The organism is Paraburkholderia heleia NBRC 101817, assembly GCF_000739775.1.
Taxonomy (GTDB): Bacteria; Pseudomonadota; Gammaproteobacteria; order Burkholderiales; family Burkholderiaceae; genus Paraburkholderia; species Paraburkholderia heleia.
The window spans coordinates 55,739-104,613 of sequence record NZ_BBJH01000038.1; the positions used below are offsets into that span (position 1 = coordinate 55,739).

The 48,875-nt window shown below is 65.9% G+C and carries 39 protein-coding genes, 3 tRNA genes and 2 pseudogenes; 16 read left to right on the forward strand and 28 right to left on the reverse strand.

Going from position 1 to position 48,875, the window contains the following annotated elements; genetic code table 11:
• The first annotated feature begins 97 nt into the window (after window positions 1-97).
• Window positions 98-445, forward strand: a complete 348-nt coding sequence (locus BHE01S_RS27600) for a hypothetical protein (RefSeq protein ID WP_028206982.1) — start codon at window positions 98-100, stop codon at window positions 443-445.
• Between the two features lie 94 nt (window positions 446-539).
• Here the strand turns inward: BHE01S_RS27600 and BHE01S_RS27605 are convergent, their stop codons facing one another.
• The 8 genes and pseudogenes from BHE01S_RS27605 to tig form a co-directional block, all read right to left on the reverse strand.
• Window positions 540-2,480: a SurA N-terminal domain-containing protein gene (locus tag BHE01S_RS27605; protein ID WP_042269500.1), complete on the reverse strand. Its 1,941-nt coding sequence runs from the start codon at window positions 2,478-2,480 to the stop codon at window positions 540-542.
• Between the two features lie 103 nt (window positions 2,481-2,583).
• Window positions 2,584-2,660, reverse strand: a tRNA-Asp gene (locus tag BHE01S_RS27610).
• A gap of 33 nt (window positions 2,661-2,693) precedes the next feature.
• Window positions 2,694-2,769 (reverse strand) — tRNA-Val (locus tag BHE01S_RS27615).
• Between the two features lie 72 nt (window positions 2,770-2,841).
• Window positions 2,842-3,120 (reverse strand): annotated as a pseudogene (locus tag BHE01S_RS27620) (HU family DNA-binding protein); the annotation flags it as partial.
• A 307-nt stretch (window positions 3,121-3,427) separates the two neighbouring features.
• Window positions 3,428-5,854, reverse strand: a complete 2,427-nt coding sequence (gene lon, locus BHE01S_RS27625) for an endopeptidase La (protein WP_042269505.1) — start codon at window positions 5,852-5,854, stop codon at window positions 3,428-3,430.
• Between the two features lie 191 nt (window positions 5,855-6,045).
• Complete coding sequence (gene clpX / locus BHE01S_RS27630) at window positions 6,046-7,317, reverse strand: ATP-dependent Clp protease ATP-binding subunit ClpX (protein WP_028216418.1); 1,272 nt, start codon at window positions 7,315-7,317, stop codon at window positions 6,046-6,048.
• Between the two features lie 252 nt (window positions 7,318-7,569).
• The gene (gene clpP, locus BHE01S_RS27635) at window positions 7,570-8,223 is read right to left on the reverse strand and encodes an ATP-dependent Clp endopeptidase proteolytic subunit ClpP (RefSeq protein WP_042269587.1); all 654 of its coding nucleotides are present in this window, start codon (window positions 8,221-8,223) and stop codon (window positions 7,570-7,572) included.
• 159 nt (window positions 8,224-8,382) lie between these two features.
• Window positions 8,383-9,729: a trigger factor gene (gene tig, locus BHE01S_RS27640; RefSeq protein WP_042269507.1), complete on the reverse strand. Its 1,347-nt coding sequence runs from the start codon at window positions 9,727-9,729 to the stop codon at window positions 8,383-8,385.
• Between the two features lie 427 nt (window positions 9,730-10,156).
• Here tig and BHE01S_RS27645 point away from each other — a divergent pair, with 427 nt between their 5' ends.
• Both BHE01S_RS27645 and BHE01S_RS27650 read left to right on the forward strand, forming a co-directional pair.
• Window positions 10,157-11,314, forward strand: coding sequence for a glycerate kinase (locus BHE01S_RS27645; protein WP_042269509.1), 1,158 nt, complete (start codon window positions 10,157-10,159; stop codon window positions 11,312-11,314).
• Window positions 11,315-11,561: 247 nt separating this feature from the next.
• Window positions 11,562-12,008 (forward strand): MarR family winged helix-turn-helix transcriptional regulator, encoded by a 447-nt coding sequence (locus BHE01S_RS27650; protein WP_028206975.1) that lies wholly within the window; start codon window positions 11,562-11,564, stop codon window positions 12,006-12,008.
• Window positions 12,009-12,139: 131 nt separating this feature from the next.
• Here BHE01S_RS27650 and BHE01S_RS27655 read toward each other — a convergent pair.
• Window positions 12,140-12,226: transfer RNA gene (locus BHE01S_RS27655), tRNA-Leu, on the reverse strand.
• Between the two features lie 243 nt (window positions 12,227-12,469).
• Here BHE01S_RS27655 and BHE01S_RS27660 point away from each other — a divergent pair.
• On the forward strand, window positions 12,470-13,390 hold the full coding sequence (locus BHE01S_RS27660) for a squalene/phytoene synthase family protein (RefSeq protein ID WP_174479534.1): 921 nt from the start codon (window positions 12,470-12,472) through the stop codon (window positions 13,388-13,390).
• A gap of 24 nt (window positions 13,391-13,414) precedes the next feature.
• On the opposite strand, the gene BHE01S_RS27665 is transcribed toward BHE01S_RS27660, so the two are convergent.
• The 3 genes and pseudogenes from BHE01S_RS27665 to BHE01S_RS27675 form a co-directional block, all read right to left on the reverse strand.
• Window positions 13,415-14,650: a DUF1501 domain-containing protein gene (locus BHE01S_RS27665; RefSeq protein ID WP_042269511.1), complete on the reverse strand. Its 1,236-nt coding sequence runs from the start codon at window positions 14,648-14,650 to the stop codon at window positions 13,415-13,417.
• A 94-nt stretch (window positions 14,651-14,744) separates the two neighbouring features.
• Window positions 14,745-14,924 (reverse strand): annotated as a pseudogene (locus tag BHE01S_RS39285) (DUF1800 family protein); the annotation flags it as partial.
• Window positions 14,925-15,265: 341 nt separating this feature from the next.
• Window positions 15,266-15,568 (reverse strand): hypothetical protein, encoded by a 303-nt coding sequence (locus tag BHE01S_RS27675; RefSeq protein WP_245639883.1) that lies wholly within the window; start codon window positions 15,566-15,568, stop codon window positions 15,266-15,268.
• 263 nt (window positions 15,569-15,831) lie between these two features.
• Between BHE01S_RS27675 and ompR the strand changes: the two genes are divergently transcribed.
• From ompR to BHE01S_RS27690, 3 genes are all read left to right on the forward strand, one after another.
• The gene (ompR, locus tag BHE01S_RS27680; protein WP_027814652.1) at window positions 15,832-16,566 is read left to right on the forward strand and encodes an osmolarity response regulator transcription factor OmpR; all 735 of its coding nucleotides are present in this window, start codon (window positions 15,832-15,834) and stop codon (window positions 16,564-16,566) included.
• Between the two features lie 53 nt (window positions 16,567-16,619).
• Window positions 16,620-17,969: an ATP-binding protein gene (locus BHE01S_RS27685; protein WP_042269519.1), complete on the forward strand. Its 1,350-nt coding sequence runs from the start codon at window positions 16,620-16,622 to the stop codon at window positions 17,967-17,969.
• Window positions 17,970-18,126: 157 nt separating this feature from the next.
• Window positions 18,127-18,675, forward strand: a complete 549-nt coding sequence (locus BHE01S_RS27690; protein WP_042269521.1) for a peroxiredoxin — start codon at window positions 18,127-18,129, stop codon at window positions 18,673-18,675.
• Window positions 18,676-18,689: 14 nt separating this feature from the next.
• Here BHE01S_RS27690 and BHE01S_RS27695 read toward each other — a convergent pair whose 3' ends face one another.
• From BHE01S_RS27695 to ispD, 3 genes are all read right to left on the reverse strand, one after another.
• A complete protein-coding gene (locus tag BHE01S_RS27695; RefSeq protein ID WP_042269524.1) occupies window positions 18,690-19,835 on the reverse strand; it encodes an acyltransferase family protein in 1,146 nt (381 codons plus the stop codon).
• Window positions 19,836-19,937: 102 nt separating this feature from the next.
• Complete coding sequence (ispF, locus tag BHE01S_RS27700; RefSeq protein WP_042269526.1) at window positions 19,938-20,417, reverse strand: 2-C-methyl-D-erythritol 2,4-cyclodiphosphate synthase; 480 nt, start codon at window positions 20,415-20,417, stop codon at window positions 19,938-19,940.
• 34 nt (window positions 20,418-20,451) lie between these two features.
• Complete coding sequence (gene ispD / locus BHE01S_RS27705; RefSeq protein WP_042269528.1) at window positions 20,452-21,171, reverse strand: 2-C-methyl-D-erythritol 4-phosphate cytidylyltransferase; 720 nt, start codon at window positions 21,169-21,171, stop codon at window positions 20,452-20,454.
• Window positions 21,172-21,411: 240 nt separating this feature from the next.
• Here ispD and mfd point away from each other — a divergent pair, with 240 nt between their 5' ends.
• The 4 genes from mfd to mscL all read left to right on the forward strand — a co-directional run bounded on the left by mfd (window position 21,412) and on the right by mscL (window position 27,942).
• Window positions 21,412-24,891: a transcription-repair coupling factor gene (mfd, locus tag BHE01S_RS27710; protein WP_042269531.1), complete on the forward strand. Its 3,480-nt coding sequence runs from the start codon at window positions 21,412-21,414 to the stop codon at window positions 24,889-24,891.
• A 186-nt stretch (window positions 24,892-25,077) separates the two neighbouring features.
• A complete protein-coding gene (gene argE, locus BHE01S_RS27715) occupies window positions 25,078-26,301 on the forward strand; it encodes an acetylornithine deacetylase (RefSeq protein ID WP_042269591.1) in 1,224 nt (407 codons plus the stop codon).
• 19 nt (window positions 26,302-26,320) lie between these two features.
• The gene (locus BHE01S_RS27720; RefSeq protein ID WP_042269533.1) at window positions 26,321-27,331 is read left to right on the forward strand and encodes a threonine/serine dehydratase; all 1,011 of its coding nucleotides are present in this window, start codon (window positions 26,321-26,323) and stop codon (window positions 27,329-27,331) included.
• 164 nt (window positions 27,332-27,495) lie between these two features.
• The gene (gene mscL / locus BHE01S_RS27725) at window positions 27,496-27,942 is read left to right on the forward strand and encodes a large conductance mechanosensitive channel protein MscL (protein WP_042269534.1); all 447 of its coding nucleotides are present in this window, start codon (window positions 27,496-27,498) and stop codon (window positions 27,940-27,942) included.
• 79 nt (window positions 27,943-28,021) lie between these two features.
• Here the strand turns inward: mscL and BHE01S_RS27730 are convergent, their stop codons facing one another.
• From BHE01S_RS27730 to BHE01S_RS27740, 3 genes are all read right to left on the reverse strand, one after another.
• Window positions 28,022-30,019, reverse strand: a complete 1,998-nt coding sequence (locus BHE01S_RS27730) for a hybrid sensor histidine kinase/response regulator (RefSeq protein WP_042269536.1) — start codon at window positions 30,017-30,019, stop codon at window positions 28,022-28,024.
• Between the two features lie 83 nt (window positions 30,020-30,102).
• A complete protein-coding gene (locus BHE01S_RS27735) occupies window positions 30,103-30,603 on the reverse strand; it encodes a response regulator (RefSeq protein ID WP_042269538.1) in 501 nt (166 codons plus the stop codon).
• Window positions 30,604-30,678: 75 nt separating this feature from the next.
• Window positions 30,679-32,331, reverse strand: coding sequence for a sensor histidine kinase (locus BHE01S_RS27740; protein ID WP_042269593.1), 1,653 nt, complete (start codon window positions 32,329-32,331; stop codon window positions 30,679-30,681).
• 524 nt (window positions 32,332-32,855) lie between these two features.
• Between BHE01S_RS27740 and BHE01S_RS27745 the strand changes: the two genes are divergently transcribed.
• Complete coding sequence (locus tag BHE01S_RS27745) at window positions 32,856-33,356, forward strand: hypothetical protein (RefSeq protein WP_042269540.1); 501 nt, start codon at window positions 32,856-32,858, stop codon at window positions 33,354-33,356.
• Between the two features lie 81 nt (window positions 33,357-33,437).
• Here the strand turns inward: BHE01S_RS27745 and BHE01S_RS27750 are convergent, their stop codons facing one another.
• Window positions 33,438-35,981, reverse strand: a complete 2,544-nt coding sequence (locus BHE01S_RS27750; protein WP_042269542.1) for an AsmA family protein — start codon at window positions 35,979-35,981, stop codon at window positions 33,438-33,440.
• Window positions 35,982-36,111: 130 nt separating this feature from the next.
• On the opposite strand from BHE01S_RS27750, the gene BHE01S_RS27755 reads away from it, so the two are divergent.
• A complete protein-coding gene (locus BHE01S_RS27755) occupies window positions 36,112-36,858 on the forward strand; it encodes an ABC transporter ATP-binding protein (RefSeq protein WP_042269544.1) in 747 nt (248 codons plus the stop codon).
• Window positions 36,855-37,667 (forward strand): ABC transporter permease, encoded by an 813-nt coding sequence (locus BHE01S_RS27760; protein WP_042269546.1) that lies wholly within the window; start codon window positions 36,855-36,857, stop codon window positions 37,665-37,667. The genes BHE01S_RS27755 and BHE01S_RS27760 overlap by 4 nt, the downstream gene beginning before the upstream one ends.
• A 66-nt stretch (window positions 37,668-37,733) precedes the next feature.
• Here BHE01S_RS27760 and BHE01S_RS27765 read toward each other — a convergent pair whose 3' ends face one another.
• A complete protein-coding gene (locus tag BHE01S_RS27765; protein WP_042269548.1) occupies window positions 37,734-38,303 on the reverse strand; it encodes a DUF6013 family protein in 570 nt (189 codons plus the stop codon).
• A 304-nt stretch (window positions 38,304-38,607) separates the two neighbouring features.
• Entirely contained in the window at window positions 38,608-39,555 is a 948-nt protein-coding gene (gene ligD, locus BHE01S_RS27770; protein WP_052406152.1) for a non-homologous end-joining DNA ligase, read from the reverse strand.
• Window positions 39,556-40,057: 502 nt separating this feature from the next.
• Here ligD and serB point away from each other — a divergent pair.
• Window positions 40,058-40,897, forward strand: a complete 840-nt coding sequence (gene serB, locus BHE01S_RS27775; protein ID WP_042269549.1) for a phosphoserine phosphatase SerB — start codon at window positions 40,058-40,060, stop codon at window positions 40,895-40,897.
• An 81-nt stretch (window positions 40,898-40,978) separates the two neighbouring features.
• Here the strand turns inward: serB and BHE01S_RS27780 are convergent, their stop codons facing one another.
• The 5 genes from BHE01S_RS27780 to rimO form a co-directional block, all read right to left on the reverse strand.
• Window positions 40,979-42,184 carry a cystathionine beta-lyase gene (locus BHE01S_RS27780; RefSeq protein ID WP_042269551.1) on the reverse strand — a complete coding sequence of 402 codons (1,206 nt, stop codon included), beginning with the start codon at window positions 42,182-42,184 and terminating at the stop codon, window positions 40,979-40,981.
• A 102-nt stretch (window positions 42,185-42,286) separates the two neighbouring features.
• Window positions 42,287-42,886, reverse strand: coding sequence for a hypothetical protein (locus BHE01S_RS27785; RefSeq protein ID WP_042269553.1), 600 nt, complete (start codon window positions 42,884-42,886; stop codon window positions 42,287-42,289).
• A gap of 59 nt (window positions 42,887-42,945) precedes the next feature.
• The gene (bktB, locus tag BHE01S_RS27790; RefSeq protein ID WP_042269556.1) at window positions 42,946-44,130 is read right to left on the reverse strand and encodes a beta-ketothiolase BktB; all 1,185 of its coding nucleotides are present in this window, start codon (window positions 44,128-44,130) and stop codon (window positions 42,946-42,948) included.
• A 40-nt stretch (window positions 44,131-44,170) separates the two neighbouring features.
• On the reverse strand, window positions 44,171-45,118 hold the full coding sequence (locus BHE01S_RS27795; protein WP_174479536.1) for a sugar kinase: 948 nt from the start codon (window positions 45,116-45,118) through the stop codon (window positions 44,171-44,173).
• 5 nt (window positions 45,119-45,123) lie between these two features.
• Window positions 45,124-46,461 (reverse strand): 30S ribosomal protein S12 methylthiotransferase RimO, encoded by a 1,338-nt coding sequence (gene rimO, locus BHE01S_RS27800; protein WP_042269560.1) that lies wholly within the window; start codon window positions 46,459-46,461, stop codon window positions 45,124-45,126.
• Between the two features lie 317 nt (window positions 46,462-46,778).
• Between rimO and BHE01S_RS27805 the strand changes: the two genes are divergently transcribed.
• Window positions 46,779-47,069, forward strand: coding sequence for a helix-turn-helix domain-containing protein (locus BHE01S_RS27805; protein WP_042269562.1), 291 nt, complete (start codon window positions 46,779-46,781; stop codon window positions 47,067-47,069).
• A gap of 150 nt (window positions 47,070-47,219) precedes the next feature.
• Here BHE01S_RS27805 and phaR read toward each other — a convergent pair whose 3' ends face one another.
• Both phaR and BHE01S_RS27815 read right to left on the reverse strand, forming a co-directional pair.
• Entirely contained in the window at window positions 47,220-47,825 is a 606-nt protein-coding gene (gene phaR, locus BHE01S_RS27810) for a polyhydroxyalkanoate synthesis repressor PhaR (RefSeq protein ID WP_042269564.1), read from the reverse strand.
• A gap of 150 nt (window positions 47,826-47,975) precedes the next feature.
• The gene (locus tag BHE01S_RS27815; RefSeq protein WP_042269566.1) at window positions 47,976-48,716 is read right to left on the reverse strand and encodes a 3-ketoacyl-ACP reductase; all 741 of its coding nucleotides are present in this window, start codon (window positions 48,714-48,716) and stop codon (window positions 47,976-47,978) included.
• Window positions 48,717-48,875: the final 159 nt, after the last annotated feature.

The window sequence follows — 48,875 nt, forward strand, 5'->3', positions numbered from 1 at the left end:
AACGCCGCCCTGCCGTTGGCCACCTTTTGTGTCAGACACGCGCGCCCGAGAAGCTTCGCTGTCTGAATCCGACCGACCCTGACTGGAGGGAAGAAGCGTGAAATATTTACCTCTCATTGTCGTTACGGCAGCACTTGCTGCCTGCGCCAATCAGCCAATGCCGAGCGGAGCGCAGTCCGTCGGCACGAGCCAGCAACCGCCCGCGACGGTTGCCCAATGCATTGCGCAAAAATGGGCCGACAAGTCGCAGCAGCAAGTCGTCTCGCAGTCCGTGCTCGCCAACGGCCAGGCTGTCGACGTCTACGTCCCTGGCCAGCAGCCGCCTAACGGCGCAGCCGCAACGGTGCGCCCGGCGTGGAGCGCCAGCGCGAAGACGTGGGTCGGCTTCCGCTCCGGCGGCGGCGCGGGTGGAGACGCCACCAGCGACATCAGCGCCTGCCTCTGATTTCGCGCTCGCCGGAACGAAAAAAGCCCCGCGATGTTTGCGGGGCTTTTTTGCGCCGGCTGTCGATGCCGGCGGGCAGGTACACGGGGCGGACTTACTGGGCACCGTCGCCCGACTGGCCCGCGGAACTGAGCGAACCGTAGAGCTTTACCTTCGCGCGCTCGCGCAGCGCGTCGAGGTACGCCTGCACCTGCGACTGGCCGCCCACCTGTGCGAGTTGCTGCTGCGCGGCGGCCAGACGCGGGCCTTCTGCGGCCGGACCGTTGGTCACGCTGTTTACGCGGTAAATCGCATAGCCGTCGTTGCCGAGGTCCACGCCCACATAAGCGGGCAACTTCTGCGCATCGACCTTGAAGACGGCGGACAGCGCGCTGGGCGGCAACCCTTGGGCGTCGTTGCGCGACACCTTGAGCGCCGACGAGAACCCGTCTGTCGACTTCGACTTCTGCAGTTCCGCGAGCCTGGCCTCGCCGTCCTTGCGCGCCATGTCGGCGGCCTGCTGCGCGACCACCTTCTGGCGAACCGCATCCTTGACCGCGGCGAACGCGGGCACGGCGGCCGGCTGGTAGTTCGTTACGTGAGCCGAGATCAACGTGCTGTTGCCGACGTCGATCGCCTGGGTGTTGTTGTGCTGGTTCACCGAGTCGCTCGCGAATACGGCGTCGAGGAACTTCGGGTTGTTCAGTGGGCTGTCCGGCGGCAGCGCTGCGTTCGGCTTCGGCGTGACCGTGGCCGTCTGGATCGTCAGCTTGTACTTGTCCGCGGCCGGCTGCAGGCTCCTGGCCTGCTCGTAGACCATCGACGTGAAACCATCGCTCGCGTCGGCAAGCAGCTTCGCGGCCTGCTGCGCCTTCACTTCGTTCGTGATCTGCGCCTTCACGTCGTCGAACGGTTTCGTGACCGCCGGCTTCAGGTCCGTGACCTTGACGATGTGATAACCGAAGTCCGACTGGATCACGTCGCTGATCTCATCCTTCTTCAGCTTGAAGACCGCGGCGTCGAACGCCTGGCCGCCCGCGATCATGCCGGGGCCGAAGTAGCCGAGGTCGCCGCCCTTCGAGGCCGAACCCGGGTCCTGCGACTCTTTCTGCGCGATCTGCGCGAACTGATCCGGATGCGCCTTCACTTCCGCGAGGATCGCTTCGGCCTTCTGCTTCGCCGCGTTGCGCACGTCGGCGCTCGCGTCCTTCGGCACCGTGATCAGGATGTGGCTCGCGCGCACTTCTTCCTGCGTGCGGTAGTGCGCGATGTTGTCGTCGTAGTACTTCTTGAGATCGGCGTCGCCCGGCTGCACGCTAGCTGCAACCGTGGCCGCCGAGAGCACGAGATACTGGATCTGTGCCGTGGCCGGCGTGGCGAAAGCGCTCTTGTTCGCGTCGTAATACGCCTGCAGTTGCGCGTCGGTCGGCTGGACCTTAAGCGCATAGTCGCTCGCGTGGAAGGCGAGGCCCTGCACTTCGCGCTGCTGCTCCGAGAGACCCGTGAGCTGCTGCGCGAGCGCCTTCGGCGTAAACGCGCTGCTGATGATCGACGCCGGCAGCTGCTGCATGGCGAGGCTATAACGCACGCGCTCGTCGTACTGCTCGGGCGTCATGCCCTGCATGGCGAGCAGCTGCTTGTACTGGTCCAGATTGATCGAGCCGTCAGGATTCTTGAGCGACGAGATCACCGGGTCGGCGAGCAATGCGCGTCGCACGGCGTCATCGGAGGCGGTCAGGTGCAGGCGCTGCGTCTCGTCCCCGAGCACGCGTTGCTGGATCAGGCCGTCGAGGATGTCCTTGCGGTGCTGGGGCGTGTCGAACAGGCTCGCGTCGAATTGCGCGCCGAGGACCTGTCGGGCCTGGTCGAGCTGCTGGCGCGCGGCGTTGTCGTACTCGACACGCGTGATCTTGTGCCCGTTGACGCTTGCGACATTCGCGCTTTCATCGAAGAAGCCGCGAAAACCTTGAATACCGACGAAGCCCAGTCCTGGCAGGACGACCAGGAGCAGCATGAACATCATCAGGCGTTTGTGATTGCGGAAAAAGTCGAGCATGCGTGACCAGACGTTGATGGCGCCAAAAAATGGAACGCCCGATATTACAACAGCGGCCAACAAAAAAGGCGAACCGGAGTTCGCCTTCTTGTCGAGATATCCCTGGCGGAGCGGACGGGGCTCGAACCCGCGACCCCCGGCGTGACAGGCCGGTATTCTAACCAACTGAACTACCGCTCCATGCAAGCGCAATAGGTACCGGAACTGAAGCTGTGGTGGGTGCTGAGAGGCTCGAACTCCCGACCTACGCCTTGTAAGGGCGCCGCTCTACCAACTGAGCTAAGCACCCAGCTTCATGCTTTCCTGCGCTGTTTCCGGCACTGCGACTTCTGCTGCGCCACCTTATCAGGTAGCGAGCCCGCTAGTTTAGCGCATCCTTCAGCGCTTTGCCAGGCCTAAATTTGGGCACCTTCGCGGCCTTGATCTTGATCGCATCGCCAGTGCGCGGATTGCGGCCCGTGCGCGCCGTGCGCTTGCCGACGGCAAACGTGCCGAAGCCGACGAGCGTGACCGAGCCGCCCTTCTTGAGCGTGCCTTTGACGCCGCCGATCACGGCGTCGAGTGCGCGTCCCGCAGCCGCTTTCGAAATGTCGGCTTGTTGCGCGATATGGTCGATCAATTCCGTTTTGTTCATTCCAGCCCCCGAGAATGTGTTTGGGCAAACGTAAGAAAGAAGGTCAACTTATTGGATAGAGATCCCCCGCGTAGAGCGGGGCCCGCTCATTTAACGGGGCCGAAAGTGCGGTGTCAAGCGGGGTTGAGCCTGATTCGGCGCGGGATTCGAGGGAACATTCGAGGGAGTCTTCGAACATGTGGGAAAAGACCGCTGGTTGTCATCACAACGTCAAGAATCGTGGCGCAAAGAAAAAGCCCGCGGTGTATGCCGCGGGCTTTGGGGATCCAACGCGCCGCGCCTGAGCGCGGCTTGTCGAAGGTGTACTGAAGGCTTAGTGCTTGACGACTTCCGTCGCGCCGGCATCCTTCGATTCGGCCACGGGCGCCTTGGCGTCCTCGGCCTTCGCTTCTTCTTCCGGCAGCGGCTGCGGCACACGTTCGAGCGCGAGTTCGAGCACCTTGTCGATCCAGCGGACCGGCACGATTTCGATCGCGTTCTTCACGTTGTCCGGAATCTCGGTGAGATCCTTGACGTTCTCTTCCGGAATCAACACCAGCTTGATGCCGCCGCGATGCGCTGCGAGCAGCTTCTCCTTCAGCCCGCCGATCGGCAGCACTTCGCCGCGCAGCGTGATCTCGCCCGTCATCGCCACGTCGGCGCGCACCGGAATTCCCGTGAGCACGGACACGAGCGCCGTCGTCATCGCACCGCCTGCGGACGGACCGTCCTTCGGCGTCGCGCCTTCCGGCACGTGGATGTGGATGTCCTGCTTCTCGAACGCTTCGTCCTTGATGCCAAGACGACGCGAACGCGAACGCACCACCGAGCGTGCCGCTTCGACCGATTCCTTCATGACGTCGCCGAGCGAACCCGTGCGGATCACGTTGCCCTTGCCGGGCATGACCGCCGCTTCGATCGTCAGCAGATCGCCGCCGACTTCCGTCCAGGCGAGGCCCGTGACCTGACCGATCTGGTTTTCCTTCGCGGCCAGACCGAAGTCGTACTTGCGCACGCCGAGGAACGTGTCGAGGTTGGCGCTGTCCACCGTGACGGCCTTGTCGGCCTTCTTCAGCAGCAGCATCTTCACGACCTTGCGGCAGATCTTCGACACTTCGCGCTCGAGCGAACGCACGCCCGCTTCACGCGTGTAGTAGCGAATGATGTCGCGGATCGCGCCTTCGGTCACCTCGATCTCGCCCGGCTTCAGCCCGTTGTTCTTCTTCTGCTTGGGCAGAAGGTAGCGCTGGGCGATGCTGACCTTCTCGTCTTCCGTGTAACCCGAGAGGCGAATGACTTCCATCCGGTCGAGCAGCGGCGGCGGAATGTTCAGCGAGTTCGACGTGGCGACGAACATCACATCGGAGAGGTCGAAATCGACTTCGATGTAGTGGTCGGCGAACGTGTGGTTCTGTTCCGGATCAAGCACCTCGAGCAGCGCCGACGACGGATCGCCGCGGAAATCCATGCCCATCTTGTCGACTTCGTCGAGCAGGAAGAGCGGATTGCGCACGCCGACCTTGGTCAGGCTCTGCAGGATCTTGCCCGGCATCGAGCCGATGTACGTACGACGGTGACCGCGGATCTCGGCTTCATCACGCACGCCGCCGAGCGCCATACGCACGAACTTGCGGTTCGTTGCACGTGCAATCGACTGCCCGAGCGAGGTCTTGCCGACGCCCGGAGGCCCGACGAGGCACAGGATCGGCGCCTTGACCTTGTCGACACGCTGTTGCACCGCGAGATACTCGAGAATGCGTTCCTTCACCTTCTCGAGACCGAAGTGGTCTTCGTCGAGCACGGTTTCGGCGTTCGAAAGGTCGTTGTTGACCTTGCTCTTCTTGCGCCACGGCAGGCCGATCAGCGTATCGATGTAGTTGCGCACGACCGTGGCTTCCGCCGACATCGGCGACATCAGCTTGAGCTTCTTGAGCTCGGCATCGGCCTTCTTCTTGGCTTCCTTCGGCATGCGCGCGGCCGTGATGCGCTTCTCGAGTTCCTCGAGATCCGCACCCTCTTCGCCTTCGCCCAGCTCCTTCTGGATGGCCTTGACCTGCTCGTTCAGGTAGTACTCGCGCTGGCTCTTTTCCATCTGGCGCTTGACGCGGCCACGGATGCGCTTTTCGACCTGAAGAATGTCGATTTCGGCTTCGAGTTGCGCAAGCAGGTGCTCCAGACGCTCCACGACCGGGAACATCTCGAGGATGTGCTGCTTCTGGTCGAGCTTGAGCGGCAGATGCGCGGCGATGGTGTCGGCAAGACGACCGGCCTCGTCGATGCCCGACAGCGACGTCAGGATCTCCGGCGGGATCTTCTTGTTGAGCTTCACGTACTGGTCGAACTGCGAGACGATCGCGCGGCGCAGCGCTTCGGTTTCGGCGCTGTCGGCGTGGTCCGGTTCGAGCGGCATCACTTCGCACGAGAACTGCGTTTCCTGCTCTTCGATGGAAAGCGTCTTCGCGCGCTGCAGGCCTTCCACGAGCACCTTCACGGTGCCGTCGGGCAGCTTGAGCATTTGCAGGATGTTGGCGACGCACCCGACTTCATACATGTCTTTTTCGGTCGGCTCATCCTTCGCGGCGGTCTTCTGCGCGACGAGCATGATGTGCTTGCCGCCTTCCATCGCCGCTTCGAGGGCCTTGATCGATTTCGGCCGGCCCACGAAAAGGGGAATCACCATATGCGGGAAGACTACGACGTCTCGCAGCGGCAGCAGCGGGAGCGTGGTGCGTTCCGACGGGAGGAGTTGGGTTCCTGACATTTCATTTCCCCATGAGTGGAATCAATTGTTCGGTAATTGAGGCCTGAGATACCGATTGCAAGCCTCGCGCGTGTGGGAAAAGTTCAGTGACTCCAAAATAGTGCGCCATCGACCACAAGACTAAACGAAAAAGCCGTTCATCCCATTGTATGAACGGCCTTTTTCCGGAACTCTTTAGCCGATCACCACCATCAGTTCGACCCTGCAACCTTCGGAGCGTCTTCGTAGATCAAGAGCGGTTTGCCGTCGCCGTCGATCACGTTGTCGTCGATGATCACCTTGCTCACGCCCTTCATGGCCGGCAGCTCGTACATCACGTCGAGCAACGCCTGCTCCAGGATCGAGCGCAGGCCGCGGGCCCCGGTCTTGCGGCGGATCGCCTTGCGGGCGACGGCCTGCAGGGCGGCCGGACGAATTTCCAGCTCCACGCGCTCCATGTTGAAGAGCTTGTGGTACTGCTTGACGAGCGCATTCTTCGGCTCGACCAGAATCTTCATGAGCGCGGCTTCGTCGAGCTTGCCGAGCGTGGCGACCACGGGCAGACGGCCGATCAGCTCGGGAATCAGGCCGAACTTGATCAGGTCTTCCGGTTCCGTTTCGCGCAGCACTTCGCCCGTGTCGCGCTCCTGCTTGCTCTTCACGCTCGCGCCGAAGCCAATGCCGGTCTTTTCCGTGCGGTCGGTGATGACCTTCTCCAGCCCGTCGAACGCGCCGCCGCAAATGAACAGGATATTGGTCGTGTCGACCTGGATGAAATCCTGGTTCGGATGCTTGCGGCCGCCCTGCGGCGGCACCGAGGCCATCGTGCCCTCGACGAGCTTGAGCAGCGCCTGCTGCACGCCCTCGCCGGAAACGTCGCGCGTGATCGACGGGTTGTCCGACTTGCGGCTGATCTTGTCGATTTCGTCGATATAGACGATGCCGCGCTGGGCCTTGTCGACCTCGTAATTGCAGTTCTGCAGCAGCTTCTGAATGATGTTCTCGACGTCTTCGCCCACGTAACCGGCTTCGGTCAGCGTGGTGGCGTCGGCGATCACGAACGGCACGTTCAGAAGGCGCGCGAGCGTCTGCGCGAGCAGCGTCTTGCCCGAGCCCGTGGGCCCGATCAAGAGGATGTTGCTCTTCGAGAGTTCGACGTCGTCCTTCTTGTCGAGGTGCTTCAAACGCTTGTAGTGGTTGTACACCGCCACTGCGAGAATCTTCTTCGCGCGTTCCTGGCCGATCACGTACTGGTCGAGGATGTCGCGGATCTCCTGCGGGCTCGGCAGGTCCGAGCGCGACAGCGCCGCGTCGACGCCCGCACCGGCGGCTTCGTCGCGAATGATCTCGTTGCACAAGTCGATGCATTCATCGCAGATGAATACCGACGGACCAGCGATGAGCTTTTTCACCTCATGCTGGCTCTTGCCGCAGAACGAGCAATACAACAGCTTCTCGCTGTTAGAACCTTTCTTGTCCGCCATGGATAAATGAGCCTCCGGACACTCTGTTACATGATACGCCGTTTCCCCCGGCGAGGCCGGAGGGTGCGTGAACCGCTTGCTGTGACGGCGTTGGGGGCCGCAGGCCGCGAAGCGCGTTTGCCGATTATTTCACAAGGTCTGCGCGGCGTCGGCTATCCCCTTTTGTACGGGGGCCGAGCTGTTCCTTTACCTGCCTTTGCCGCGGCTTGCGCGCCCTTCGCAGGGTCGGACGCGCAAAACCGCTCGCGCAGTTCAGGGACGCTTGTGCAGGACCTGGTCGACGAGACCGTACGCCTGGGCGTCGTCGCCCGACATGAAATTGTCGCGATCCGTGTCGCGCGCAATGCGCTCGACCGGCTGACCCGTATGATGCGCGAGCAACTGGTTCAGGCGCTCCTTCAGATACAGGATTTCGCGAGCCTGGATTTCGATGTCCGAAGCCTGGCCGCGCGCGCCGCCGAGCGGCTGGTGAATCATCACGCGCGAGTTCGGCAGCGCGAAACGCTTGCCCCTGGCCCCCGACGCCAGCAGGAACGCGCCCATGCTGGCCGCGAGGCCCATACAAAGGGTCGAAACATCCGGCTTGATGAACTGCATCGTGTCGTAAATCGCCATGCCGGCCGACACCGAGCCACCGGGGCTGTTGATGTACAGGCTGATGTCCTTGTCCGGATTTTCGCTTTCGAGGAACAACAGCTGGGCGACCACGAGGTTGGCCGTCTGGTCGTTCACTTCGCCGACCAGGAACACCACGCGCTCCTTGAGCAGGCGCGAGTAGATGTCGTAGGAGCGTTCGCCGCGGCCGCTCGTTTCGACGACGATCGGCACGAGGCCGAGCGCCTGCGGGTCGAAATCCCGCGACGAGTGGGAGGTCAACGTATCCAGCGATTGAGCGCGAATGGTCATGCGGTGCATCCTTGTCTGGAAAAGTTCTTCTATATACCCGTATGGCGACGGACCCCGGTCAAATCAACCACACGGACAGCATGGCTAAAACCTGCGGATGCAAAAACGGCGTGCTGGCCGTCGGTCGCTCCGACAGCCGGCACGCCGTAGCGGGCAGTTTTAAGCCTGCGCCGTCGCGCTTGCCAGTTCTTCGAAGCTCACTTGCTTGTCCGTCACCTTGGCCTTGCCGAGCACGAAGTCCACGACGTTCGATTCGACGACATAGGCTTCCATTTCGGCCAGACGTTGCTGGTTGGAATAATACCAGCGCACGACTTCCTTCGGGTCCTCATAGCTTTTCGCGAACTCGTCGACTTCGGCACGGATCTGCTCCGGCTTCGCTTCAAGGCTGTTGGCCTTCACGAGTTCGGCGAGCACGAGGCCGAGCTTCACGCGGCGCTCGGCTTGTTCCTTGAACATTTCGGCCGGAATCGGTGCGTCCTTGGCGTTGGGCACGCCGCGCTGCGTGAGGTCGGCGCGCGCCATTTCGACGAGGCGTTGCTGATCCTGCTCGACGAGCGCGTTCGGCACGTCGAGTTCGGCGATCTTCAGGAGCGCGTCCATCACCTGGTTCTTGACGATGGACTGGGTGCGGCGCTTCGCTTCGCGCTCGAGGTTGTCCTTGATTTCGGCACGCATCTTCACGAGGTCGCCGTCGGCGATGCCGAGCGACTTCGCGAATTCAGCATCGATTTCCGGCAGGTGCGGCCACTCGATCTGCTGCATCGTGATCGTGAACTGCGCCGTCTTGCCGGCGACGTCCTTGCCGTGATAGTCCTCGGGGAACGCGAGGTCGAATTCGCGCGACTCGCCCTTCTTCAGGCCGACTGCCGCCTTTTCGAATTCCGGCAGCATGCGGCCTTCGCCCAGCACGAACGCGAAGCCTTCCGCGGTGCCGCCCTGGAACGCGACGCCGTCGATCTTGCCGACGAAGTCGACGGTCACGCGGTCGCCTTCCTTCGCCGCGGTGTCGGCGCCGCCGTCACCGTGCTCGCCCGCTTCGCCGCGAGCGTGGAAATGCACGCGCTGCTTGCGCAGGATGTCGAGCGTGCGGTCGATTTCGGCTTCGGAGATGGTCGTGGTCGTGCGCTCGATTTCGGCGGTCGCGACGTCGCCGAGCTTCACTTCCGGGTAGACCTCGAAGGTCGCGTCGAACGCGTAGTCGCCTTCGGTGGCTTCCGATTTCGGCGCGAAGCTCGGCTGGCCGGCAACGCGCAGGTTCTCGGCGCGGCTGATGTCGAAGAATTCCTTGCCGACCTTGTCGCTCAGGACTTCGGCCTCGACCTGGCCCGAATACTGCTGCGTGACCATCTTGAGCGGCACCTTGCCCGGACGGAAGCCCGGCATGCGCACGTTCTTCGCGAGTTTACGGATGCGCGAATCGATTTCTTTCTGCACGGCGTCCTTCGGCAGGGAAATCGTCACGCGGCGTTCGAGCTTGCCGAGGTTTTCAACAACGTTAGCCATGGCTTCAATCGTCCTAAAATTGTTCGAGCGAATCAGTAATCTGTGGTCTTTGCGAGCCGCGGTCCGCGTGGGGCCCGCTGGGGTCAACCAGGGCCCGGCAACCCGCTTTGGAGCTGAACGCAGGCGCATCGTGCGCCGCTCAACAGCGCCGAAACGGGCGGCTTGCGGTGCGGTCCGTCAAAAGAGCCAAGTATTTTAGCAAACTATTTCCCGGTCCCACTGGAATTGCCGTTTGAGTGTGCCATGAGCCCGCTTTTGACCCGGTTTTGGCCCGCTTTTGCGCCGCCACGAGCCTGAAATGCGCTCCGATGCGCGTTATCGCAGCGCCGTTATCCAGCGCACGCGGCGAGGCTGTTAAGCTTAGGCTCGCGCCGGACGCCCCGCCGGCCGCAGCCGCTCCCAACACCATTCTTCCAGCAGAGACACCATGCCGAATTCGTCGACTGACGCTCCCGTTATCGTCATTGCTCCTGACTCTTTCAAAGGCTCGCTCAGCGCGGACGGGGTCGCCGCCGCGATCGCCGAGGGCATCCGCCGTGTGCGCGCCGACGCCGACATCCGCATCCGCCCCATGGCGGACGGCGGCGAAGGCACGCTCGACGCGATGCTGTCGATGGGCGGCGAGCGCCGCGTCCTCACCGTGCAAGGCGCAGCGGGCCCGAAGCGCGACGCCGCGGTGGGCCTGCTGCACGACGGCAGCGCAATCGTCGAAACCGCCGAGATCGTCGGCATCACGGACCCGGTGGGCATGAGCGTACCGGTCGACGCGCGCAGCACGCGCGGCATGGGCGAAGCGATCCGCGCGCTGCTCGACGAAGGCGTGCGGCGCTTTTACGTGGCGCTCGGCGGCAGCAGCACCAATGACGCCGGCGCGGGACTGCTCGCGGGCCTCGGCCTGCAACTCTTCGACGCCGCCGGCAAGCTGCTCGAGCCCACGCCGCAAGCGCTCGCACATGTAGCGCGCGTGGACGTTTCCGGGCTCGACGAGCGGCTTCGCGAGGCATCGTTCGTCGGCATGTCGGACGTGGACAATCCGCTCACGGGCGAGCATGGCGCAACCGCCGTGTTCGGCCCGCAAAAAGGCGTGACGCCCGGGCAGGTTGCGCCGATCGACGCGGCGCTCGGCCGTTTCGCCGATCTGCTCGAAGCGGCGCTCGGCCGTCGCGTGCGCGACGAAGCAGGTTCCGGCGCGGCCGGCGGCCTGGGCTTTGCGCTGCGCATGCTCGGCGCGAGCTTCGAGCCCGGCGCCGAGGTCGTTGCGCGCACCATCGGTCTGGACGAAGCGCTCGAGCGCGCGGACTGGCTTATCACCGGCGAGGGCCGCTCCGACGTTCAGACACTGCACGGCAAGGCGCCGTTCATTGCCTGCCGCCACGCCGCGGCTGCGGGCGTGCCGGCCACGCTGCTCTCAGGTGCCGTGGACGCAGCCGCCCTGCCGCGGCTCGCGGAGCATTTCAGCGGCTGCTTCTCGCCCGCGCCGGGCCCCATTACGCTCGAAACCGCGATTCGCGACGCCGCACGCCTGCTCGCCAACGAGGCCGAGCAGCTCTTCCGCCTCAAATACGCTGCGCGTACATCCAACTAACCGCCAGGCAGACCGGCCGGGGCCTGCCGACCCGGCCTCGTTGCCGGAATCCGCTCGGCAGGATCGCGGCCAGACGCGCGACCTCCGCGCGCCACGCATTCCACAGTAAGCGATTAATAGATTTGTGCACCGTACCGGATGCGCTGGGCAAGGGTTAGGGTGCGTTGACCCGCGCGCAAGATGGGGCAACAATCATGCAATCGCGACACGTTTCGCGCCCTTCCCAAGCGACCAGACCAGGACTCCCATGAAGGCAAGCAAAGCCGGACTCGAACAATTCCTCACCTATCGGCTGCATGTCCTGAACAAACTCTCCGAACGTGGCGCGAGCGAACGCTACCAGGCGAAGCTCGGCATCACACTTCCGGAGGCTCGGCTCATTGCAGCTGTGGGGGCGTTCGGCCCGTTTTCGGTGATGGAGCTTGCGCGTCACGCGAATCTCGACAAGAGCCAGGCAAGCCGTGCAGCCGAGGCGCTGATGCGCCGCGGCCTCATGCAGCGCGACACGAGCGAGGAGGACGGACGCCTCGTGCTCGTTTCGCTCACAACCGACGGACGCGCGCTGTATCGCAAGGTCATGCCCATCGCGCGCAAGTGGAATGTCGACCTCTTCGCGAGCCTCGACGACAAGGAACGCGACGCACTCGCACGTGCGCTCGACAAGGTGATCGAAGCCATGCAGACCGAACTGTAAGGCAGTCCGAACGAGCAGAAGCGATAAGCCAAACAGATGGCGGCCGGAATCAAGCCGCCAACGCAAGCGCTTGGGCGCAGGCGGCGCACAAACAAAAGGCCACGTACCGGCGGGTACATGGCCTTTTTATATGGTGCGTGAGGCCGGACTCGAACCGGCACACCCTTGCGGGCGTCAGGACCTAAACCTGGTGCGTCTACCAATTTCGCCACTCACGCGAATGCTTTGCGCTTCGCTTCTTGCGCCCGGCAGGACCCGCTGCGCCCGCCTGCAGCGCTGATTCATCATGTGCCGGCCGCGCTTCGAGCCAAGCGTCAGAAAGCGCAAGCGCGAGATTCTAACCGATTGACTGGCGCTTGTCTGCATCCTGAAATCAGTGCGCGACGGGCATGGCAGCGCATCAGGCCGTGCATCGACCGGGGCTCCGATCCGCCCTGCCGGGCCGGCTGAAAGCCGCGCCGATGCTAGAATCGCGGCTCGACCGTCGCGGCGCGCTCTGGCCGCCGCGCGAGCCGCTTCGCCCCATATCTCCGAACGCCGTGAACTTCGACGACTACTGCCTGCAAAAGGCGGCGCCCCCTGGTTCGAGCACTTACTATGCGCTGCGTCAGGCACGCGCTGCACGCCAGCCCCTCCTGACCGCCCTCTTCGCGCTGCGCCGCGAACTCGAGGAAACCGCGAAAGAAACGAGCGATCCCACCGTCGGCCGCACGAAGCTCGCCTGGTGGCAAAAGGAATTGGCCGCGCTCGCCGCGGGCCAACCCGCGCATCCGGTCACGCAGGCGCTCGCCGCGCATCTCGGCGATGCAAGCGCCGTCTATCCCGATCTGCAGGCGCTGCTCGCCGGCTTCGAGATGGACTTCGAGCAGGCGCGCTATCTCGATCTGCCGAATCTGCGCCGCTATATGCAGGGCGTGGGCGGCACGTTCGTCTCGCTCGTCGCGCAACTCAGCGCGCGCACCGACGCCGACCGCCAGGACGCCGCACGCTGGGCCCCCCCGCTCGGCAACGCGTTGATGCTCGCGCAGTTTGTGCCGGAAATCGGCAACGACGCGCGCCATGGCCGCATCTACGTGCCCATCGACGAACTGCAGCGCTACGACGTCACTGCCGCCGATCTCATCAACCGGCGCTACAGCGCGGCGTTCACCGAGCTGATGCAGTTCCAGACCTCGCGCGCGCGCGAATCGGTCCAGGCCGCCCTCGACGCGATTCCCGCTCCGGCGCGGCGCGACCAGCGCACCTTGCGTGCACTCGCGGCGCTCGAACTCGCGCTGCTCGACGAAGTCGAGCGCGAAGGGTACCAGGTGCTGCATCAGCAGATCGTGCTCACGCCAGTGCGCAAGCTGTGGATCGCCTGGCGCGCCGCACGGCGTAGTTGAAGTGCCGTGAAGTGCGCGCCCGCGCTACGCGCGCAGCAACGGCAGCGGCTCGAAGCGCTGCTGCAGCACGGATTGCGCATCGAGGCCCCACCAGGGGCCTAGCACGGTCGCATAGATCTGCCTGAAATCGACGCCCACCGGCAGATTGCCGTCGCCGTCGAGCCGCGTGAGTTGCGGCGCCTGGCCATAGAGCCCGCCCGCCACCCGCCCGCCCGCCACGAAGTGCGCCGAAGCCGTACCGTGATCGGTGCCGCGGCTTTGATTCTCGCGCACGCGGCGCCCGAATTCCGCATACGTAACGATGAGCGTGCGGTCCCAGCGCCCGAGTTCCACGAGCGCCGAGCGCATCGCCGCCATGCCCGTGGCGAACTGGCGCAGCAAGTCGGCGTGACGCTGCGGCTGGTTCTGGTGCGTGTCGAAGCCGTTCAGCGTCAGACGAATCACCGCGACGCCGCACCCCGCCACCGGCGCCCCTTGCGGAGTGTCGCTCGAGGCGAGCGCCTGCATGGCCGTTTTGATCGAGGTGCCGAACGCGCCTGCCGCAAACGCAGTCTTCAGCGCGTAGCCGCCCGGGCGCGGCTGCTGCAGCGCATCGGCGTGCACGATGTCGTTTTCGACGTCGAGGATATGCGCGAGCGCGGGATTACGTTCCCTGAGCGAAACCGGCGTGACGAGGCGCGACGCGCGCGAGAACTGCGCCGGGTTCGCGAGCGCGATGGCGCGCGCGCCGTTCGCGAGCGGCCCCATCTCGGCGCTACCGAGCACGAACGCATCGGCAGCGAATCCGCGCGGCACTGGCTCGCGTGCGAACGCGCGCGTGAGCCAGCCCTCGCGCAGATATTCGTTGGAACGCGAAGCCGTGTCCCAGATCTCGATCGATCGAAAGTGCGAAAGATTGGGCTGCGCGTAGCTCACGCCCTGCACGATCGCAAGCTCGTGCGCGCGCCACATCGGCATGAGCGGCGCGAGCGCCGGATGGAGCGCCGTGCGCTCGTCCAGTTGTATCGCCTGTGCGCGCGGCACGCCGATCGTTTGCCGGTAGCGGTAATAGAGCGGATCGGCAAACGGCACGACGGTGTTCAGGCCGTCGTTGCCGCCCTTCAGCTCGACGAGAATGAGCAGGTTCCCGTAGCCGCTCGCCGTGCCCGGGCGCATGGGCGCCGTGCCTTGCGCGCGCGCAGTGCGCGCAACCCATAGCGCGGAACCCGCCACCGCGGCGGCGGCCGTCGCACCGGCTGCAAGAAAGTCGCGTCGCTTCATGGCTTGCCTCGCTCGTCAGTGCGGCGGCGCACATTGCCGCCGGGGATTCGGCTATTCTTGTTGATGCTTCACTTCGACTGATACACCGGATCCATCAGCAGTGCCTGGAGATATGAACCCGCACGGCTTCATAAGCGCTTGCGCGAAAACGATCGGCGACGCTTGCGAGCCGCACATCGCCGGGCATCGCGCAGATGAACTCGCGCCAAAGCCTCGCGGACACATACCGGGCAGTTTGCGGCTGCGCGAGCAGGATGTCGAGCACCTGGTCGCCGTCGAACGGACCGCTGTGTCATGGCACGGTCTTTTCGCCGTCGTCGTGCAAGTCGGCGCGTCAGACGAAGGCGTGACGAGCATCTCGCGCCGCCACCATGCCCGCAATTCGCTATAGCGCCCACCGCGAAGCTAACGGCTGCGGCGAAACGGATGTTGACCGTGCAATTGCTACGTTTTTTCAGCGCGTTTGAGCGGGGCGAGTGCACGAATGCACGCTTGAATGCCGATAAAGCAATGAAAGGCGCGAGAAAGGCATGCGCGTGCTGCGAAGAGAAAATCGCGTAGACGATATCGCCGCGTTATCGCAGCGCGCAGCGGCATCGGCGCGTTGCAGCGGTATCAGCGCTTGTACAGTTCGCGCACGGCGTCTTCGATATGCTGGCGCAGGAGGCGCCGCTCGTCGGGCGTCATATGGCCGTCGCGGCGACGCTGATCGAGATCGGGGGGAACCGCGGCACGCTGGTTGATGTCGGATGCGGGGCGCGGGATCGTGTCGCTGCGTATGCGCCGCAAGGAGGGCTTGCTGCCCGGCGAGCGGGCGGAGGACTGCGAGTTCTCGTAGCGGTCAGCGGAGGGCTGGGCCCGGGCCGGCACCGACTCAATCGCAGCCGCCACGCCACCGGCTAGCGCCAGTGCAAGCATGGTGTGGCGCATTGTCGGCCTAACCCCTCCCATCGTTTTGTTCCCTTCTTGACGCGGCAAACGGCTACCTCGAATACATGTACGAACCCGGCTCGGCGCGGGCATGGATTTTAAAGTCGAATGAAGTATCTACCGAACTGCCGCTTTACGTAAAGAAGTCTATCTGCCGGTGCTTGCCGTCGTGGCACAGCACGGGTAAATTTTGTAACTGACTGTAACCTGATAATTGGTGCAAACTCGCATCAGTATCCAATCGCGCTAAGATGCCAGGCATGGAAACCAAAAACCCGTCCAAAATTCTCGTTGTCGATGACGATCCCCGACTGCGGGACCTGCTGCGCCGCTACCTCGGCGAGCAAGGCTTCAATGTCTATGTGGCCGAAAACGCCCCCGCCATGAACAAGCTATGGGTGCGTGAACGTTTCGACCTGCTGGTGCTCGACCTCATGCTGCCGGGCGAGGACGGTCTGTCGATCTGCCGGCGTCTGCGCGGCAGCAACGACCGCACGCCCATCATCATGCTCACCGCCAAGGGCGAGGACGTGGACCGCATCGTCGGCCTCGAAATGGGTGCCGACGACTATTTGCCCAAGCCCTTCAACCCGCGCGAACTCGTCGCACGCATTCACGCGGTGCTGCGCCGCCAGGCGCCGTCCGAACTGCCGGGCGCGCCCTCGGAAACAACCGAAGTGTTCGAGTTCGGCGAATTCGCGCTGAATCTCGCCACGCGCACACTCACCAAGGCCGGCCAGGAAATTCCGCTCACCACCGGCGAATTCTCGGTGCTCAAGGTGTTCGCGCGTCATCCGCGCCAGCCGCTCTCGCGCGAAAAGCTCATGGAGCTGGCGCGCGGCCGTGAATACGAAGTGTTCGACCGCAGCCTCGACGTACAGATCTCGCGCCTGCGCAAGCTCATCGAACCCGATCCGGGCAGCCCGCGTTTCATTCAAACGGTGTGGGGCCTCGGCTACGTGTTCATTCCCGACGGCGCGGCCTGATCCTGGATGGAGTCTCGTTGTCTGCACTGCCTCTGTTGAAACGGGAAGGGCCCATGCGGATTGACCGGCGTTTGCTCACGCTCGCGTTCGGCGATCTGTTCTGGCGCACCTTCCTGCTGATCGCCCTTCTCATCGCAGTGAGTCTCGCCGCGTGGTTCCAGAGCTTTCGCGTGATCGAGCGGGAACCGCGCGCGCAGCGCGTGGCGCTCCAGCTCGTCGCGATCGTGAAGCTCACGCGCACGGCGCTCCTCTACTCCGATCCCGATCTGCGCCGCGCGCTGCTGCAGGATCTCGAGAGCAACGAAGGCGTGCGCGTGTATCCGCGCGAAACCACCGACAAATACAAGCTCCAGCCCGACGAGTCGCTCAATCGCCTGATCGAGCATGACATTCGCGGGCGCCTTGGCGACGACACCGTGATCGCGCAGTCCGTGAACGACATTCCGGGCGTGTGGATCAGCTTCAAGATCGACGACGACGACTACTGGGTCGCGCTCGACCGCGACCAGCTCGACAACGTCACAGGCCTGCAGTGGGTCGGATGGGGCATCTCGGCGCTGGCGTTATCGCTCTTCGGGGCGGCCTTCATCACCAGTCTCGTGAACCGGCCATTCGCGCGCCTCGCCATGTCGGCGCGCATGCTGGGCTCGGGGCAGCCGCCCGCGCCCTTGCCTGAGAGCGGCATGGGCGTCGCGGCCGAAACGAATCGCTCGTTCAACCAGATGGTGCGCGATCTCGAGCAGCTGGAGGCCGACCGCGCGTTGATGCTCGCAGGCATCTCGCACGATTTGCGCACGCCGCTCGCGCGACTGCGGCTCGAGACGGAGATGAGTCCTTCCGACCAGGCCACCAAGGACGCGATGATCGACGACATCGAGCAGATGGACATGATCATCGGCCGCTTCCTCGATTACGCCCGGCCTACCCAGCGCATGCCCGAGCGCGTCGATCTCTCGGTAATCGCAGGCGAAATGGCCGCGCGCATGGCGAGCGAAGACGGCGTGCGCCTCATCACGCGGCTTGCGCCCTCGGCCATGATCGAAGCCGACGACACCGACATGCGCCGCGTCGTGGGCAACCTGATCGAGAACGCACGCAAATACGGCGCGAGCGAAACCGACGGCATTCCGCACATCATGCTCGAAACGCGCGTCTCGCATGCGCGCGTCGAGCTTTCCGTGGTCGACGAAGGCCCGGGCATTCCCGAGGATCAGCTCCCGCTCGTCACGCGGCCGTTTTACCGAGTCGATACGGCCCGCACGCAGGCGAACGGCACGGGACTCGGCATGGCCATCGTGCAGCGCCTCGTGGGCCGCTATCGCGGCGCGCTGCGCCTGCGCAACCGGCTGCCGGGCCCCGGCCTCGAAGTGACGATCGAGTTCCCGCTCGCCAAGGGCGCCTGAGCCCCTTGCCCTCCTGAGCGAGACCCGGCGGCGCACCCTCGCACCACGCGCCGCCCGCACCTGCGACAATTATTTTCATGGGCACGCCGCGTTGCGCACCCCGCACGCGGCGGCAAAGCGGGCCATCCGGCCCGTCTCTCGTCTGAGGACCTCCGCCATGAAAACCGTCGGCGACAAACTCGAAGCCTTTACCGTCACGGCCGCCAAGCCCGGCTTCAACCATCCCGAAGAAAACGGCGAATCGGCGTTCACCGAGATCACCGAGCAGACCTTCGCCAACAAGTGGAAGGTCATCTATTTCTACCCCAAGGATTTCACGCTCGTTTGCCCCACCGAGATCGTCGCGTTCGCACGGCTCATCAAGGAATTCGATGACCGCGAAACGGTCGTGATGGGCGGCAGTTGCGACAACGAATATGTGAAGCTAGCATGGCGACGCGAGGACAAGATGCTCGATCGTCTCAACCACTATTCGTTCGGCGACGTGAAAGGCGAACTCATCGATCAGCTCGGCATACGCGACAAGGAAGCGGGCGTGGCGCTGCGTGCGACGTTCATCGTCGATCCCGACAATACGATCCAGCATGTCACGGTGAACAACCTGAACGTCGGGCGCAGCGCCGAAGAAGTGCTGCGCGTGCTCGATGGGCTGCAGACCGGCGAGCTGTGCCCGGACGGCCGCGAAGTCGGCGGCGAGACGCTCTAGGCCTCTCTTGCGCATCACGTCCGGCTCGTTGCGGCGCGGGTGGGCAGGCGGTCGCGTATCGCCGTTTCGAGCGGCCGCTTCCACTCGAGCACGCGCTTTTCCAGCACCTGCCACGACAGATGCGCGAGCAGCACGGCCAGCGCGAATTGCAGCACGAGCGCGAGGACCGGCTGCGCCGCATCGGGCACGTGGAGCCTCGCATAGAACCCCGGCGCCACGCCAAGGCGCGCCGGCACGATGTTGTGAAACAGATAGAAGCCGTAGCTGATCGTGCCGAGCCAGGCCAGCGGCCGCGCTTCCAGCGCTGCGACGAGCATGCTGTCCTGACGACGCACGAGCCACAGGAACAGCGCGCCGAGCGAGAGCGCGAGCCCGATGTCGAAGCAGCCCGGCAGCATCGTCGCGCTCGTCACGCCTGCGGCGCAGTCCGCGCAATCGGCGCGCGCCAGCGCGAAACCGGCGACCGCCGCGCACGCACCGGCGAACCACGCCGCGCTTAATGCCCCCGGGCGCAACGGCACGCGTGCACCGCCAATCGCCAGTGCACCGCCGAGCGCGAGGATGGCGAAATTCCACGGCGAGAATGCATAGACGAGCGGCGCGATCGCCCCTTCCCGGTAAAGCGCGAGATGCGCGAACGCAGCCGCCGCAATGACCGCCGCGCAGAGCGTGAGGTGGCGCGACGCGCGCACGAACAGCAGCGCGAACGGCGCGACGAGATAGAACTGCTGCTCGACCGCGAGACTCCAGAAATGCGACACGGTGCCGGGCCAACCGTCGTGCACCACGCCGATCCAGTAATTGGAGAGGAATACGAAATGCCAGACGAGCCCGAGATCGACGTCGCGCTGATAGAAGCTCGCATGCGCGACGGCGAGCGCGACGAGCAGCAGGTAATACACGGGAAAAATGCGCAGCGCGCGCTTCATGAAAAAGACGTACAGCAGCGCCGCCGTGCGCGCGCCGTGCTGCTCGATGCGGACCCGATTGCGATGCAGTTCACCGATGATCAGATAACCGCTGATCAAAAAGAACAGCCAGACGCCGATCTTGCCCGCATCGATTGCGTCGAGATGAGCCTTGTGCGAGAGGAACACGAGCACCACTGCCAGCGCCCGCAGGCCGTCGAGGCCTTTCACGCGTCTTTCCACTCCCGCCATCGTCCTCCCCGCTTCCGGTTACCGGTTCAGTATGGGACGAAAAAAATGGAAATTAATCGGCAAGAAAAGCAACGGCGATGATTGCCGCTGCCATCATCGCCATTACGTGCGCAGCAGCAGTACGGCGGCCTGCGCTTCAATCCCTTCACTGCGGCCAAGATAGCCGAGCTTTTCATTCGTCTTCGCCTTCACGTTGACGCGCTCGACCGGCAGGTTCAGGTCTTCGGCGATCGTCTTGCGCATCGATTCGATGTGCGGCGCGAGCTTGGGCGCCTGCGCGATCACAGTGGTATCGACGTTCATGAGCGTGAAGCCCGCCTCCCGCACGCGGCGCAGACATTCGCGCAGCAGCACGCGGCTGTTCGCGCCGTAAAACTGCTTGTCGGTGTCGGGGAAATGGCGGCCGATGTCGCCGAGCGCGGCGGCGCCGAACAGCGCGTCGGTAATGGCGTGCAGCAGCACGTCGGCGTCCGAGTGGCCGAGCAGGCCGCGATCGTAGGGGATCGTCACGCCGCCGAGCACGAGCGGGCGGCCGGGCACCAGCGCGTGCACGTCGTAGCCTTGTCCGATTCTGATGTCCATGTCTGGGGTTCCGGGTGAAGGGATTGCGGCGCGCTCACTCTGCGGGCCGGCTGAGGATCGCTTCGGCGAGCGCGAAATCTTCGGGGTACGTCACCTTGAAGTTGCGCAGGCTGCCCTGCACGAGTCGCGGCGCGTGGCCGAGCCATTCGATCGCGCTCGCTTCGTCGGTGAGATCGTGGCCGTCTTGCTGCGCGCGCTCGATGGCCGTGCGCAGCATGCCGATGCGGAACATCTGCGGGGTCTGGGCCTGCCAGAGGCCGTCGCGCGATTCGGTGCGCGCGATATGCGCGCCGGGCGCCGCGGGGTCCTTCGGCGCGACGCGCTTGAGCGTGTCGGCCACCGGCAACGCCATGATGCCGCCCACGGGGTCGTCCTTGAGCGCCTCCACGAGCGCGCGGATCAGCGCGGGCGTGATGCCGGGGCGCGCGGCGTCGTGCACGAGCACCCAGTCGTCGTCGGTTGCGCCGAATTCCGCGAGCGCAGCAAGGCCGTTGTAAACCGAAGCCTGGCGCGAAGCGCCGCCGCAGCGGCGCACGGCAAAACGCAAGCCGCCGAAGCGCCGGGCGTCGAAGTGGTTGTCGTCGGGAGCCATCACCACGAGCGTCTGCGAGAATTCGTTGCAGGCGTCGAAAGCGGCAAGCGTATAGTGCAGGAGGTCGCGTCCGGCGACGATTCGATATTGTTTCGGCATGGCCGAGCCCGAGCGGCTGCCGGTGCCGGCGCACGGAATCAGGGCAAAGAGGCGAGAAGTCACGGTGTCGCGAGCCGCATGAGTCAAAGTAAAGGACGGATTTTATAATAGGTCCCTGAGCCGCACGCCGGACGCCCGCAAAAGGGCCATGGAATACCCGCGCGACGTAAAGAAAAGCGCGCCAGGTTCGCTTGAAGACCGCAAACCGGCCCCCATATTCCGGCGTTGCACCGTGCCCGAACTGAACCGGCCACCATACCGACACAAGCGCCGACAACAAAACTGTCGGCCACCCTGTTGCCCATGTCCGATATCGCCGCTTCCTCGCAAACTCCGTCCCCCATTGCCGTCGTCAAGCCGGGGCAGCGCTACGCGTTCGACGGCACGCACGGCTCGTCCGACGCGCTCCTGATCGCCCGCTATCGCGACGCCGCGCGCGCCGGCGCCGCCCATGCGCCGCTGCTGGCCGTGATCTGCGCGAGCGCCGTGGACGCGCAGCGCCTCGCCCAGGAGATTCCGTTCTTCGCGCCCGAGGCGCGCGTGCGCCTGCTGCCCGACTGGGAAACGCTGCCGTACGACACGTTCTCGCCGCATCAGGACCTCGTTTCCGAGCGCCTCGCCACGCTGCACGATCTCGGCGAAGGCCGCTGCGACATTCTCATCGTGCCGGCCACCACGGCGCTCTACCGCATGCCGCCCGCCTCGTTCCTCGCGGCCTATACGTTCTCGTTCTCGCAGGGCGAGCGCCTCGACGAAGCGAAGCTCAAGTCGCAGCTCACGCTCGCGGGCTACGAGCACGTGAGCCAGGTGGTGCGCCCGGGCGAATACTGCGTGCGCGGCTCGCTCATCGACCTCTTTCCGATGGGCTCGCCGCTGCCCTACCGCATCGACCTCTTCGACGACCAGGTCGACTCGATCCGCGCGTTCGATCCGGACAGCCAGCGCAGCCTCTATCCCGTGAAGGACGTACGCCTGCTGCCCGGACGCGAATTTCCGTTCGACGAAGCCGCGCGCACGGCATTTCGCAGCCGCTGGCGCGAGGTGTTCGAGGGCGACCCGAGCCGCGCGACGATCTACAAGGACATGGGCAACGGCGTGCCGTCGGCCGGCATCGAATACTACCTGCCGCTCTTTTTCGAAGAGACGGCTACGCTCTTCCACTATCTGCCGCAAAACGCGCAGCTGGTGTTCTCGGGCGACCTCGACGCCTCGATCCGCCGCTTCACGAACGATACGAAGCAGCGCCACAACTTCCTCTCGCACGACCGCGAGCGGCCGATCCTGGAGCCGCAGCGCCTGTTCCTGACCGACGAGGACTTCTTCGCATTCGCGAAACCCTTCGCGCGCCTCGTGCTGCCCGCCGCGAGCGCGGGCGGCTGGGCCACGGCGCTGCCGAACCTCGCGATCGACCGCCACGCCGACGACCCGCTCGCTTCGCTGCGCGCGTATCTCGACACGACGAAGAACCGCGTGCTGTTCGCGGTGGAATCGGCGGGCCGGCGCGAAACCATCGCGCAGCTGCTCGCCGACAACCATCTGCGCCCCGCGGGCGCGGACAGCTTCGAGGACTGGCTCACCGGCGACGAGCGTTTCACGATGGGCGTCGCGCCCCTCTCCACGGGTTTCTCGCTGCCAGGCGAGGAACTCGCGGTCATCACCGAGACCGAGCTTTACGGCCCGCTCGCGCGCCGCGCGGGGCGCCGCCGCCAGGAGCAGGCAAGCAACGTCGATTCGATGGTGCGCGACCTCTCCGAACTCAAGGTGGGCGATCCGGTGGTGCATGCGCAGCACGGCATCGGCCGCTATCACGGCCTCGTGACGATGGACCTCGGCGAAGGCGACACCGAGTTCCTGCACCTCGAATACGCGAACGGCAGCAAGCTCTACGTTCCGGTGTCGCAGCTGCACGTGATTTCGCGCTACAGCGGCGCCGACCCCGATAGCGCGCCGCTGCATGCGCTCGGCTCGGGCCAGTGGGAAAAGGCACGCCGCAAGGCTGCGCAGCAGATCCGCGACACGGCGGCCGAGCTGCTGAATCTCTACGCGCGCCGCGCCGCGCGCGAGGGCCACGCGTTTGCGCTCGAACCGCGCGACTACGTCAAGTTCGCGGAAAGTTTCGGCTTCGAGGAAACACCCGACCAGGCCGCCGCGATCGCCGCCGTGATCGGCGACATGACGAGCGGCAAGCCGATGGACCGCCTCGTGTGCGGCGACGTGGGCTTCGGCAAGACGGAAGTGGCGTTGCGCGCGGCGTTCATCGCCGTGATGGGCGGCAAGCAGGTGGCGATTCTCTCGCCCACCACGCTGCTCGCCGAGCAGCACACGCAGACCTTCACGGACCGCTTCGCCGACTGGCCGGTGCGCATCGCCGAGCTGTCGCGCTTCAAGTCCGCCAGGGAGGTGAGCGGCGCGATCCAGCAGATCAACGACGGCAGCGTCGATATCGTGATCGGCACGCACAAGCTGCTTTCGTCCGATGTGCAGTTCAAGCGCCTCGGGCTCGTGATCATCGACGAGGAGCACCGTTTCGGCGTGCGCCAGAAGGAGGCGCTCAAGGCGCTGCGCGCGGAAGTGGACGTGCTTACGCTCACCGCCACGCCGATTCCGCGTACGCTCGGCATGGCGCTCGAAGGACTGCGCGACTTCTCCGTGATCGCGACCGCGCCACAAAAGCGCCTCGCCATCAAGACGTTCGTGCGCCGCGAGGAAGACAGCGTGATTCGCGAGGCCATGCTGCGCGAACTCAAGCGCGGCGGCCAGGTGTACTTCCTGCACAACGAGGTCGAGACCATCGAGAACCGCCGCGCGATGCTCGAAGCGCTCGTGCCCGAAGCGCGTATCGCCGTGGCGCACGGCCAGATGCACGAGCGCGAACTCGAAACCGTGATGCGCGATTTCGTGGCGCAGCGCGCGAACGTGCTGCTCTGTACGACGATCATCGAGACCGGCATCGACGTGCCGACCGCGAACACGATCCTCATTCACCGCTCCGACAAGTTCGGCCTCGCACAACTGCATCAGTTGCGCGGCCGCGTCGGGCGCTCGCACCACCAGGCGTACGCGTATCTGCTCGTGCACGATCCGCAAGGACTCACGAAGCAGGCGCAGCGCCGGCTCGAAGCCATTCAGCAGATGGAGGAACTCGGTTCGGGTTTCTATCTGGCGATGCACGACCTGGAAATTCGCGGCACGGGCGAGGTGCTCGGCGACAAACAGTCGGGCGAGATCCAGGAGATCGGCTTCCAGCTCTATACAGACATGCTCAACGACGCCGTGAAGGCGCTCAAGGACGGCCGCGAGCCCGATCTCAACGCGCCGCTCGCGGCGACCACTGAGATCAACCTGCACGCGCCCGCCATCCTGCCCGCCGATTATTGTGGCGACGTGCAGGAGCGCCTGTCGCTCTACAAGCGGCTCGCGAACTGCGAGCACGACGATTCGATCGACGGCATTCAGGAAGAACTGATCGACCGCTTCGGCAAGATGCCGGCGCAGGCGCACGCGCTCATTGAAACGCACCGCCTGCGTCTGGCGGCCAAGCCGCTCGGCATCACGAAGATCGATGCGGGCGAAGCGGTCATCGGCCTGCAGTTCGTGCCGAATCCGCCCGTGGACGCCATGCGCATCATCGAGATGGTGCAGAAGCACAAGCACATCAAGCTCGCGGGGCAGGACAAGCTGCGCATCGAAACGCGCAGCCCCGATCTCGCAGTGCGTGTGGCGACCGTGAAGGAAACGTTGCGTGCGCTCGGGGCGCCCAATCGCGCCGGCGCATCGCGCTGAACGCGTTTTTTCTGCATCGGCGGGCGCTCGCGCGGATTGCCCGCTGCGCCGGCGTTTTCACGTCATGCTGCAGCGCGCCATACCCATCGCGATCGCCCGCCGGGTGGTCCGCCGCACAGCCCGCGGCTTTCGCCTGGCGCATTCTTTTTGGGTAAGATGAAGGATACAAGCAAGCCGGAGTCCAACATGTCCCTCGCCGCTGAAACAGCGCAGTCGTCCACGCCTTCCGCCGCCCTTCCCGCCTCGCTCCCCTGGGTCACCCGTCTGGTTTCGATGGATACGGTCAGCCGCCATCCGAATCTCGGCCTGATCGAGACCGTGCGCGACGATCTGCGCGCGCGCGGTATCGAGTCGACGCTCACCTATGGCCGCGACGGCAAATGGGCCAACCTGTTCGCCACGATCCCCGCGCACGACGGCGAGACGAACGGCGGCATCGTGCTCTCGGGCCACACCGACGTGGTGCCGGTGGACGGCCAGAAATGGGACAGCGACCCGTTCAAGCCCGAGATTCGCGACGGCCTGCTCTATGGCCGCGGCACCTGTGACATGAAGGGCTTCATCGGCACGGCGCTCACGCTCCTGCCCGAGATCCAGCAGATGAAACTCGCGAAGCCCTTGCACCTCGCGCTCTCGTTCGACGAGGAAGTGGGCTGCGTGGGCGCGCCGCTCATGATCGAAGAACTTGTGAAGCGCGGCGTGAAGCCTGAAGGCTGCATCGTGGGCGAGCCCACCAGCATGCGCCCCATCGTTGCGCACAAAGGCATCAACGCGTACCAGTGCTGCGTGCGCGGCCAGGCCGCCCATTCGTCGCTCACGCCGCGCGGCCTGAACGCGATCGAGTACGCGGCGCGCCTCATCTGCTACATCCGCGACATGGCCGACGAGTTCCGCGCGAACGGTCCGTTCGACGAGCTTTACGACGTGCCGTTCACGACCGCGCAGACGAGCACGATCGAAGGCGGCAACGCCATCAACACGGTGCCGGCCGAATGCCGCTTCGCGTTCGAGTTCCGCAATCTGCCGATGCTCGACCCCGACGCGATCTTCGCGCGCATCGAGCAGTACGCGCGCGAAACGCTCGTGCCGAAGATGCAGCGCGAGCACGCGGCGGGCGCGATCGAATTCACGAAGATCGCCGCAGCACCCGGCCTCGACGCCACCGAGCAGGCCGCGATCACGCAGCTCGTGCGCGCGCTCACCGCCGACCTGGCGCGCCGCAAGGTGGCCTATGGCACCGAGGCGGGTCTCTTCGCACGCGCGGGCATTCCGAGCGTGGTGTGCGGGCCCGGCGACATCCAGCAGGCGCACAAGCCGAACGAATACGTCTCGCTCGAACAGCTCGCGGCCTGCGAAGGTTTCCTGCGCAAGCTCGTGCACGGCATGTCCGTCGAAGCCCTGGCGCAGTGACCACGCTCGACGCACGATCATGTCCACCGCCGCGCCGCTGCCCACCAGCCACACGATAGACGGTGAGGCGATCCCCACGCTCGACGAGATCGCCTCGCAGCATTTCGCGCTCGCGCCGTGGGTGCTGCGCACACCGGTGTTCGACCGCCACGATCTGTCCACGCTCGAAGCGACGCTCGTGAACTTCAAGTTCGAGCTGCTGCAGTCGAGCGGCAGCTTCAAGGTGCGCGGCGCGTTCACGCATCTGCTCGCGCTCGACGCCGCGCAACGCAGCGCCGGCGTCACATGCGTTTCGGGCGGCAATCACGCGATCGCGGTAGCGTATGCGGCCATGCGGCTTGGCATCAGCGCCAAGGTCGTGCTCTTTCGCAGTGCGAGCGCGGCGCGCGTCGCGCAGTGCAAGCGCTTCGGCGCGGAAATCGTCGTGGCGGGCAACAGCAGCGAGGCGTTCGAGATCGTGCGCCGTATCGAGGCCGACGAGGGACGCTATTTCGTGCATCCCTTCAACGGCTATCGCACGGTGCTCGGCACGGCCACGCTCGGCTACGAATGGGCCACCCAGGCGCCCGATCTCGACGCGGTCGTCGTGCCCATCGGCGGCGGCGGGCTCGCTGCGGGCGTCGCCACCGCGCTGCGCCTCGCGAATCCGCGCGTGCGCGTATACGGCGTCGAGCCCGAGGGCTCGGACGTGATGAGCCGCAGCTTCGCCGCGAACCACACGGTACGCCTGAACCACATGCACTCGATCGCCGACTCGCTGATGGCGCCGCATACGGAGCAATACAGCTATACGCTGTGCCGCCGTCATCTGGAGCGCATCGTCACGGTCTCCGACGACGCCTTGCGCAGCGCGATGCGCGTGCTCTTCGAGCAACTCAAGCTCGCCGTCGAGCCCGCTTGCGCCACCGCCACGGCGGGCTTGCTCGGCCCGCTGCGCGACACGCTGCAAGGCAAGCGCGTGGGCGTGCTGCTGTGTGGCACCAACACCGACCCGGCGACCTTCCACCAGCAGATCTCGCTCGCGTACTAGCGCAGCGGGCGCGCCGCGTGAGTTCGCCGGGACTCGTTCCCCTCCCCGGCAAAACGTCAGGGAATGTCAAATTGCTACCGCGATACGGATGCGTTCGCTATGATTGCGCCAATATGCCGCATTGACCCCGGCCCCATGCCGCACCATTCAGGGAGAGCCCGCTCATGAGTATCGTCCAGGAGTTCAAGGAATTCGCCGTCAAAGGCAACGTCATGGATCTCGCCGTCGGTGTGATCATCGGCGGTGCGTTCTCGAGCATTGTCAACTCGATCGTGAAAGACCTCATCATGCCGGTCATCGGCGTGATCACGGGCGGCCTCGACTTCTCGAACATGTTCGTGCGGCTCGGCCACATTCCGGCCAGCTACAAAGGCAACCCCGAGTCGTACAAGGATCTGCAGACCGCGGGCGTGGCCGTGTTCGGCTATGGCTCGTTCATCACCGCGGTGATCAACTTCGTCATTCTCGCGTTCATCATCTTTTTGATGGTGAAGTTCATCAACAAGCTGCGCCAGCCGCAAGCCGCCGCGCCAGCCGAGCCGCCGCCCACGCCCGAAGACGTGCTGCTGCTGCGCGAGATCCGCGATTCGTTGCAGCACAATCCGCGCTAGGCCAGCACGAGCCTCCAGACAACCCGCCCGCGCCGCCGCAAGGCCGCGCGGGCTTTTTTGTGCCCGGGTCAAGGCAAGGTCAGGGACGAGGCGCGGCGGAACCGGATTCGGCGGCCGCGCTGCGCGCGGCGGCGGCCGCTTCGATCAGCCGTTCGAGCTGCTCGAAGTTGACGGGTTTCGTGAGATGCGCGGTAAAGCCCGCTTCGACGCTGCGGCGCACGTCGTCGTCGGTGCCAAAGCCGGTGAGCGCGACGGCGGGCACCGTTGATTGCGCACGAAACACCCGGATAAAGTCGATGCCCGAACCATCCGGCAGGCCGATGTCGCTCACCACGAGGTCGAAGGCCATGCTGGCCGTGAGCGCGAGCGCGCCGGCCACACTGCCCGCCACCGCCACCTCGTGGCCGCCCGCACGCATCAGCTGCGACATGACCTCGGCGGTATCCTCGTGATCTTCGATCAGCAGGATGTTCAGTGCGCCCACCCGGTGCGGCCCGCTCAGCTCGGCGGTCGCGGCCGCCCCCTCGCCTGGCGCCGCGGTCGGCAGCACGATGGTGAAGGTCGCGCCGCAATGCGCGCCGGGGCTCTTCGCGCTCACGTTCCCGCCGTGCGCCTCGGTCAGCGCCCGTGTCACGGCGAGGCCCAGGCCGAGTCCGCCGAACTGGCGCGTGAGATTGTGGCTGCCCTGCTCGAAGGCATGAAAGAGCTTGCCGATCTGCTCGGGCGCGATGCCGATGCCGGTGTCCTCGACCTCGATTTCCACCTGCATGCGCTCGTCGCGCGTGCGCACGTAAATGTGGCCGCCGTCGGGCGTAAACTTCGCGGCATTGCGCACGAGGTTCCAGAGCATCTGCTGCAGGCGCGCGCGGTCGCCGCGCACATAATGCTGCTGCGCGCGCAAATCGACGTGCACATCCTGCTGCTTGATCTGGATTTCGCTATGGAAGAGTTCGAGCACGGCCTCGATCACCTCGTGCACGTCGACCGTCTCGAGCGCAAGGCTCAGCTTGCCATTGGCCACGCGCGTGAGGTCGAGCAGGTCGTCGATCAGACGCGCCTCGAGTTCGATATTGCGGCGGATCATCAGCACGCCCGCACGCGCCGCCTCGGGCAGGCCCGGGATCTGCTCCAGCAGACGCGTGCCCGCGAGCACCGGCGTGAGCGGCGTGCGCAGTTCGTGCGAGAGCATGGCGAGGAAGCGGTCTTTCGCGCGGTTGGCTTCTTCGGCAGTCTGCCGCGCCGCCTGCTCCGAGGCGAGCAGGCGCTCGCGCTCCTCGGTCGCTTCGCGCTGCGCGTCGATGTCGGTGCAACTGCCGAACCATTTGCTCACGCCGCCGCGCGGATCGCGCATCGGAACGATTCGGACATCGAACCATCGATAAGCGCCATCGTGGCGGCGAATCCGCAACTCGTGACGGTAGTCTGCGGCGCCGCCGCTCACGGCCTTGAGCCAGGTGTCGCGGATCTCTTCGCGATCGTCGGCATGCACGGCGTTGAGCCACGCGAGACCGTGGGACTGCCCCGCATCGAGACCCGTGTAGTCGAGCCACTGCTTCGAGACGAAGTCGCAATTGCCGTCCGCGCTGCAGGTGAGCACGAGGTGCGGCAAGGCTTCGGAGAGCGTGCGGTAGTGCTCTTCGCGGTCGCGCAGGAGCAGCGCTTCGTCGGAGGCGCGCTGCAGCGCCACCTGCGCGAGCACGCGCGCGACCGCTTCGGGCAGATAGTCGAGGTAGTCACCCGATTTCGGCACCACGTCCGAGACGCCCGCGCGCAACGCGGCGATTACGCGGGATTCATCGGTGAAACCGGTCACGAGGATGGCCGGCACGCGCACATCGTCGGCACGCAGGCGGCGGAAGAAGTCGAGGCCCGTTTCCGCGCCGTCGAGCTGATAGTCGAGCACGAGCACGTCGGGCGTCTGCGCGGCGAGCAGCGCGCGCGCCTGCCCGACACCCGTGCAGGCGTCCACGCGCGCACCGGCGCGCAGAAGCGATTTGCGGGCGAGGCGCAGGATGCCTTCGTCGTCGTCGACGACGAGCACGCGCGCGCCGGCCAGCATCGTGGTTTCCTCAGTCATGCGCGAAGCGTCCCTTCGGGCACGGGTCCGGTTTGCCGCCGTTGTTCCATTCGATTGCCAATGCGTGATGCATGCGTGATGCGTTATTGGGCGCCGGCCGGCCGCGCCTGGGCGAAGCGATGTCCCGGCGGAAGCTTGACGACCTGGAGAAAGAAGCCGAGCCTGCGAACGGCCTCGATGAACGCGTCATATTCGACCGGTTTCGTGATGTACACGTTGCAGCCGAGCTCATAACAGCGTTCGATCTCCCGCGGGTCGTCGGTGGTCGTGAGCACGATCACCGGCACCGACGCCGTGGCGGGCTCCGCTTTCAGGCGCCGCAGCACCTCGAAGCCGTCCACCCGCGGCATGCGCAGGTCGAGCAGCACGACGAAATTGCCGAGCGCATCGCGCGACGGCCAGTTCGCGGCCGCATCCGAGTTGTCGCCCGGCGTGCCGAAAAAGTAATCGAGCGCTTCCTGGCCGTCGCGAAAACGCAGAAAGCCATTCGAGATCCCCGAACGCCGCAGGTTACGCTCGACCAGCGTGGCATGCCCGTCGTCGTCTTCGATCAGCACGATGCTGACCTGTTCCCCGTTCGTCATCTCGACTCTCCTACGTCCTGCATGAACTTTTTAAGGCTTGTTGAAAGCATGTTGCAGTTCGTGCCAGATTACCCGCTATGTGGAACGCAGCGGCTGGTCCGGCAGCGCGACGAAGAACGTCGAGCCCGCACCCTCGGTCGATTCGACCCAGATGCACCCGCCATGCCGCTCCGCGATACGTTTGGCGAGCGCGAGGCCGGTGCCCTGCCCCGGCGATTCGCCGCCGTGCAGCCGCTGAAAGGCGCGGAACAGTTTGGGCAGATACGCCTGCGCGATACCAACGCCATTGTCGCGCACAAAATAAGTCCGCGTACGCTCGCCAGGCTCTCCGGCTGCTGATTTTTCGGGGTGTTTTCCCGCGCTACTGGCGGGCTCGCCGGCGGATTCGCCGCCGGGCTCGAGCGCGCCGATCTCGACGCGGCCGGCTCGCGCGGGATCGAGATGGTGCAGCGCGTTCTCGATGAGGCTGCCGAAGATCTGCTCGAGCGCGGCCGGATCGCCCCACGCGCTCGGTAACTCGCCCACCTCGATGCGCGCGGCCTTCGTGCGTTCCTCGGCGAGGCCGCCCAGCACGCGCTCGACGAGCCGCGCGACGTTGACGCGCTGCCAGCGATATTCGAGGCGGCCGGCGCGCGAGATGCGCAACAGCGCGTCGATGATGGCCGCCGCGCGCGCCACCGCCTGACGCAGGAATTGCAGCGATTCGTCGACATCGCCTTCGAGCACTTCGGCCATCGCGCGATATTCGTGTTCGGGCAGCCCGGCCGCGTCGACCTGCGCGCGCAGGTCGTCGCACGACACCTGCAGTTCCTTCGAGAAACCCTGCAGGTTCACGAGCGGCGAGCGCAAGTCGTGCGACACGCTGTAGATGAACATCTCGTTGTCCTGGCTCTCCTGGCGCAAACGCTCGTTGGCGCTCGCCAGGTCCGCGGCGCGCGCCTGCAGCTGCGCCTTCAACGCGGCCTGCTCGCGCTCGGCCATGCGCAGCCGCGCGCTCGTCTGATGCAACACCGCATCGAGCGCGGCGATTTCGTCGTCGCCCGAGAGTGGCGGCGCGAGCGGCGCCCCGTTGCCCAGACGCTCGGCGTTCGCGCCGAGCGCGGCGAGGCGCACGCCCACGTTGCGCGCAAACGCCATGGCCGTGAACGCCCAGATCAGCATCGAGCCCACTACGGCAACAATAAGCGCGTCCTGCTGGCGCTCGCGCGTCTTGCGCAGCATTGCCGTGCGGGCCTCGTCGAGCCGCGTCTCCTCAGCGATGAACTCGCCCAGCACCGCGCGCACCGTCTCGATCTCGGGCGGCATGCCCTTGCCCGCCACGCGCGCGAACGGCGCGCTGTGCCCCGTGCGCAGCGCATCGGCAATATCGCCCGCTTCCTTGCGCCATGCATAGGCGGCGTCGCGCATGCGCTCCACGCGCGCGAGCTGGGGCGGATTGTCGGCGACCATGCGCGCGAGCAGCGTGATGCGGTCGGAGAACTCCGTCCAGACGGCGTGGCGATCGATGAAGGAAGGGTCTTCGAGCACGATGCCGGTGCGCACGCGCGCGGCTTCGCGCAGCAACGGGTCGACGAGACTGTTGGCTTGCCAAAGGATTTGCTGCGTGTTCTCGGCGCGTTTGGCCGCGAGCGCGGCCTTTCCCTGCGTGTCGAACACGACGCCGAGCAGCGCCAGTTCGACGGCGCTCGGAATCGCAATCAGCAAGAGCCCCTTGGCGAAGAGTTTCATGTCGACCTGATTCGGTGGCGGGGCTGGGCGGCGCGCCGTGCTTTTCGCCATGCTTTTTGCAATGCGTTTCGCAAGCTCTCGCGCCGCATCCGCCCTCGCGATACCTCGCGATACCAGTCGGCTGAGGGCGCCGCAGGCAACCGCGGGCACCAGAACCGCAACATTATCTGCGCGATTTTTCAGGATGACAATGTGTGTGACAACACACGCCTCGCGTCGTGGAAAACTCGCTTTTTTGCGGCAATTCGCCACACCGAGCGCACGCACAGGTCTATTATTGAGACGGAGACAAGCGAGAGAGCGCCGGGATATCTACATGAGCGCGACGTGCGATCCGGCATGGCGTTTGCGAACGCGATGAGGGTTTTGAAACAGGGGCAGCAAGCCGGGCCGCGCGGGCCGGATCGCTTCAGGCGGTCCGCGCGCCGTAAAAGCGGACCGTCCCCATCTCTATCCTCATGAACACTGCAAATCCGTGTGCTATAAAGGATCGACGTGCGGCGCACCAGTCCGGGAGTGGTCGCATGGGAACGCTGCGTGTACTGCAATCCACCTTTTTCAGGCGAATTTTTATGTCCTTCCCGAAAAAGCGCAAACGCGTCAAGGCAGACGGCGATGAGTCATTTCTCGCCGTGCTGAGCCACTTCAAACCGTTCGGCCAACTGGATACCAAGATCGCGCGGGCGCGCGCACAGGACGAGCCCGTGCTCTATGCGCATATCCTGCCGGGGCTCGACGTGCTCCTGTGCAGCGTTCGCGGTGCGCAGCCGCCCTATCCGGGCACGAGCGAGTTGCGCAAGCGCTGCATCGAATCGATCGCTCACGCGCTCGAGGAGCCGATCGAAGGTCTGGAGAACGGCGGTTACTGGTACGAGGCGGACGGCTTCGGCTTTCTCGTGTTCGCGAGCCGCGCGCGCGGCCGGGTCCTGCCCGAGTTCGGCGCGGCGCGTCCGACCATCACCACCCGGCGCGTGACGCGCCGTCAGGACGCCGCCGGCGACACGGCGCCGCGTTCCTTGCGCTAGGGCGCTCGCAGCGAAGTTCACCGCGCCACTGCGCCGGGTCGATTGGCCCGGCGCAGTCGTTTTCCGCCTCCGCTTGCCGAATCAGCTTCCCTTGTAAAGCGGCTCCTGCCCTTGCGTGGGCTTGCCCGCCGAGGCCGGCGACGGCGCGTTGCGTGTAGCCGGGCCCGCCTTAGCGCCCTTGTCATCTTTCTCGCCCTTCCCACCCTTGCCGGCCTTGTCAGTCGCCGCAGCCGCGCTCGCGCCCGTGCCTGCGGTGCCGAGGTCGGGCTTGGGCAGCGCGTGCATTTTCCGGCCTGGCGGCGGCGCCACGGGATGCTGATGCATCTGCGCGAACAGCGTGTCGCACGGCAGCGGCTTGTTGTTGCTCGGCGCGATGAGCGGAATCAGCGCGGCGAACGGGTTGATCAGCCCGAGCCCGATCATCGCGCCGCCGCGCAGCGCAAGCGCCGTCGCATCCACGCCCACGCGCGGGTTCTTGAAGGTGCCCTTCACGTAGAGCGGCGAGCGCAGCGTGAAAATGCGAAAGCCCTTGGTATGCGGATGGACCTTCATGTCCATCGACTCGTCGCGCAGATCGATCGGGCCGTCGATGTCGATCACGGCGTCGTCGGTATCGAGCGCGAACACGCGCGGATCGAGCACGCCGTTGGTGGCGACGAAGTCGGCCGCCGCGCAATTGATGTTCACGTCGCGCGAGCCGAACAGCTTTTCGTAGACCACGTTTGCCACGTTCAGGCCAGCCGCCTCCATGAGCAGCATGCTGATCGTGCCCTGGGTGACGAGCAGCTTCACCTCGCCATTCGAGGTCGCGGCGAGCGCCGCAGGCGAATTTCCGGTCGCCGCGAGCGAAGCGTCGCCGTTGATCTCACCAAGCGCCGACTGCATCGTCTTGAAGTTCGGGAATAGCTGCTTGAGCTTCAGGTGGCGCGCCTCCAGCGTGCCGCGCGCCTTGAGCGGCGCGACGCTGCCGTCCAGGTTCAGCCGCGTGCCGAGCGTGCCGCCCGCCACGCCGAACTGCAGCGGGTCGAGCACGAGCACGCCATTCGTCATCATGACGTGCGTGTAGAGGTCCTGAACCGGCAGGCTGCCCTGCTTGATGATGCGCCGGCCCGTGAACTTGACGTCGGCGTCGATGGCGTTCCAGCGGTCGGTGCGGAACTGCTCGACCGGAATCACGCGATCGGCCGGCTGGGTCACGGTGTCGCCGCGCTTTTCCTTGCTCGCCTTGCTGTCGGCGCCGATGATCGGCGCGAGGTCCGAAAACTGCAGCAGGTTCGAGACCAGTTCGCCGCTCAGGAGCGGGCGCGGCGTGCGTTGCTGGTAGACCACCGTGCCGTTCAGATCGCTCCCGCCCACGCGGCCCGTGAAGTTCTCATAGCGGAACACGCTCGCGCCGCGCCTGAAATTGCCGACGAAGCGGCCTTCGGTGGCATACGGCGGCGTTTCGGGCAGCGTCACGCCGGTGAGGTTGTAGAGGTGCGCGAGGCTCTGCCCCTGCAGCCATAGACGCAGATCGACGGCGGCCAGATGCATGGGGTCGGTGAGCGTGCCGACCAGCGCGACGTGCATGTCGCCCGCGCGCACGTCGGCCTGGATCGGGAACGGACGCTTCGCGTCCTGCAGGGCGAGCACGCCGCCGAGCTTGCCGTCGCCCGACAGCGCCGTCTTGCCATACGTGCCCTTGATGGTCCAGCCGATCGCGTAAAACGGCTGATTCACGGGCGGCTGCGCGCTCGCCGCGCCCGAGCCCGCGACGGCACTGCCCGCGCCGCTCGCAGCGGGTGTCTGCGAGCCGGCGGCAGGTGCGCTTGTTGCGGAGGCCGTGCCCGCGGTTGTGCTGGCCACACTCGCGGCAGCCGGCGCACCCGAAGCCGCAGTTCCGCTAGCCGCGCTGGCGGCCGCCGCCTCCGAAGCCTGCTCCTTGTCGACCTGCTGCGTAAGCCGGTTCGCGCCCGCACGCCCGATGACCTGTGCGGAGCCCTCGCGCGACGCCGCCTCCTGCTCCTCCATCACCTTGCCGATCGGGATGCCTTGCCCGAGCAGGTTTACCACGATTTTCACGTCGGTTTTCGTCTGCTGGTCGCTCACGGCGACATTGCCGCTCGAGAACGCGATGTCGTGGAGATTGAGCCGCCACGTCGACGGACCGCTCGAGGCGGGCAGCTTGAAGGTCCAGTTGTTGCGCCCGTCGGCGAGACGCTCGACGTCGATTGACGGATTCACGAGATTGATCGCCGGAATCACGATGTCGTGTGCGAGCAGCGGCAGCACGGCCACCTCGAAGTCGATTTCGTCGAGCGTGGCGAAGTGCGGGGACTTCGTCCAGTCCGGATTGGCGATCTCGATCTGCGTGGCGGAAAAACGCGGCCAGGGCACCCACGCGCGCCAGCCCGTTTCGCCGGGCGGCCTTTGCCAGCCCACCTTGAGATCGCCATCGATCGCGAACGGCCGCCCGATGGCCTCGGTGACCTTCTCGTTCACGTACGGTTTAGCGTGATTCCAGTCGAACGTCAGGATGAAGACGACGAGCACGGCAACCAGCACGACGACAACCGCAACGAGCCATGCGATGATCCTGGCGAGCGTGCGGCCAAGGCGGAAAGGCTTGGGCTGCGGTGACGTCATGCGTACTCCACGTTATGCGTTGTTGTTTGGCCTGCTATGTTGCACTACCGCGAGAGCAGTCAGCGTGCCCGGTTACCTCTGCATGACTGCCTCGCATGACCTGTATGCCGGCCCTGTTTGCAATCTTTCGATGCTCGAGCACAAAACCCTATCTCCACCCCACGCCGATGGCGCGCCGCTCGTCGAGGCGCACCAGATCGCCCGGCGCGACGCGCAGCGCGGCCAGTGGCTGCTGCATCCCACCGATTTCGCCCTGCGCGCGGGCGAGCGCGCCGTGCTGACGGGACCGTCCGGCTCCGGCAAGAGTGTGTTCCTGCGCGCGCTCGCGCTGCTCGACCCGCTCGACGGCGGCGACGTGCGCTGGCACGGCGAATCGGTCACGCGCGGGCGCATTGTCCACTATCGGCGGCATATTGCGTACCTGCGGCAGCGGCCCGCACTGCTGGACGGCAGCGTCGAGGACAATCTGCGCTACCCCTACACGCTGGCGGTATACCGCGATGTGCGATTCGACCCGGCGCGCGCCGGCGCGCTTTTTGCCGCCACCGGCCGTTCGAGCGACTTCCTCGCGCGCGACGCCTCCGAGCTTTCGGGCGGCGAAGCGCAGATCGTGGCGCTCGTGCGCGTGCTCCAGCTCGATCCCGAGGCGCTGCTGCTCGACGAGCCGACCGCGTCTCTCGACCCCGAATCGGCGCGCGCCGTCGAAGCGCTCGTAGCCGGCTGGTTCGACGAGGCGCGCGCGGTACGCGCCACGGTCTGGGTCTCGCACGATCCCGCCCAGGCGCAGCGCGTGGGCGCGCGGCATCTGACGATGCGCGCGGGCGTGCTCGAAGAACCCGCCGCGCGCGCGGCATTCACCCAGGGAGCCGCACAATGAGCCCGGGCGTGCTGCAGAACCTCGGCATCGGCGACGTCGCGATTGCGGCGCTGCTCGTGTTCGTCAATGGCGCGGTCTCCGTGCTGCTCAAGCTCGACCTCGAGCGCAAGCTGGCGTGGGCCGCCGTGCGTACCGTCGTGCAGCTGCTCGCGATCGGTTACGTGCTCGGCTGGGTATTCGCGTTCAACCGCTGGTACGTCGTGCTGCCGCTCATGGTACTCATGACGCTGATCGCCGGCTTTGCGGGGGCGCAGCGCGGCGCGCGCACCTATGGCGGACAACGCGCGGACAGCATCGTGTCGATCTGGGCAAGCACGTGGCTCGTGGCGGCGGTCGGGCTCTTCGCGGTGATCCGCATCCGGCCGTGGTACGAGCCGCAATATGCGATTCCGATCCTCGGCATGATTCTCGGCAACACGCTGACGGGGGTTTCGCTCGGCGTGGAGCGCATGATGCAGGAACTGACCGCGCGGCGCGACCGCGTGGAGGGCGCGCTCGCGCTGGGCGCGACACGCTGGGAGGCCGCCCAGGCGAGCGCCCGCGAGGCCGTGCGCGCCGGCATGATACCGACGCTCAACCAGATGGCCGTGGTCGGCGTGGTGAGCCTGCCCGGCATGATGACGGGCCAGGTGCTCGCGGGGCAATCGCCGCTACAGGCCGTGCGCTATCAGATCGTGATCATGTTCCTGATCGCGGCTTCGTCGGCGCTCGGTACGGTGGGCGCAGTGCTGCTCGCATACCGGCGCCTCTTCTCGCCGGAGCATCGCTTTCTCGTCGCACGGCTCATCGAGCGCAAGGCACGCGCTTGAACCTGGGCGGCATGCACGGCCGGCGTGCCTTGTGCGCCTCGCCTGCCAGCGCGCTCGAGGCGCGCCCTAGCGCTGCGCCGAAATCGTGATTTGCGTGCCGTCGCTGAGCTTGAGCGTCTTCGCGGTGCCGTTGGTGGGCATCGTCAGGTGCGCGACCTCGCTATGCGCCACCACGGCCGGGCACGTCAGCGTGGCGCCGTTGCTCGACACCGTCTGCGTGCCGTGCGGCGCCTGGGCGCGAAAGCTCACCTGCACGGTGGCGGTGCCATTGCTCGCGACGATTGGCGCCAGACGCACCTGGGTCTGCCGGACCATCGCGCCGTTCGCGTCGAGCGGCAGCGAGGCGTAGTCCGGGCAGCCTTGCGGCGTCGCCACCGCACCGCCGGGCGGCGTGGTGCGCCACGTGAAGTCGTCGGTATCGCCCGAGCGCAGCGTGCGGGTCTCCTGGGCGTCGCCGAACGCCTTCGACGCGACCCGAACCGTGTAGCGGATCGGACCGTCGGTCGCGGCCTTCGAAGTGACGGTGATTGGCGTGGCCGCGAATGCCGGCAGCGCGACCGCGCAGGAAGCGGCGAGGACGAACGGGACGAGCGCCGCATGGCGGCGGCGAGTATGGCGGGAGCTGCGGCAAGGCATGCGTCACCTCCTGGCGGGAACGGCCGCGCCCGCGAGCGAAAAGCGGCGTACGCAACGAACGCGGCGAGCCGCGAAACGCCAGGGACGACGCTCCGCTCCCGTGCGGCGGATGGTCTGTTAGCAGTCTAGCGCGCCGCGCGCTGCCTTGCGCCGAGCACATGCATCGAACGGACCAGGTTTTATCCTGCTTGTCATCGCGAGCAATTTGCTTGCTGCCCGACGGCGCGCGATGATGCGCGGAGCGGCGTCTGCATTGCCGACTCGTCGTGCCCGCACGGCACACGCAAGCCCTCACCTTGCGCCGCTACTTGCCGCCCGTTTCGAGACCCAGCGTCAGCTCCGCCGTCAACGTCTGGCGCACGTGCCCATAGGCTGCCCAGGGATCGGCTTGCTCGATCTGCGCGAGGCGCGCATCGATCGTCGCAAGCGTCCATTGCGCGCCACCCGTCGTCGCTTCCAGTTCGTCCCAGCCGATCGGCACGGACACGCCCATGCCCGGCCGCGCCCGCACGCCATAGGCAAGCGCCGTGCTCGCACCGCGGGCATTGCGCAGATAGTCGACGAAAATCTTCTTCTTGCGGTGCTCGGGGCCCATGGTGGCCGTGATCTGCGTGGGCCAGACCGAGGCCAGATGCTGCGCAACCGCACGAGCGAACGCCTTGGCGTCGTCCCAGCCAGCCTGCGGCGTGAGCGGCACGACGATATGCAGCCCCTTGCCGCCGCTCGTTTTGCAGAACGATTCGAGCCTGAGTTCCGCAAGCAGGGCGCGCGTGGACTGGGCCGCCTCGATCATGCGGTCCCAGCTCAGCGCCGGATCGGGGTCGAGGTCGAACACGACCCGATCGGGGCGTTCGATGTCGTGGATACTGGCGTTCCAGGTGTGCAGCTCGATGACGTCCATTTGAGCGGCGCTCACCAGCGCTCTCGCGGTATCGATCGTGAGCAGCGGCGGATGGCCCGGGTCGAGCCCTTCGTGCTCGGTGAGTTCGGGCAGCGGCGCGCGGGCGCGATGGCGCTGGAAGAACAGCTCGCCGCTCAAGCCGCGCGGTGCGCGCACGAGCGATACCGGGCGATCGCGCAGATGCGGCAGGATCCAGCGCGCGGCGCGCTCGTAGTAGCGCACGAGTTCGAGCTTGTGCGTGCCGCTGTCCGCATCGATGACACGCCTTGCGCTCGTGATGCGGATGCCGTCGATTTCGCTGTCGGCAGCGTCGTCGCGCCGGCGCCGTGGGCTACGAGGCAAGCGGTGCACGGACGCGCCAGGCGTGGCCGGCGCGGCGGCGTCCGATGTCGGGGCCCGCTCGCCGCGTGGCGTTCGGGCAGATGTCGTGGTTGGGGCCTTGCGGGCGTCCTGCATACCGGTTCCCCTGGCGCCTTCGCGCACATGACGCGTCGCGCGACGCGAGTCGCGACACGTTCGGTTGACGGCACGCGGCGGCCGCCCCCGTCGGATCGCCGCGCGAGCTTTCATTGTGCCTCGAATGGACGCTTTCGTCGCTGCAAGGTGTTCGCAAACGCACGCCAAAAACGGGGAACCATCCGCCAGGCGCCCGAGCGCGCAGGATGGCGCATGCAACCGCGGCGGTCGGCGGGGCGTTACAATGATGGGCTTTGCCGCGCATTGCAGGGAGCAACGCAGGGAGCACTGCAAGGCGCACTGCGGGTCTTGTGCGCCCACGCGCGACTGCGCCCTTTTTCATCCGATTCGTCCGAACCCTCCGACGACGCCGCGCGTCGGCTTTGCCTGTCCTGCCATGAACCTCGTCATCCAGAGTCCTGCCCCGCTCGACACCGTCCATCACAAGCCGCTCCTCGGCCTCGCCCGCGGCAGCCGCCTCGCGCCGATCGACGCCCATGCGCTGCGCATCGAGAACGCCGAGCCGGGCCAGCGCGCCGACCTCGAGGTCTATTGCGGCACGCATCAGCTCGACTATGCATTCGTCGACGCCGGCCGCGCGCTGGCCGATTTCGGCCTCGTGGCGATGGATATGGACTCGACGCTCATCACGATCGAATGCATCGACGAAATCGCCGACTTCTGCGGTCTGAAGGCCGAGGTTGCGGCGATCACCGAAGCCGCGATGCGCGGCGAGATCAAGGACTTCAACGAAAGCCTCACGCGCCGCGTGGCGCTGCTCGAGGGGCTCGACGCGAGCGCCCTGGAGCGTGTGTATGAGGAGCGCCTGCAGCTCTCGCCGGGCGCCGGGCAGATGCTCGCGGGCGCGAAGGCCGCGGGGCTGAAGACGCTGCTCGTTTCCGGCGGCTTCACGTTCTTCACCGAGCGCCTGAAAGCGCGTCTCGGGCTCGATTACACACGCGCCAACACGCTCGAAATCGTCGACGGCAAGCTCACGGGCCGCGTGACGGGCGAGATCGTCAACGCCGACGTGAAGGCGCGTACGCTCGCCGAAACCTGTGCCGAGATCGGCATCGATCCGCGCCGCGCAATCGCGATAGGCGACGGCTCGAACGACCTCAAGATGATGGGCGCGGCCGGTTTGTCGGTCGCGTTCCGCGCCAAGCCGGTGGTGCGCGAGGCCGCGAGCGTCGCGTTCAACTTCGTCGGGCTCGACGGCTTGCTGCGTCTTTTCTGATTCGGGTTTCGCGGCAGTCGAACAGGCCAGCGGCCGCTCGCGTCCTTGCGAACGCGAGCGGCCGTGGTTGTTTTGCGCAGGTTATTCAGGCGTGCTTGTTTTTTCCGCGAGCCTCGCGAGCGCACGTTCGATATCGGCACGCAGATCGGCTTCGTCTTCGAGACCGATGTAGAAGCGCACCAGCGTGCCGCGATGCGGCCAGCTCGCAGCCGTGCGCATCGAACCGACGTCGTACGGCATCGCGAGGCTATGCGCCCCGCCCCAGCTCCAGCCCAATGCGAAGAGTTCGAGCGACTCGCAGAACGTGTCGATCTGCGCCGCGCTGTAGCGCTCGTCGAACACCACGGAAAAGAGGCCACCCGCGCCCGTGAAGTCGCGCTGGTAGAACTCGTGGCCCGGGCAGTCTTCGAACGCCGGATGCAGCATCGCCGCGATTTCGGGGCGCGTCTTGAGCCAGCCGGCGAGTGCGAGCGCGGTGCGATCGTGCGCCTCGAAGCGCGCCTTCATGCTCGGCAGCGCGCGCAGCACGAGCGAACAGTCGTCGACCGACACGCCAATGCCAAGCCGCATGCGTGCGGCCTTGAGCTTCAGATAGAGGTCGCGATCGGCCGTGATGGTCGCGCCCATCAGCACGTCGCTGCCGCCCGACTGATACTTGGTGAGCGCCTGCACCGAGATGTCGATGCCGTGCTCGAACGGCTTGAAGGCGAGACCCGCGGACCACGTATTGTCGATGGCCGCCACGACATTGCGTGCGCGCGCCGCCGTCGTGATCGCGCGCACGTCGGGCACTTCCATCGTCACCGAACCGGGCGCTTCCAGCCAGATCAGCTTCGTGTTCGACTGGATCAACCCGGCGATGCCCGCACCGATCATCGGATCGTAATAGCGCACCGTAAGGCCGAAATCTCGCGCGAGCCAGTCGCCATGATCGCGGTTCGGCGAATAGACATTATCGGGAATCAGCACGTCGTCGCCCGACTTCAGCAGTCCGAAGTAGACGTTCGAGATGGCCGAGAGGCCCGAAGGTTGCAGTAGCGCGTGCTCGCCGCCCTCGATTTGCGCGATGCGCTTTTGCAGCATGGCCGAGGTGGGCGTGGCATGCAGGCCGTAGCGCCATTGCGCGTCGTTGCGCCAGTCGAGTGCGCGAACCGAAGCGAGGTCGGGAAACACCACGGTCGAAGCCCGCGTGACCGGCGCGGCAAACGATTCGAAGCCGGGCGTCAGGTCGTCTTGCGGGTGAACGATGCGCGTTTGCAATGCGCGGCGGGAGTCGGATTGGGTCATGTCGGAGCGTATTCGGATTAAGGCGCGATGATGTTGCGGTGCGCGGCTTGCGCAATGGCGCGCGCGACGCCGCATGCCGAAGGGTAACACCTGCGGCGGCGCTTATTGCCCGATGACGAGATTGCTCACGCCGTTCACGGCATGCGCGCCGTTCGGCGTCGTCGCGCTCGCGCCCGCCGCGCTGGTCGGGACGGCCGCAGCCCCCGCGGCGTGCGGCTTCAGGTCGAACGGCACCGGGTGGGAATCGTCCGGGTCCATGCGGTCGCCCGAAAGCGAGCCGTCCTCGGCGAACGTCCCCACCCAGTTGCCGGTGATGTGCGTGCCGTCGTTCGAGTCCTCGGCTTCGAGCGTGGCATCCGCGCGGTCGCCGGCGATCAGGATCACTTCGCCGGTGTCCGTGAACTGATATTCGCCATGCACGCCGGTCGGGTCGTCGTCGCCAGCCCTGGCGCCAAGGCGCATGACGATCTGGCGTTTGCCGAGCGTGCCGACGTATTGCGGCAGCGTCGCGAACTCGGGGTTCGGCTTGAGCGTGGATTTGACCGGCGGCTGTGCGCCTGCGTCCTGCGCGCGCGCCGCGAGCGGCAGCGTGAGGACCATGGCCGCGGCAACTGCGGCCACGATCCAGCCGCGCGCCCGCGTGGCGCCGCCCCGTTTGTCGGCCGCGCCCGACGGCCGCTGTGCCTGCGTCAATACTTCCATCTGAATCCTTTCTTCACTTGCACAGCGGCCTCGCGCGAGCCGCGCGTCACGACCCGGCATCAGAGCCGTTCGAAAACGGCCGCAATGCCCTGGCCGCCGCCGATGCACATCGTCACGAGCGCGTAGCGGCCGCCGATGCGCTGCAGTTCATAAAGCGCCTTCACGGTGATGAGCGCGCCGGTCGCGCCGATCGGGTGGCCGAGCGAGATGCCCGAGCCGTTCGGATTGACCCTGGCCGGGTCGAGCCCGAGCTCCTGCGAGACCGCGCAGGCCTGCGCCGCGAAGGCTTCGTTGGCCTCGATCACGTCGAGATCGTTGACCGTGAGCCCCGCGCGCTCGAGCGCCTTCTTCGTGGCCGGCACGGGGCCGATACCCATGTACGCCGGGTCGACGCCCGCGTGCGCGTACGAAACGAGGCGCGCGAGCGGCTTCACGCCGCGCGCGCGGGCAGCGTCCGCGCTCATCAGCAGCACCGCCGCGGCCGCGTCGTTGATGCCCGAGGCGTTGCCCGCCGTGACCGTGCCGTTCTCCTTCGCGAACACCGGCTTGAGCTTCGAGAAGTCCTCGAGCGTCGCGCCGTGGCGCACGTGCTCGTCGGCGTCGAACCGTACTTCCCCCTTCTTCGACTTGATCGGGATGGGCAGGATCTGATCCTTGAAGCGGCCTTCGGCGATCGCGCGCTCGGCGCGGCGATGGGATTCGAGCGCGAGCGCGTCCTGCGCCTCGCGCGCGATGCCGAACTTCTTCGCGACGTTTTCCGCCGTCACGCCCATGTGGATCGTCTGGAACGGGTCGTGCAGCGCGCCGGTCATCATGTCGACGAGCTGCGCGTCGCCCATGCGCTGGCCGAAACGCGCGGCCGGGATCGCGTACGGCGCGCGGCTCATGTTTTCCGCGCCGCCGCCGATCGCGATGTCGGCGTCGCCGAGCAGAATGGTTTGCGCAGCCGATACGATCGCCTGCAGACCCGAGCCGCACAGGCGGTTGACGGTCAAGGCCGGCGCGTGCTGGGCAACGCCGCCGTCGATGGCGGCCACGCGCGCAAGATACATGTCCTTCGGCTCGGTATGCACGACGTTGCCGAACACCACGTGGCCCACCGCGTCGCCATCCACGTTCGCGCGCGAGAGCACTTCGCGCACCACGCGTGCGCCAAGGTCCGTCGGCGAGAAGTCCTTCAGGCTGCCGCCGAAGTCGCCGATTGCCGTGCGCACGCCGCTTGCCACCACAACTTCGCGTTCCATGATCCTGCTCCTCGTCTTCCTGAATGGATGAATCTTGTAATCAATGCGCCTCGCTCGCGGGCTGACCGGCAAGCAAGCGCTCGACGTCCTCGCGATACGGAATGGGCGCCACCGCGCCAAAACCCAGCGTCGAAAGCGCGGCGGCCGCGTTCGCATAGCGTGCGGCCGTGAACGGATCGTCGCCGGCTGCGAGCCGCGCGACGAATGCGCCACCGAAGCAGTCGCCGGCGCCGGTGGCGTCCACGGCCGCGACCGCGTGGCCCGGCACGACGCGCCGCTCGTCGGGCGTCGCAACGTAGGCGCCGTCCTTGCCCAGCTTCAACGCGACCACGCGGGCGCCACGCGCGAGCAGGTAATCGAGGATCGCGTCGCGGTCGTCGAGGCCCGTGAGCACCGCCACGTCGTCCCAGCTGGGCAGACAGATATCGGTGAGGCGCAGCACCTCGTTCATCACGGCGCGTGCCCGCGCGAGCGGCCACAGCTTCAGGCGCAGGTTGGTGTCGAAGCTCACGCGCACGCCGCTCCCGCGCGCATGCTCGACGGCGGCGAGCGCGGCGTCGCAGGCGCTGTCGCTGATCGCCACGCTGATGCCGGAAAGGTGCAGCACGCGCGCCGCCGCGATGAGGTCGAGCGGCAGATCGCGCGGCGTGTAACGGCTCGCGGCCGAGCCCTTGCGCAGATAGTCGAAGGTATGGCCGCCCGGGCCATGCGAGACGAAGTAGACGCCCGTGGGCGCCGCAGGGTCCACACGCACCGTCGAGGTGTCGACGCGTTCGCGCGTCCACAGATCGATCAGCAGGCGTCCGAAATGATCGTCGCCGACAGCCGAGACGAAGCCCGTGCGCGCGCCCTGGCGAGCCGCCGCGATGGCGAAGTTCGATGCGTCGCCGCCAAAGCCCTGCAGATACTCGGGGCGGTCTTTCGACGCCTGGTTGAACTCGACCATGGCCTCGCCATAAGCGAGGACTTGCGGGGCAACGCTCGCCATGCCGGTCAGACCTCGCCCCAGAGATCGTGGCCATCCGCGCCGGTGATCTTCACCGACACGAAGTCGCCGACCTTGTAGCGCTTCGACGCCCGGGTCGCCGGCGCGACATACACCACGCCGTCGATCTCGGGCGCATCCGCCGCGGTGCGGCCGATGCCGCCTTCGGCGTTGATCTCATCGATCAGCACCTTCAGGGTCTTGCCCACCTTGCGCTGGATACGTTTGGCCGAAACCTGCTCCGCCACTTCCATGAAGCGCGCGCGGCGCGCCTCACGCACCTCGTCGGGCAGCGCGCCGTCGAGCTCGTTCGCGGTTGCGCCTTCGACCGGCGAGTAGGCGAAGCAGCCCACGCGATCGAGTTCGGCCTCGCGGATGAAGTCGAGCAGCGTTTCGAACTGCTCTTCGGTCTCGCCGGGGAAACCGGCAATGAACGTGCTGCGGATCGTGAGATCGGGGCACATTTCGCGCCAGGCCTTCACGCGCTCCATGACCTTCTCCGCGTTCGCGGGACGCTTCATGCGCTTGAGGACTTCGGGATGCGCGTGCTGGAGCGGCACGTCGAGATACGGCAGCACGTGGCCCTTGAACGGACCTTCGGCCATCATCGGAATGACTTCGTCCACGCTCGGATACGGGTAGACGTAATGGAGGCGCACCCAGGCGCCATATTGCGCGGCCAGCTCGCCCAGCGCGGCGACGAGGTCGGTCATGCGCGTCTTGATCGGCTTGCCGTTCCAGAAGCCGGTGCGGTATTTCACGTCCACGCCGTAAGCGCTCGTGTCCTGCGAAATGACGAGCAGCTCTTTCACGCCGGACTTGAAGAGGTTTTCCGCTTCGAGCATGACCTCGGCGACCGGGCGCGACACGAGGTCGCCGCGCATCGACGGGATGATGCAGAACGTGCAGCGGTGATTGCAGCCTTCGGAGATCTTCAGGTATGCGTAATGGCGCGGCGTGAGCTTGATGCCCGCAGCAGGCACGAGGTCGATGAACGGATCGTGCGGCTTGGGCAGATGGCTGTGCACGGCCTGCATGACCTCGCCCACGGCGTGCGGGCCCGTCACGGCGAGCACCTTCGGATGCACTTCCTCGATCAGGTTCGAGCCGCTCGCGCTCGCCTTCTTGCCGAGACAGCCCGTAACGATCACCTTGCCGTTCTCGGAAAGCGCTTCGCCGATGGCGTCGAGACTCTCCTGCACCGCTTCGTCGATGAAGCCGCACGTGTTGACGACCACGAGGTCCGCCCCGTCGTAAGACCCCGAGATTTCGTAACCCTCGGCACGCAGCTGGGTAATGATCTGCTCGGAGTCGACGAGCGCCTTCGGGCAGCCGAGGGAAACCATCCCGACGCGCGGAGCAGGATTGCGGGAGGTCGTTGATTCAACAGGGTTTTTCACGTGTACGTCCGGATGTGGGGCGCAGGGCGAAGATAGCGCCGCGCGGGATCAAGCCAATCCGCCATTTTACCTGTTTGACGTATCGTGCGGCGCAGCATGGTGAGTGCGGGTCTCGTGGCATCAGGGTCGGATGGAATATGGACAGAATCAAACTTTGTTCAGCTATCGCTCGCCTGCGAACTGGGCATCCGGATAATTTCGCCGCGTGCGCACGGCGTGCGCTCAAGCGCAGTCAGAACCGGTTGTGCGGAGAAAGCGAAAACATGGACGAGAAAATGGACCTGTTTCAGGCTGAATCGGTGGAGACGGTGCGCGGGTTGAAAGCGCGCCGGAGCGCCTCGAGTGGCGCGTTGCGCGCCACCGGCCGCAAGCCCACCGCCGCCGCACTCGCGCGGGCGAGCGCGGGCCTCTCGCAAAGCGCGTTTGCGGCACTGCTTGGCGTCTCCACGCGAACGCTGCAGGACTGGGAGCAAGGCCGGCGTCAGCCGACCGGCGCTGCGCAAACCCTGTTGCGGGTGGCCGTGGCGCACCCTGAAGCCTTGCGCGACCTGTAAAGCGCCTGAGGGCGAATGAGGACGGGGGCATCGCGCCCGCTGCCTCGCAACGCGTGGCGCTCGCGCGGCCATGCGCCACCACGGCACCGCGTAAGCGAGAGCGCGCCGCGACTTGCCGGCGCGCGCCACCCGCTGTGTGCGCCGCGCCGCTTACTTCTTCTCTTCCTCGCCGCCCTCGGGTGCGCCCGGCGCCGGCGCCGCCGCGCCGCCCGGCGTCACCGGCTTGAACGGGAAGCTGCTGAACATGTTCTTCGCCTGGTTTTGCATCTGCTCCTGCATCTGCACGAACATGTTCTTCGACTGCTCGATGTAGCTCGTCATCATGCCCTGCATCATCGGCGCCTGCATGTTCATGAACTGCGACCAGACCTCGGGATTCATCGCATTGCCTTCGTAGAGGCTCTTCGACTGGTCGGCGAGTTTGTTCTGGATGTCGATGAACGCCTGGATGTTCTTTTCCAGGTAGGTGCCCATCATGCCCTGCATCGCATGACCATAGAAACGGATGATCTGCGACAGCATCGACGACGAGAACATCGGCAGACCGCCGCTTTCCTCTTCGAGAATGATCTGCAGCAAGATGCTGCGCGTCAGATCCTCGTTGGTCTTCGCGTCGATGACCTTGAACTCCTCCTGCTCCAGCACGAGTTGCTTCACATCAGTCAACGTGATGTACGTGCTCGTCTCCGTGTCGTACAGCCGACGATTCGGATATTTCTTGATGAGACGTTCGGCGGTTTTCTTTGTAGTCGTCATGTGTCGCCCTTGTTAGCGCCAACGCGCGGCGGCCGCTGCCGTCGCGCGTTGGTCTAGCCCGTCAAACGTGCCTGCCCCGGTGAGCAACAGGCCCGCTGCCGTCCTCGATCCCGGCTTCGCACGCCCCCTGCAGGCGCGCTGCGCCTGGGATCAGCCCATGTGCAACCCGCCATTCAGCGAGAAGTCAGCACCGGTTGCAAAGCCTGACTCGTCGGACGCGAGCCACGCCACGATCGAGGCGATTTCCTCCGGCGCGCCGAGACGGCGCACGGGAATCGTCGCGACGATCTTTTCCAGCACGTCGGGACGGATGGACTTCACCATGTCCGTGCCGATATAGCCCGGCGAAACGGTGTTGACCGTCACGCCCTTGGTCGCCACTTCCTGGGCCAGCGCCATCGTGAAGCCGTGAATGCCGGCCTTGGCCGTGGAATAGTTGGTCTGTCCGAACTGCCCCTTCTGGCCGTTCACCGACGAGATATTGATGATGCGGCCCCAGCCGCGCTCGACCATGCCGTCGATCACCTGCTTCGTCACGTTGAAGAGGCTCGTGAGATTGGTGTCGATCACCGCCGTCCAGTCCTCGCGCGTCATCTTGCGGAAGACGACGTCGCGCGTAATGCCGGCATTGTTCACGAGCACGTCGATCTCACCGACCTCGGCCTTGACCTTGTCGAACGCCTGGCGCGTCGAATCCCAGTCGCCCACGTTGCCTTCCGAGGCCACGAAGTCGAAACCGAGCGCCTTCTGATCTTCCAGCCACTTCACGCGGCGCGGCGAATGCGGGCCGCAGCCAGCGACTACCTTGAAACCCTGCTTGGCGAGGCGCTGGCAAATGCCCGTGCCGATGCCGCCCATCCCGCCCGTTACATATGCAATACGCTCTGACATAAACCACACTCCATTATCGTTTTCTGGCTGCGCCGTTCGACGCCGCCGGCCTCGCTCCTTCCCGCTGCCTCCGCCTGCGCCGCTCGCGGTGATGGGTCGCCCCGCGGGTCACAAGCCAGGCGCCGGGACGGACCGCAAGCGGCCCACCCCGGCAATCAC

Coding starts and splice junctions, on each gene's coding strand:
- BHE01S_RS27605 (WP_042269500.1), bottom strand. CDS start 2,480: ATGCTCGACTTTTTCCGCAATCACAAACGCCTGATGATGTTCATGCTG.
- lon (WP_042269505.1), bottom strand. CDS start 5,854: ATGTCAGGAACCCAACTCCTCCCGTCGGAACGCACCACGCTCCCGCTG.
- clpX (WP_028216418.1), bottom strand. CDS start 7,317: ATGGCGGACAAGAAAGGTTCTAACAGCGAGAAGCTGTTGTATTGCTCG.
- clpP (WP_042269587.1), bottom strand. CDS start 8,223: ATGACCATTCGCGCTCAATCGCTGGATACGTTGACCTCCCACTCGTCG.
- tig (WP_042269507.1), bottom strand. CDS start 9,729: ATGGCTAACGTTGTTGAAAACCTCGGCAAGCTCGAACGCCGCGTGACG.
- BHE01S_RS27645 (WP_042269509.1), top strand. CDS start 10,157: ATGCCGAATTCGTCGACTGACGCTCCCGTTATCGTCATTGCTCCTGAC.
- BHE01S_RS27650 (WP_028206975.1), top strand. CDS start 11,562: ATGAAGGCAAGCAAAGCCGGACTCGAACAATTCCTCACCTATCGGCTG.
- BHE01S_RS27660 (WP_174479534.1), top strand. CDS start 12,470: ATGCTAGAATCGCGGCTCGACCGTCGCGGCGCGCTCTGGCCGCCGCGC.
- BHE01S_RS27665 (WP_042269511.1), bottom strand. CDS start 14,650: ATGAAGCGACGCGACTTTCTTGCAGCCGGTGCGACGGCCGCCGCCGCG.
- BHE01S_RS27675 (WP_245639883.1), bottom strand. CDS start 15,568: ATGCTTGCACTGGCGCTAGCCGGTGGCGTGGCGGCTGCGATTGAGTCG.
- ompR (WP_027814652.1), top strand. CDS start 15,832: ATGCCAGGCATGGAAACCAAAAACCCGTCCAAAATTCTCGTTGTCGAT.
- BHE01S_RS27685 (WP_042269519.1), top strand. CDS start 16,620: ATGCGGATTGACCGGCGTTTGCTCACGCTCGCGTTCGGCGATCTGTTC.
- BHE01S_RS27690 (WP_042269521.1), top strand. CDS start 18,127: ATGAAAACCGTCGGCGACAAACTCGAAGCCTTTACCGTCACGGCCGCC.
- BHE01S_RS27695 (WP_042269524.1), bottom strand. CDS start 19,835: ATGGCGGGAGTGGAAAGACGCGTGAAAGGCCTCGACGGCCTGCGGGCG.
- ispF (WP_042269526.1), bottom strand. CDS start 20,417: ATGGACATCAGAATCGGACAAGGCTACGACGTGCACGCGCTGGTGCCC.
- mfd (WP_042269531.1), top strand. CDS start 21,412: ATGTCCGATATCGCCGCTTCCTCGCAAACTCCGTCCCCCATTGCCGTC.
- argE (WP_042269591.1), top strand. CDS start 25,078: ATGTCCCTCGCCGCTGAAACAGCGCAGTCGTCCACGCCTTCCGCCGCC.
- BHE01S_RS27720 (WP_042269533.1), top strand. CDS start 26,321: ATGTCCACCGCCGCGCCGCTGCCCACCAGCCACACGATAGACGGTGAG.
- mscL (WP_042269534.1), top strand. CDS start 27,496: ATGAGTATCGTCCAGGAGTTCAAGGAATTCGCCGTCAAAGGCAACGTC.
- BHE01S_RS27730 (WP_042269536.1), bottom strand. CDS start 30,019: ATGACTGAGGAAACCACGATGCTGGCCGGCGCGCGCGTGCTCGTCGTC.
- BHE01S_RS27735 (WP_042269538.1), bottom strand. CDS start 30,603: ATGACGAACGGGGAACAGGTCAGCATCGTGCTGATCGAAGACGACGAC.
- BHE01S_RS27740 (WP_042269593.1), bottom strand. CDS start 32,331: ATGAAACTCTTCGCCAAGGGGCTCTTGCTGATTGCGATTCCGAGCGCC.
- BHE01S_RS27745 (WP_042269540.1), top strand. CDS start 32,856: ATGGGAACGCTGCGTGTACTGCAATCCACCTTTTTCAGGCGAATTTTT.
- BHE01S_RS27750 (WP_042269542.1), bottom strand. CDS start 35,981: ATGACGTCACCGCAGCCCAAGCCTTTCCGCCTTGGCCGCACGCTCGCC.
- BHE01S_RS27755 (WP_042269544.1), top strand. CDS start 36,112: ATGCTCGAGCACAAAACCCTATCTCCACCCCACGCCGATGGCGCGCCG.
- BHE01S_RS27760 (WP_042269546.1), top strand. CDS start 36,855: ATGAGCCCGGGCGTGCTGCAGAACCTCGGCATCGGCGACGTCGCGATT.
- BHE01S_RS27765 (WP_042269548.1), bottom strand. CDS start 38,303: ATGCCTTGCCGCAGCTCCCGCCATACTCGCCGCCGCCATGCGGCGCTC.
- serB (WP_042269549.1), top strand. CDS start 40,058: ATGAACCTCGTCATCCAGAGTCCTGCCCCGCTCGACACCGTCCATCAC.
- BHE01S_RS27780 (WP_042269551.1), bottom strand. CDS start 42,184: ATGACCCAATCCGACTCCCGCCGCGCATTGCAAACGCGCATCGTTCAC.
- BHE01S_RS27785 (WP_042269553.1), bottom strand. CDS start 42,886: ATGGAAGTATTGACGCAGGCACAGCGGCCGTCGGGCGCGGCCGACAAA.
- bktB (WP_042269556.1), bottom strand. CDS start 44,130: ATGGAACGCGAAGTTGTGGTGGCAAGCGGCGTGCGCACGGCAATCGGC.
- BHE01S_RS27795 (WP_174479536.1), bottom strand. CDS start 45,118: ATGGCGAGCGTTGCCCCGCAAGTCCTCGCTTATGGCGAGGCCATGGTC.
- rimO (WP_042269560.1), bottom strand. CDS start 46,461: ATGGTTTCCCTCGGCTGCCCGAAGGCGCTCGTCGACTCCGAGCAGATC.
- BHE01S_RS27805 (WP_042269562.1), top strand. CDS start 46,779: ATGGACGAGAAAATGGACCTGTTTCAGGCTGAATCGGTGGAGACGGTG.
- phaR (WP_042269564.1), bottom strand. CDS start 47,825: ATGACGACTACAAAGAAAACCGCCGAACGTCTCATCAAGAAATATCCG.
- BHE01S_RS27815 (WP_042269566.1), bottom strand. CDS start 48,716: ATGTCAGAGCGTATTGCATATGTAACGGGCGGGATGGGCGGCATCGGC.